Source organism: Luteibacter jiangsuensis, from assembly GCF_030812295.1.
Classification (GTDB): domain Bacteria; phylum Pseudomonadota; class Gammaproteobacteria; order Xanthomonadales; family Rhodanobacteraceae; genus Luteibacter; species Luteibacter jiangsuensis_A.
The window spans coordinates 228482-286152 of the sequence record NZ_JAUSSK010000005.1; the positions used below are offsets into that span (position 1 = coordinate 228482).

46 protein-coding genes (2 of these 46 running past the window's edge) are annotated in these 57671 nt (G+C 66.3%); 13 read left to right on the top strand and 33 right to left on the bottom strand.

Features of this window, described 5'->3' with window-relative positions:
- The 15 genes from J2T07_RS17240 to pilG form a co-directional block, all read right to left on the bottom strand.
- Positions 1-383 carry the beginning of an ABC transporter permease gene (locus J2T07_RS17240; RefSeq protein ID WP_430539374.1) on the bottom strand. 838 nt of this gene lie to the left of the window's left edge, so only the first 383 of its 1221 coding nucleotides appear in the window; the start codon lies at positions 381-383; its stop codon lies beyond the left edge, outside the window.
- Positions 380-1684, bottom strand: coding sequence for an ABC transporter permease (locus J2T07_RS17245; RefSeq protein ID WP_306851590.1), 1305 nt, complete (start codon positions 1682-1684; stop codon positions 380-382). Before J2T07_RS17245 ends, J2T07_RS17240 begins: the two co-directional genes overlap by 4 nt.
- A 15-nt stretch (positions 1685-1699) precedes the next feature.
- The gene (locus J2T07_RS17250) at positions 1700-2914 is read right to left on the bottom strand and encodes an ABC transporter permease (RefSeq protein WP_306851592.1); all 1215 of its coding nucleotides are present in this window, start codon (positions 2912-2914) and stop codon (positions 1700-1702) included.
- 10 nt (positions 2915-2924) lie between these two features.
- Positions 2925-4232, bottom strand: coding sequence for an ABC transporter permease (locus tag J2T07_RS17255; RefSeq protein WP_306851594.1), 1308 nt, complete (start codon positions 4230-4232; stop codon positions 2925-2927).
- Positions 4233-4262: 30 nt separating this feature from the next.
- Positions 4263-4973: an ABC transporter ATP-binding protein gene (locus J2T07_RS17260; protein ID WP_306851596.1), complete on the bottom strand. Its 711-nt coding sequence runs from the start codon at positions 4971-4973 to the stop codon at positions 4263-4265.
- 14 nt (positions 4974-4987) lie between these two features.
- Positions 4988-6259, bottom strand: coding sequence for an efflux RND transporter periplasmic adaptor subunit (locus J2T07_RS17265; protein WP_306851598.1), 1272 nt, complete (start codon positions 6257-6259; stop codon positions 4988-4990).
- Between the two features lie 168 nt (positions 6260-6427).
- Positions 6428-6988, bottom strand: a complete 561-nt coding sequence (locus tag J2T07_RS17270) for a hypothetical protein (RefSeq protein ID WP_306851600.1) — start codon at positions 6986-6988, stop codon at positions 6428-6430.
- Between the two features lie 91 nt (positions 6989-7079).
- Positions 7080-7277, bottom strand: coding sequence for a hemin uptake protein HemP (gene hemP / locus J2T07_RS17275; RefSeq protein ID WP_306851602.1), 198 nt, complete (start codon positions 7275-7277; stop codon positions 7080-7082).
- A 57-nt stretch (positions 7278-7334) separates the two neighbouring features.
- Positions 7335-7805, bottom strand: coding sequence for a chemotaxis protein CheW (locus J2T07_RS17280; RefSeq protein ID WP_306851604.1), 471 nt, complete (start codon positions 7803-7805; stop codon positions 7335-7337).
- Entirely contained in the window at positions 7802-9520 is a 1719-nt protein-coding gene (locus J2T07_RS17285) for a chemotaxis protein CheB (RefSeq protein WP_306851606.1), read from the bottom strand. Before J2T07_RS17285 ends, J2T07_RS17280 begins: the two co-directional genes overlap by 4 nt.
- Positions 9513-15671, bottom strand: coding sequence for an Hpt domain-containing protein (locus J2T07_RS17290; RefSeq protein WP_306851608.1), 6159 nt, complete (start codon positions 15669-15671; stop codon positions 9513-9515). Before J2T07_RS17290 ends, J2T07_RS17285 begins: the two co-directional genes overlap by 8 nt.
- 4 nt (positions 15672-15675) lie before the next feature.
- Complete coding sequence (locus tag J2T07_RS17295) at positions 15676-17715, bottom strand: methyl-accepting chemotaxis protein (protein WP_306851610.1); 2040 nt, start codon at positions 17713-17715, stop codon at positions 15676-15678.
- 175 nt (positions 17716-17890) lie between these two features.
- Positions 17891-18436: a chemotaxis protein CheW gene (locus tag J2T07_RS17300; RefSeq protein WP_306851612.1), complete on the bottom strand. Its 546-nt coding sequence runs from the start codon at positions 18434-18436 to the stop codon at positions 17891-17893.
- A gap of 7 nt (positions 18437-18443) precedes the next feature.
- Positions 18444-18818, bottom strand: coding sequence for a response regulator (locus J2T07_RS17305; protein WP_306851614.1), 375 nt, complete (start codon positions 18816-18818; stop codon positions 18444-18446).
- 36 nt (positions 18819-18854) lie between these two features.
- A complete protein-coding gene (gene pilG / locus J2T07_RS17310) occupies positions 18855-19211 on the bottom strand; it encodes a twitching motility response regulator PilG (protein ID WP_371022263.1) in 357 nt (118 codons plus the stop codon).
- A gap of 312 nt (positions 19212-19523) precedes the next feature.
- Between pilG and gshB the strand changes: the two genes are divergently transcribed.
- Together gshB and J2T07_RS17320 are read left to right on the top strand one after the other, a co-directional pair.
- Complete coding sequence (gene gshB, locus J2T07_RS17315) at positions 19524-20465, top strand: glutathione synthase (RefSeq protein ID WP_306851617.1); 942 nt, start codon at positions 19524-19526, stop codon at positions 20463-20465.
- The gene (locus J2T07_RS17320) at positions 20462-21322 is read left to right on the top strand and encodes an energy transducer TonB (protein ID WP_306851619.1); all 861 of its coding nucleotides are present in this window, start codon (positions 20462-20464) and stop codon (positions 21320-21322) included. The genes gshB and J2T07_RS17320 overlap by 4 nt, the downstream gene beginning before the upstream one ends.
- Here the strand turns inward: J2T07_RS17320 and J2T07_RS17325 are convergent.
- On the bottom strand, positions 21316-21636 hold the full coding sequence (locus J2T07_RS17325; RefSeq protein ID WP_306851621.1) for a hypothetical protein: 321 nt from the start codon (positions 21634-21636) through the stop codon (positions 21316-21318). The two genes, J2T07_RS17320 and J2T07_RS17325, sit on opposite strands and share 7 nt — an antisense overlap.
- Positions 21637-21740: 104 nt before the next feature.
- On the opposite strand from J2T07_RS17325, the gene J2T07_RS17330 reads away from it, so the two are divergent.
- The 5 genes from J2T07_RS17330 to J2T07_RS17350 all read left to right on the top strand — a co-directional run bounded on the left by J2T07_RS17330 (position 21741) and on the right by J2T07_RS17350 (position 26273).
- Complete coding sequence (locus tag J2T07_RS17330) at positions 21741-22307, top strand: YqgE/AlgH family protein (protein ID WP_306851623.1); 567 nt, start codon at positions 21741-21743, stop codon at positions 22305-22307.
- 12 nt (positions 22308-22319) lie between these two features.
- On the top strand, positions 22320-22751 hold the full coding sequence (gene ruvX / locus J2T07_RS17335) for a Holliday junction resolvase RuvX (protein ID WP_306851625.1): 432 nt from the start codon (positions 22320-22322) through the stop codon (positions 22749-22751).
- Entirely contained in the window at positions 22748-23674 is a 927-nt protein-coding gene (locus J2T07_RS17340; RefSeq protein ID WP_306851627.1) for an aspartate carbamoyltransferase catalytic subunit, read from the top strand. The genes ruvX and J2T07_RS17340 overlap by 4 nt, the downstream gene beginning before the upstream one ends.
- Positions 23675-23775: 101 nt before the next feature.
- Positions 23776-25524, top strand: coding sequence for a hypothetical protein (locus J2T07_RS17345; RefSeq protein WP_306851629.1), 1749 nt, complete (start codon positions 23776-23778; stop codon positions 25522-25524).
- 380 nt (positions 25525-25904) lie between these two features.
- Entirely contained in the window at positions 25905-26273 is a 369-nt protein-coding gene (locus tag J2T07_RS17350; protein WP_306851632.1) for a BON domain-containing protein, read from the top strand.
- Between the two features lie 73 nt (positions 26274-26346).
- Here the strand turns inward: J2T07_RS17350 and J2T07_RS17355 are convergent, their stop codons facing one another.
- Both J2T07_RS17355 and J2T07_RS17360 read right to left on the bottom strand, forming a co-directional pair.
- The gene (locus tag J2T07_RS17355) at positions 26347-27510 is read right to left on the bottom strand and encodes a PilT/PilU family type 4a pilus ATPase (protein WP_306851634.1); all 1164 of its coding nucleotides are present in this window, start codon (positions 27508-27510) and stop codon (positions 26347-26349) included.
- 142 nt (positions 27511-27652) lie between these two features.
- Positions 27653-28690 (bottom strand): type IV pilus twitching motility protein PilT, encoded by a 1038-nt coding sequence (locus J2T07_RS17360; protein WP_306851636.1) that lies wholly within the window; start codon positions 28688-28690, stop codon positions 27653-27655.
- A gap of 116 nt (positions 28691-28806) precedes the next feature.
- Between J2T07_RS17360 and proC the strand changes: the two genes are divergently transcribed.
- Positions 28807-29631 (top strand): pyrroline-5-carboxylate reductase, encoded by an 825-nt coding sequence (proC, locus tag J2T07_RS17365; RefSeq protein WP_306851638.1) that lies wholly within the window; start codon positions 28807-28809, stop codon positions 29629-29631.
- Positions 29628-30203, top strand: coding sequence for a YggT family protein (locus J2T07_RS17370; RefSeq protein ID WP_306851640.1), 576 nt, complete (start codon positions 29628-29630; stop codon positions 30201-30203). The genes proC and J2T07_RS17370 overlap by 4 nt, the downstream gene beginning before the upstream one ends.
- A 99-nt stretch (positions 30204-30302) precedes the next feature.
- On the opposite strand, the gene J2T07_RS17375 is transcribed toward J2T07_RS17370, so the two are convergent.
- Together J2T07_RS17375 and hrpA are read right to left on the bottom strand one after the other, a co-directional pair.
- The gene (locus tag J2T07_RS17375; RefSeq protein ID WP_306851642.1) at positions 30303-32408 is read right to left on the bottom strand and encodes a RelA/SpoT family protein; all 2106 of its coding nucleotides are present in this window, start codon (positions 32406-32408) and stop codon (positions 30303-30305) included.
- A 19-nt stretch (positions 32409-32427) separates the two neighbouring features.
- On the bottom strand, positions 32428-36465 hold the full coding sequence (hrpA, locus tag J2T07_RS17380; RefSeq protein WP_306851644.1) for an ATP-dependent RNA helicase HrpA: 4038 nt from the start codon (positions 36463-36465) through the stop codon (positions 32428-32430).
- Positions 36466-36583: 118 nt separating this feature from the next.
- Here hrpA and J2T07_RS17385 point away from each other — a divergent pair, with 118 nt between their 5' ends.
- From J2T07_RS17385 to J2T07_RS17400, 4 genes are all read left to right on the top strand, one after another.
- Positions 36584-37051 carry a Dps family protein gene (locus J2T07_RS17385; protein WP_306851646.1) on the top strand — a complete coding sequence of 156 codons (468 nt, stop codon included), beginning with the start codon at positions 36584-36586 and terminating at the stop codon, positions 37049-37051.
- A 269-nt stretch (positions 37052-37320) separates the two neighbouring features.
- Entirely contained in the window at positions 37321-39921 is a 2601-nt protein-coding gene (locus J2T07_RS17390) for a glycosyltransferase (protein WP_430539375.1), read from the top strand.
- Between the two features lie 145 nt (positions 39922-40066).
- Positions 40067-41833: an autotransporter assembly complex protein TamA gene (locus tag J2T07_RS17395; RefSeq protein ID WP_306851648.1), complete on the top strand. Its 1767-nt coding sequence runs from the start codon at positions 40067-40069 to the stop codon at positions 41831-41833.
- Between the two features lie 11 nt (positions 41834-41844).
- Positions 41845-45594: a translocation/assembly module TamB domain-containing protein gene (locus J2T07_RS17400; protein WP_306851650.1), complete on the top strand. Its 3750-nt coding sequence runs from the start codon at positions 41845-41847 to the stop codon at positions 45592-45594.
- 26 nt (positions 45595-45620) lie between these two features.
- Here the strand turns inward: J2T07_RS17400 and J2T07_RS17405 are convergent, their stop codons facing one another.
- The 13 genes from J2T07_RS17405 to flhA form a co-directional block, all read right to left on the bottom strand.
- The gene (locus J2T07_RS17405) at positions 45621-46040 is read right to left on the bottom strand and encodes a DUF2802 domain-containing protein (protein ID WP_306851652.1); all 420 of its coding nucleotides are present in this window, start codon (positions 46038-46040) and stop codon (positions 45621-45623) included.
- Positions 46041-46182: 142 nt separating this feature from the next.
- Positions 46183-46632: a chemotaxis protein CheW gene (locus J2T07_RS17410; protein WP_306851654.1), complete on the bottom strand. Its 450-nt coding sequence runs from the start codon at positions 46630-46632 to the stop codon at positions 46183-46185.
- Positions 46629-47204, bottom strand: coding sequence for a chemotaxis protein CheW (locus tag J2T07_RS17415; protein ID WP_306851656.1), 576 nt, complete (start codon positions 47202-47204; stop codon positions 46629-46631). Before J2T07_RS17415 ends, J2T07_RS17410 begins: the two co-directional genes overlap by 4 nt.
- Positions 47201-47992 carry a ParA family protein gene (locus tag J2T07_RS17420; protein ID WP_306851658.1) on the bottom strand — a complete coding sequence of 264 codons (792 nt, stop codon included), beginning with the start codon at positions 47990-47992 and terminating at the stop codon, positions 47201-47203. Before J2T07_RS17420 ends, J2T07_RS17415 begins: the two co-directional genes overlap by 4 nt.
- Positions 47989-48903 (bottom strand): flagellar motor protein MotD, encoded by a 915-nt coding sequence (gene motD, locus J2T07_RS17425; RefSeq protein WP_306851660.1) that lies wholly within the window; start codon positions 48901-48903, stop codon positions 47989-47991. The genes J2T07_RS17420 and motD overlap by 4 nt, the downstream gene beginning before the upstream one ends.
- The gene (locus tag J2T07_RS17430; RefSeq protein ID WP_306851662.1) at positions 48900-49640 is read right to left on the bottom strand and encodes a flagellar motor protein; all 741 of its coding nucleotides are present in this window, start codon (positions 49638-49640) and stop codon (positions 48900-48902) included. Before J2T07_RS17430 ends, motD begins: the two co-directional genes overlap by 4 nt.
- A 1-nt stretch (position 49641) precedes the next feature.
- Positions 49642-51753 (bottom strand): chemotaxis protein CheA, encoded by a 2112-nt coding sequence (locus tag J2T07_RS17435; protein ID WP_306851664.1) that lies wholly within the window; start codon positions 51751-51753, stop codon positions 49642-49644.
- Positions 51754-51760: 7 nt separating this feature from the next.
- Positions 51761-52402, bottom strand: a complete 642-nt coding sequence (locus J2T07_RS17440) for a protein phosphatase CheZ (RefSeq protein WP_306851666.1) — start codon at positions 52400-52402, stop codon at positions 51761-51763.
- A 9-nt stretch (positions 52403-52411) separates the two neighbouring features.
- Positions 52412-52813: a chemotaxis response regulator CheY gene (gene cheY / locus J2T07_RS17445; RefSeq protein ID WP_306851668.1), complete on the bottom strand. Its 402-nt coding sequence runs from the start codon at positions 52811-52813 to the stop codon at positions 52412-52414.
- A gap of 31 nt (positions 52814-52844) precedes the next feature.
- Positions 52845-53576 (bottom strand): RNA polymerase sigma factor FliA, encoded by a 732-nt coding sequence (locus tag J2T07_RS17450; protein ID WP_306851669.1) that lies wholly within the window; start codon positions 53574-53576, stop codon positions 52845-52847.
- Complete coding sequence (locus J2T07_RS17455) at positions 53573-54448, bottom strand: MinD/ParA family ATP-binding protein (protein WP_306851670.1); 876 nt, start codon at positions 54446-54448, stop codon at positions 53573-53575. The genes J2T07_RS17450 and J2T07_RS17455 overlap by 4 nt, the downstream gene beginning before the upstream one ends.
- Before the next feature lie 58 nt (positions 54449-54506).
- The gene (gene flhF, locus J2T07_RS17460) at positions 54507-55838 is read right to left on the bottom strand and encodes a flagellar biosynthesis protein FlhF (RefSeq protein ID WP_306851671.1); all 1332 of its coding nucleotides are present in this window, start codon (positions 55836-55838) and stop codon (positions 54507-54509) included.
- A gap of 62 nt (positions 55839-55900) precedes the next feature.
- Positions 55901-57671, bottom strand: partial view of a flagellar biosynthesis protein FlhA gene (flhA, locus tag J2T07_RS17465; protein WP_306851672.1) — the 3' portion only. It continues 335 nt past the right edge of the window; the window shows 1771 of its 2106 coding nt (coding positions 336-2106); its start codon lies off the right edge, out of view; its stop codon occupies positions 55901-55903.

Here is a 57671-nt window from a genome sequence, read left to right on the forward strand (position 1 = left end):
CCATAATAGGCTGCGGCTTCCAGGGATGGCGTCGACTGGTCGCGCGTGAGCCTCACCGGGGTATTCCAGGAGGAAGGGCCGAACGGCAGCGAGTTGGTCACAGTCACCGCCTCCACGCCCGGGATGGCGCGCAGCGCCGCGAGGTCCGCCTCGACTCGCGCGTGCATGTCGGCGCGTGGGCCGATGTCGGAGACCATAAGACGCACGATGCGATCGTCGTCGATCCCACTGGGCGTCTGCATCCAACGCAACCGATCGCTTATCAGGAAGGTCGCATTGCACAGGATCGCGCACGTCAATGCGATCTGCAGCACGATCAACGTCGCCGTGAGCTTGTGCCGGCCGAGCGTCGAAAGAATGGGAGCGATATCGAGACGCATCATTGGCTCTTCAATTGCAGCGCCGGAGGAATCCGGCATGCACGCCACGCCGGCACCACGCCGGCGGCGAGCGCGGCGAGCAGCGAGACCAGGAAGGTCGCTGCCAGCATGGTCGGGTCCAGGTGAGCCAGTTCCGCCGCGGGGCTCGGTTGCATGCGCAAGATCGCGAGCCCCAGCAAGGCCACCGCCAGGCCGCCTAAGCCACCGGCGAGTCCGACGATTCCCGCCTCGGTCAGGAGTTGCGTAAACACGCTGCGCCGCGAAGCACCCAGGGCACGGCGCACGCTCACCTCGCCCGCCCGGCGCATGAACTTCGCCAGCATCAGGCCCACGGTGTTGACCAGGCAAACCGCGAAGAAGCCGAGCGAAAGCCACACTTGCAGGCGGACGTCGCTGGGAACGACACGTTGCTCGTCGAGGAGGCGCATCACGTCGGTGAGTTCGGCACGCGCGGGACGATCGTACCGGCCCGACGCGACTTGCTCACGCGCATAACCCTCCAGGAACGTGCGGTAGGAAGCTACGGCAGCGGCGTCGCCCAGTTCCACCCATAGCTGCAACCACACGCAACTCGCCGCCTCCATGTGCTCCTCGTCACTGGACCCCTCGCCCCAGCATTCGACGCCACCATTGCGGGTCAGCCGCATCGCCCGAGAGGTGGTCAAGGGTACGAATACCTGTTCCGCCGCGCCGTAGTTGGTAGTGTTCAGGTCATAGAAGTGGGGGACCGGCCTCCATGGCTTCAGCACGCCGACGATACGCAGATCCGCACCGTTGGCGTGGATAGTCCTGCCGACACTGTTTTCGCCATGGAAGAGCCGATCGTTCAACTCCGCGCCGATCACCGCGATATGCGCGCGCTGCTCGTCCTCGGTGGCGCTCCAAGCTTGCCCGTAGCGGAACGGCGTGTCGAACATGCCGAAGAAATCGGCACTGGTGTAACGCGCCGAAACAAAGAACGGATCGATCGACGGATCGTCCGGCTGGATCGGCACGGCGCCGCCGGTCATCAAGGCCTGCCGCCGCGCACGCCGAGCGTTCAGCAGGTTCATGCCGTCTGTCCAGGTCACCTGGGCAGGCAGGTTCTCAGAGAGATCGAAGTCCCGCATCCCGCGCGGGTCGAGCCGCGGCGTGAAGATCGATCCACTGCGTCCCGGCAGCGGATCCCCTGACAGCACGTGCAGTACCGTCAGGGTGGTCATGCTCGCCCCGATCCCGAGGGCGATGGCGAGAATCATGAGCGCCGTCAGCGCACCGCTCCGCCGGAGACTGCGCAAGGCGAGCTCCAGGTAGTAAGCGAACATCGAGTTTCCCAAGGTTCACACGCTGCGCGTGGCTTCGACCGGCGACACCTTCGACGCGCGCAGCGCAGGCGCGAACACAGCGGCCTGGCCGAGGCCGAGGAGCACGACGACGCCGACCAATACGTAGGTGAAGGACAGCCGCTTCATTTCGAAGTGCGTGAACATCCACTGGCTGAGACCCACCGCCAGGACCACGCCCAACACGACACCGGCCAGCGCGATCAGGAAATTCTCGGTCATGAAGTAACTGAGGATATCGCTGCGCCGAGCACCCAATGCACGGCGCACGCCGATCTGCTTGCGCCGCTGGCCCACCCAGAAACTCGACAGGCCGACGATGCCGGCGGCGGTGATCGCCAGCAATACGCCGCAGACCACGCTCATCAGGATGGCCATGCCGCGGTCGGCCTCGTAGGCGCGGCTACGGACCATGTCGTACGTGCGCACGCCGTATTTCTCGGGCAGGACACGCATGCGGTTGACCCCGTACAAGGTTTTCGGAATCGCCTTGAAGACGGCATCCTGTTCTCCCGGACGGGTACGTACCAGAAAATGCTGGTACCCGCTGTTGAAAATCACCGGCATGATCGTCACGTTGTCCAGGTGGTCGAAGTCGGTCCACGGCACGGTCAGCTTCTCGACGACACCGATGATCGTGGAGGGCTTGCCTTTCGACAGGTAAATGGTCTTGCCCAGCCCGTCGCCGTTCGGAAACAGCTTGTCGACGATGGCCTTGGTCACGATGACCTGCGGCGGCGAAGGCGTCTGCTGCGGCTGCACGGTGACGACCTCGCCCGCGTTGAAGTTGCGCCCCGCGATCAGGCGCACGCCCAGCGTCTTCAAGGTCTGCTCGTCGCCGAAATAGAGGGCGGTCGGCACGCCGTCCTTCGTGCCGTCCGGCTTGGTCTGGATACCGGTCGACCAACCACCCTGGCGCAGGGGATACGAGTTGGTCGCATAGGCCGACTCGACACCCGGGATCGAACGGAGCGCCTGCACATCGGTTTTAACCAGCGGTACGAAATTCGGCGGCGACCCGACGTAGCGATTCTGCACGGCTATCACATTCGACTCGTCCATGCCCGTGGGTCGATTCACGCGGTCGACCCGCTCGTGCACGATGAACAGCGCATTGCACACGATGGCAAGGGTCAGGGCGATCTGCAGGGCGATAAGGATCGTGCCTGCCTTGTGCCGGCGCAGCGCGGCGAGAATGGGCTTGATCTGCATGATCATGTCCTCAGTTGGATTTCAGCTGCCAGGCCGGCTGGACCTGGGCGGCACGCCACGTGGGATAGAAGGCGGCGACGACGGAGGCCGCGATCGCGACGACGAGCGTCAGCAGGATCAGGACAGGGTCCAGCGTCGCCAGACGCGCGATCGGCTCGGGGAAAACAAGGCCGACCCCAAGCACGCCCAGGCCGGTCAGCAACAGCCCGAGGATGCCGCCCGCGACGCCGATCGTGCCGGCCTCGATGAGGAACTGCGCATAGATGTCCTTGCGCGATGCACCGAGCGCACGGCGTACGCCGATCTCGGGAGCGCGACGCATGAACTTCGCCAGCAAGAGGCCCACCGTGTTGACCAGGCAGATGACCAGGAAGCCGAGCGACACCACGAGGGACACCTGCGATTCCGGCGGCACCACGCGCTGTACATCGAGCCAATCCATGACGTCGCGCACCCTCACGTTCGGCGCCCAGCGGAAGCGGCCCGCGCGCTGCTGCTCGGCGGCATAGCCCGTCACGTACCCACGATAGGCGTCAACATCGGCCTTCGTCGGCAGTTCGCTCCACAATGAGAGCCAGATGCATTCCGACTGCAGATAGTTCGCCCAACCTTCGGCCGGCTCTGCCACGCAGTTGTTGTTGCCGTTCGTGCTCAACTGGAGGTCGACGGCACGGGTGAATGGGATGTAGACCGAAGCGCCTTCGTCGAAGCCGCCCGTGTTGGGCACGTCGAAGAACAGTGGCTGCGGCGCCCAATCCTGGATGACGCCTGTGATTCGGAACAGGCGTCCGTCAAGGTTCACCTGCTTGCCGACGCTCTGGGCGCCATTGAAGAGCTTGTCGTTCGCGGACTTCGTGATGACGGCGACACTGGCATGCTTCTCGTCGTCCTCCGGCGTCCAGCCGCCCCCCTGGATGAAGGGCACGTCGAACATGGGGAAGAAATCCGAACCCGTGGCATAGGCTCCTTCACGACTGGGCAAGCGCGCGGGATCGTCGGGAATGACCGAGACGCTCACCGGATAGATGATCGCCTGGCGCTTGGCCTTGTGTGCGCGGAGCAACGCCGTGGCGTCCTTGTAGGTCAGTGCCGGCGGCGGTTCACCTTTCTCGATATTTTCCGGGCCGAACGCGTCCACCTGCGTGTTGAAGAGCACGCTCGATTTCTGCGGGATCGGATCGCGCGCCGTGGCGCGAAACACCGAATACGTCGTCATGGATGCGGCGACGCCGAAGCCGATCGCCATCACCATCAGGGCGGTGAGCATCGGGTTGCGGCGCAGGCTGCGCAGGCCGAGCTGCAGGTAGTAACTGAACATGGGACTCCCCCCGGAACGGCGGACGCTGGATCAGGAATTGGCGAGGTGGGCGTGGGCGTGGAAGCGCGGTTCCTCCGCAAGGTCCACCACTTGGCCGTCGATCACATGCACGTTGCGCTGCGCGCGGGCGGCGAGTTCCGGGTCGTGCGTGACCATGACGATGGTGGCGCCCTCGCGATGGATCTCCTCCAGCAGTTCCATCACGCCGCGGGCCATCTGCGTATCCAGGTTGCCGGTGGGCTCGTCCGCCAGAAGCAGGCGCGGGGAACCGGCGAGCGCGCGGGCGATGGCCACGCGCTGCTGCTGGCCGCCGGAAAGCTCGGCGGGGTAATGCTTGGCGCGGGACGCCAGGCCCACGCGTTCCAGCGCGTCCATGATCCGCTGCTTGCGTTCGGCCGCCTTCATGCCGCGATAGCGCAGGGGCACTTCCACGTTGTCGAACACGTTCAGGTCGGGGATCAGGTTGAAGGCCTGGAAGATGAAGCCGATCTTTTCGTTGCGGATGCGGGAGCGCGCATTGTCGTCGAGCTGGCTCACCTCGACGCCATCGAGATGGTAGTGACCGCCGGTGAAGGTCTCGAGCAAACCCGCGATGGTGAGGAAGGTGGTCTTGCCCGAGCCGGAGGGGCCCGTCACGGCGACGAACTCGCCTTCCTTCACGTCGATGTTGAAGTCGCGCAGGGCGTAGGTCTCGACGACTTCCGTGCGGTAGACCTTGGCGAGATGGGTCATCTTGAGCATGGGTTTTCCCTCTGTTAGCGGCTGATGGCGACGTGCTTGGCGTCGCCGAAGGTGTCGGCGCCGGAGATGACGATCTTGTCGCCCTCCTTCAGGCCGTCGAGTATCTCGACCTTGTCGATGCTGCTCGCACCGACACGGATGTCACGGCGATCGGCCATGCCGTCGTTGACCACGAAGGCATAGCGCCCCGCGCTTTCATCGACGAAGGAACCGCGCTGCACGGTGAGTACGTTGTCACGCTTGTCGAGCAGGATGCGCACCGAAAGACGCTGGCTCTGGCGCAGCTGCTGCGGGGTCTCGCCATCGAAGCGCAGGCGCGCGGCGACTTCGCCATTGACCACTTCCGGCGACACGGCGCTGACCTTGCCATTCCAGGTCTTGCCGTTGCCGGAAATTTCGCCCGGCATGCCGATGGCGAGGTCGCGGGCGAAGCTCTCGGGCACCTTCATCTCCACTTCCAGCGCGGAGAGGTCGATGACACTGAGTAGCTGGGCGTCCTTGGCGACGGTCGCGCGCTCGGCGATGAACAGCTGGCCCACCTGGCCGTCGACCGGCGACTTCACGTTGAGGTCTTCCACCTGGCGTTCCAGGTCCTTGACCAGCAGCACCTGGCGATCGTGGGCGAGCTTCTTCGCCTGCACGTCGAAGGTGAGGCTGTCGTTGTCCATCGCGAGGTCGGACTTGGCGTGCTTCGCGGTCACGGCCGCCTTGTCCAGCGTGGACTTCGCCTTGTCGACGTCGGCAACCGGCACGGCGCCCTTGTCGAACGCCGTCTGGTAGCGCTTGAGGTCGCGCTCCGCGGCGGTCTGATCGATGGTGGCGTTGTCGAAGGACTTCTGCAGTTCAGAGCGTTTCTTCTTCGCATCGATCTGAGCGCGAAGGAACTCGACCTCCATGGCATCCGCCGCGGATTTCTCCTGGGCGAGCTTGCTGGTCAGTTCGGGGCTGGTGATGACGGCCAGCAGCTGATCCTTCTTCACCACATCGCCCGCGTGCACCTTCAGCACCACGGCGCCCGCCGAAGCGGCGTACATCGTGGGGCTTACCGCCGCGACCACCTTGCCTTCCGCCGCGATGTCACGGACGAAGGGACCGCGTGTCACGGTGCCGAAGGACAGGCGCGAGGCGCTGACCGAGGAGTCCGCCGAGAACATCGTGGCCATCCGGGGGACCGCCAGCACGATGGCGACGATGGCCGCCAGGCCGGCCGCGGCATAGATGAGCTTGCGACGATGGTTCGGACGGACTTCGACGAGACGGTCCTGGGCGGAGGTATCGCGGATCATGGTGGCTTCCCTGGGCTGCTTGCGGGGATATCGAGCAAGCAGCGTGCCAAGCCATAATCCGAATATCGATCAGTGACTTATAACGTTTCGTTATCGAAAGACGGGTGTCCGCGGACAGAGTGTCCGGACACCCGGGGCCCGCGGACAGGCCCCGACGGGACACGCCACTCAGACGGCGATACCCACCGATTCGGATACCGCGATATCACGCGCGACGCCCCTGCCCAGGGAGGAGATGGGCGCATCGCAGGCGCCAAGCACGGTGAAGCCAGCCAGCCGCCGACGGGTGAAACACAGGATGCGAGCACGCGAGGCGCGCAGCCATTCACGGTCCGGCGCACGATGCGCGGGTTCGTCGACAGGCAAGGCGTCCGCGTACAAGCCATCCCAGGCGAGGTAATCGGTGTCGGGAAGCAGGTAGATGCGTGCCAGGAGGTGACCCTGCCCGCTTACGCAGTCCATCCACTCGCGTGGCCCTTCCGCGGTAACGGTGCAGGTAAGGCCCACGTGATGCGTGGCGAGCAAGGGAGCCAGGTCGGCGGACTCCACGAGACAGCCATGAGGTTCAGCGTGGCCGCTACAGGAGGCGTCGCGCGGGGCGAGGAAGAGCACACCGCCGAGCTGGCCCAGCCCCTCGAACAACGTTCGCGGCGCGAGCGCCAGCCAACGCGTGGTGGCGGTGGAACGGGCGCGCGATTGCACGCCGAAGGATGCGAGCCAGCCGAACATGGCGTCTCCCAGTGACGAAGCGGTCGAGGGATGCCTGGCTGGGCGGTCCGGGGAGAACCCGCGTGGCTTGGCGTCGGGGGAGAAGCTGCGCTTACTTGGTCAGGATGAGCTTGTCGTTGCGGGTCAGGCGCAGGTGGTACTCACTGCCCTGGTGCTCGATGACGAGCTCACGCGAACCGTCGAGCAGGTTCGTGCTCTCGATGCGGCGGGTAGCCACCGGCGCGGCACGAAGCGGGACGACCTTTTCGCGGCCGCCGTTGTCGGAAAGGGGGAGCGTTCGAAGCAGCATGATCGGGACTCCGCGATTGAGGGTGCGGAGTTGATGATAATGATTCTCAATTACGAGTCAAGCCTCTGCGAGCATTTCCGAGAGGGTATCTTCCAGTTGCTCCAGGTCCGGAATCACCGCGGTATCGTCGCGCACCAGCACGCGAGCGCGAACGCCGAACGGCAGTTCGTGGCCGTCGTGCGTGGGTAGCAGCAGTTCCGCGTTGAGCGTGGTCAGGCGCGGGAAGCCGTGGGTGAGCACCGCGATATAAGGCATGTCCGGGCGATGACCGACGGCCTTGAGCACGGCCACGCGCGACGCCTGGGGCGGTGCATCGTCGGCAAGGCTCGCGACGTGGTCGAAATTCACCAGCGGGATGCTCCAGCCGCGCCAAGCGATACGGCCAAGCAGCCATGCCGGCGCATCGGCCACCGGCTCCACGCCCGCGAGGGTGATCACTTCGGCCACCGCCGCGTTGGGCAACAGCAAGCGGACGCCACCGCTGGGGATCAGGACGCAGCGGATTTCGCGCGGCAACGGCTCGCTCATGGGAATTCCTCGATCAGTTTCTGCGCCAGCGCGCGCACATCGCCGGCATAGCCCGCCACGCGTTCTTCACGGATGCCGGCGACCATGTGGCCCGCCTCGTCTTCCGGCGGCACGGTCTCGACCCATACGCGACCGCCGGCGTCGTACACCGCCTGCGCACCGGCGACGGCGTCATTGCCGCGCCCGGCGAAGACGATCGCCAGCGCGTCGGCGCCAAAGCCACCGGCGATGGTGCTGAGGATGCCGTCGATCGACGGCCCCACCGCGTTGGCGGCGCCGCCATCTTCGCGCACGGTGACGCTGCCGTCTCGGCGGATCTGCACGTGCGAACCACGCGGCACGACGAGGCATTCGCCATGCGCGGTATACGGACGATCGCCAGCGACATGCGCACGGCCCAGGCGCGAAGCGAACGCCTGCGATTCGCCGTCGTGGTGTGCCACCACGAGCAATACCCCGGCCAGGCGCTCGGGCAGCGCGGCAAGGAAGGCCGCGATCGAACCTTCGCTTTCCTTCGCGCCGGCCAGCGCGATCACCCGGCGTACGGCGCGCGGCGCCGCCTCGAGAAACATTTCGTGGGAGAACTGTCCATCGGTGGACGGCGCCACCGCTTCTTCCATCGACACCAGTTCGAGGGTGAAGCCGGCTTCGATCCCATGCGTGCCGTCGTCGACGACATCCTGTGCAAGGTATTCGGCGGCGCTGATGGTCTCGATGCCGAAGTCGGCCGATGCGACGCGCGTCACCGGCTCGGCCACGATGGTGTCGTGGTCGACGAGGTCCCACTCCGGCACCGGCGGCGGCACGTATTCGGTCGCGCGCCCTTCGATCTGAAAGGGTGCGGCGTTTCCCCCATCCGTCGCCGGTGGCGTCTCGTCCATGGATTCGAGGCTGAAACGGCCGGCGTCGAATTCGTTCCCGGGCGCAAGGGCCGGAGCCGGTGCTTCCTCGATCACTTCGAAGCCGGACAGGTCGAGCGACGCCAGTTCGGTCAGCTCGACAGGCGTGGAAGGCAGGCTTTCCAGGCCATCGGACTCGTCCAGCGAGGCATGGTCGGTATCGGCGAGCAGTGCTTCGAGTTCCGCGGCGAGGTCGGCCGGGTCGGCACCCCGGTCTTCCGCGTCGGCATCGGACAAGGGCGTGGAGAACGTCAGTTCGTCGGTGAATTCATCGGCGATGTCCGCCGCGTCGTAAGACGGGACGGCCGTAGCCACATCGGGCTCGGCCATCGGCGTTTCCGGATAGCCATGACTGCCGGTGATCGCCAGGTCATCCACGAGGGGCTCGTCGAGGACGACCTCCACGGGTGCGGCGACGCCGGCCATGGCGGTCACGCGTGGTTCGATCGCCCGCGCATCTTCAGGACGCGGCGGGTCCAGGGACATTTCCCCGACGAGCTTCGCCGCGAGGTGACGGGCCCAGCGTGCCCGGTCCCAGCCTTCCAGCTTGCGACTGACGTCGGCATCGTTGAAGACGAGGCGCGGATGCCCGCCTTCCACCGTGTCGTAGAGACGATCGAGGTCGGCATCGCTTGGATCATCCAGATCGACGACCACGACGTTCGCCGACGAACCGACCAGCTCGGCGGGGGCGAACGAGCCGAGATCCGATTCGTAGACGATCCGCGCACCCTGCTCGACGAGCGCGTCGCGCAGGTGGGCGGAGAGGTTCCCGTCGTCGAACAGCAACGCGACCCGCGACTCGCGATCAGCCATGGTGGACTCCGAGCACGTCGTTGATCTGCACGATGAGGTCGTTCTCCTGGTACGGCTTGCCGATATAGCGGTCCACACCGATATCGAAGGCACGCTGGCGGTGCTTGTCGCCGGTGCGCGAGGTGATCATGATGATCGGCACACCCGCGAGCCGTTCGTCCGCCTTCATCTGCGTCGCCAGCTCATAGCCATCCATGCGCGGCATCTCGATGTCGAGCAGCATCAGATCGGGCACACGTTCGTTGAGCTTTTCGAGCGCGTCCACGCCGTCCTTCGCCGTCATCACCTCGAACTCGTGGCGCTCGAGCACACGGCCGGTCACCTTGCGCATGGTGATCGAATCGTCGACCACCATCACCAGCGGCTTCACGCGCACTTCGTCCTGCGCGCGCGGTGCGTGCGGTGCCAGTGCCTCGGCTTCGAACGCGCGGCGCGCCACGCCGTGGCGGACCAGCGGCGCGAGGTCGAGAATCATCAGCACCGAGCCGTCGCCCATGATCGTCGCGCCGAGGATGCCCGGCACCGAACTGACCTGCGGGCCAACCGGTTTGACCACGATTTCGCGCGAGCCGAGCACGGCATCGACACGGATCGCGGCGCGCAAGTCGCCCGACCGTGCGAGCAGGAGCGGGATATCGCCCTCGTCCGGCGTCGAGACCACGTGCAGGCCGAGCAACTGCGGCAGGTCGTGGATGCCGTAATCCTCGCCCACGTACTCGAAGCTGGGCTCGGCGTCGGCCATGCGGTGGGCCAGTTCATTCGGTGCCACGCGGGCCACGCCGTGCACCGAGGTCATCGGGATGGCGAAGTTGGTCTCACCGATACGCACGATCAGTGCCTGGGTCACCGCGAGAGTGAACGGCAGGCGCATGACGAAGGTGGTACCCACGCCCTTCTGTGACTCGATGCCCAGGGTGCCGCCGAGCTGCTTGATCTCGTTGGCGACCACATCCATGCCGACGCCGCGGCCGGCCACCTGGGTGACCTTCTCGGCCGTGGAGAACCCGGGCACCTGGGTGAGCTGGAAGATCTGGTCGTCGGATACACGGGCATCCGGGCGCAGCAGGCCGCGCTCGATCGCCTTGGTCCTGATCGCATCGCGATCCATGCCTGCACCGTCGTCGGAAAGCCGCACCACCACTTCGGTGGCTTCGCGGGCCACCTGGATGCGTACCGTGCCTTCCGGGTCCTTGCCCGCGGCCTGGCGTGCCTCCGGCGGTTCGATACCGTGTGCGACGGCATTGCGCAGCATGTGCTCGAACGGCGCCTTGATGCGGTCGAGCATGTTGCGGTCCATTTCGCCGTTGGCACCCTCCACCACCAGCTGCGCGCGCTTGCCCACGTCCGAGGCAGCCTGGCGCAGCGTACGGCGCAGGTTCGGCACCATCGCGTCGAACGGCAACATGCGCGTCTGCATGAGGCCTTCCTGCAATTCCGCGTTCACCTTCTGCTGCTGGAGCAGGAGGTTCTCGGACTGGCGGGTCAACTCGTCGAGGATGGTCTGCAGCGACACAAGGTCGGACACCGACTCGGCCAGTGCCCGCGAGTACTGCTGCAACTGCGAGAAGCGGTCGAGCTCGAGCGGATCGAAGGCCGCCACGCCCGTGTCGCGATGCTCCTGGTGGTAACGCGCGATGATCTGCGCCTCGGTTTCGATCTCGAGCATGCGCAACTGGCTGCGCAGGCGGCTGACCGTCTGCTCGTGCTCGGTGAGCGCCGAACGGAAGCTCGCCGTCTGCTGCTCCAGGCGCGAGCGGTAGATCGAGACCTCGCCCGCGTGGTTGACCAGCGTGTCGAGCATGTCGGCTCGTACGCGGATCTGCTCCTGCGAGGCCCGCTGCAGCTCCTCTTCCTCGAACTCGGGCAGGAGTTCGGGCAGGTCGCGTTCGATCGCCTGCGTCGGCTCCGGCTCGTGCGCCGGCTCGGGGACCGGCGCGTACTCGACGATCGCGGCTTCGCGTTCCTCGCGATAGGTCTCGGCCGTGACCGTGTCGGGTGCGATCGGTGCACCGGCGAGACGGGCGAACGGTTCGATGTCGGCGTCGGCCAGGGCGATCGGCTTGCCCAGGGCGATGCTCTGGATCATGCCGTGCAGGCGGTCGAAGCCCGCCTCGGTCGCCTCGATGGCGGGACGATCGCTCTCACGCTGGCCACCGGCTACCGCGTCGAGCAGCGCTTCCATCGCATGCGACAGGTCACCGACCGCGGCCATGCCGGCCATGCGCGCGCTGCCCTTCAAGGTATGCAGGTCGCGTTGCAGCGCGGTCACGTGCTCGGCCTGTTCCGGCTCGGCACGCCACGACGCCAGCGCGGCGTCGGCATGGTCGAGTATCTCGCGCCCTTCCTCGATGAAGACCTCGAGCAAGTCGGGATCGATATCGGCGTAAGGCGACAACTCCGGCACCAGCGCCGCCACCGGTTCGTCCGCCGGTGTATGCACCGGTTCCGCCAACGCCTCGTGCGACTGATCCTCGATGACCACCGGTTCGAGCACACTCTCGTGTTCGGCGGTCTCGATAGGAAGCTCGGCTTCGACCGCAGGCTCCGTGGGACGCTCGGCTTCGACGGCAGGCTCGGTGGGAGTCGACCTTATCGGCGATTCCTGCGAAGCGAGCAACTCGTCCGCAATGAACCCTTCCTCCTCCGACGCCGTCTCGTCGATCTCTTCTTCGACGACGAGCGGTTCGACCAGCCCATCGTCCGTATGCAACACGTCGCCGTCATGCGTCATCGGCTGCGGCAGCGATGGCTCGTCCGAGCCCTCCCCCACCAGCGCACGCCACGCGGCGTCTTCCTCGGCGTCGAAGGCCAGGATCGGCTTGACCTCGCCTTCCGGCTTGTCGATCTCGAAGTTTTCGAAGTTCTCGAGCGACGCCAGCAGTTCGGCGGTGAAATCGTCGCTGCCGCCGACCGGCTCGACCGGTGCCAGCTCGATCCCCGGAAGCTCGCCTTCTTCTTCCGCGATCTCTTCCGCGATCAATGCCTCGTCGAGCGATGGAACGCCCGTCCCTTCCGCCTGCTCCGGCAGGTAGGCTTCCGCCAGGTCCGTGAACGCGTCGACGGAACCCGCCTCTTCGGCCAGCCCGTCGTCGGCGAGTTCGCCCTCGAGCGGCAGCGGATCGGGCTCGTACAGGATGTGCGCGACCGTCGCTTCCGGTTGCTCGTCGCGCAGGGCGACGATGCGCGCGGCCAGCGATGCGACATCCGGCACGCGCGGATCGGGCGCGTCGAACTGTTCCATCACGTGATCGACCAGGTCGGCCGTGTCGGTCAGCGCGTCGACGCCTGCCTTGCTCAACGGCAGGCCCGTGGCGCGCACACGCTTGACCAGGCCCTCCAGAGGCGCGAGCACATGGATCAGCACGGGGATATCGACCATGCCGATCGCGCCGTGCAACGTATGCACGGCGCGCAGCAGGGCATCGTCCACATGAAGCTCGCCATCGCCGGCGCGGGCCAGGTTGGCGCGAATCACGTTGAGATACTGCGCCACTTCGGTACGCAGGATGTCCAGCAAGACCGAATCCACGGGCGGCAGCGGCGGCGCGACATAGGCGGGCTCGCCGAACGCGGCCTCCACCGATGCCGCGCTGTCCTCGACCGGTGCCGGTGTCTGGCCATAGGCGGCGAAACCCGCCGTGGGCACCGCGGCGATCGTGTCGCGCGGCACGCGGCGCTTGACCTTGCTGCGCACGCGGTGGATGGAACTGCGTGCGACGTCCTCGACGAAGGCGACGTCGCCCATGGCCAGGCGGTCCGCGGTTTCCATGATCGCGGCGATCGGCGCGCCAGGCGTGGCATCGCCCTCGAGCGCTGCCTTGAGTTGCGGCAATGCCTCGACGGCGTGGCGCACGAGCGCCTGCACGCCTTCATGCGGCCCGATCGAACCGTCGAGCACGCGGTTGAGCATGTTCTCGACCTTCCAGGCGAACTCGCCCAGCAGGCGTGCGCCGACGAGGCGGCCCGAGCCCTTCAGCGTATGGAACGAACGGCGGATGGGCACCAGCGCGTCGCTGCGCTCGGGGTCGGTCAACCAGTGGCCAAGGCCGGCGCGGAGATTGGCGATTTCCTCATCGGTTTCTTCGAGGAAGATCTCGCGAATCTCGTCGTCGATGCCGTCCACGGTGATCTGGAAGCCGGCAAACTCGGCCATGCCGTGGCCGCCAACGTCCTGCTCGACCTCTTCCTCGATCTCGATCCAGTCTTCTTCGCCAACGGCCGAGGCAGGCGCCGGCACGGCGTCGATATCGCTGGAAGCGGCGGCGACCTCTTCGTCGGTGGGCGGCTCGTCCACGAGATCGAAGCTGTCGGCGAAGCTGGATACCGTCTCGCCTGCATCGACGCTGGTCGATGGCACGGCGATATGCTCGATGGCCGCTGTCTCGATGTCTTCGAGCGCATCCTCTCCGAGCGCCTCGTTGCCATCGTCGTCCACCGGCACCGGCCAATAACCGAGTTCGGCCAGGCTTTGCTGGGTCACGTCGAGGATGTGTTCCAGTCCGCCACGATGCTCGCGCGCGGCTTCGAGGTAGTACTCGAGCGCGGCCAACGCATCGGCCAGGCGATCCATCTGGGTACCGTTGGGCACGCGACGGTCGCCAAGCAATTCACGATGGATGAACAAGCCGATGCCATCGGCCAGCTCGGCCGGACGCACCGCACCGAGCATGCGCATCGCACCACCGATCTCGGCCATCAATTCGGGTGCGCCAGCGAGTTGATCGTGGTCCCACGACGATTCGACGAAACCAACGATCGCGTCCTTCACCTTGGACGTATTCGCGGTGGCCTCGCGCATGAGCGTGGCCAGGATGTGCCGCGCTTCGCTGCGCGGCAGCGGCGCCGGGCCGAGGTCGCTCGACGACGAAGGATGTTCGCCCTCCGCGCCGAGGCGTTCGATATGGTCGTCCAGCGACGCTTCGACATAGAGAAGCGCGCCGGCGACGTCGAGCAACGATTCCTCGTCCGGCGCGCGCGCTCCCGTGGCGATCTCGCCGAGGATGCGGCGCTGCTCGCCCACGACACGGCGCGGCACGCCCAAGGCGAGCATGCCCAGCGTGTCACCCACGCGGTCGAGTACGTCGGTCTGCAAGCCCAACTGGCCTGGATCGCCATCGGGACGGCGCAGGAACAGGTCGAGCGCTTCCTTCACCCGCAGCAGGTCGTCCTTGATCGCCGCCGACACGGTGTCGAGCAGGGCGCGATTGTGGCCGGACATCGAGCCACGGGCATGCTCGAGCTCGGCCGCCTGCGGCAACAAGCCGTCGAGACGGTAGGTCTGGCGCAGTTCCTCGATGCGTTCGCTGCCCGGCTTGGCCTGGGCGACGTAATACAGGAGCTTGCGCGCGAGTTCGTCGGAATCGCCGCTCTGCAGCGCTTCCTCACCACCATCGACAAGCTCGCGGATGGACCGGTCGACGCGGCCGATGAGCTGGCGCACGTCCTTTTCATGGGCACGCAGTACGCCGCGCTCCAGACCCTCGAGCACGCCGGCGGCGATCCACCACAGGCGCCGTCCCGCGATCGTGTAGCAACGCGCGGCGAGGCTGTCGAGCGTCGCGCGCATGCCGAGCAGCTGGCGTTCGTTGCCCTGCCCGCGGAACCAGGCCAGCAATTGCTGCTGGAACCTTACGCGCAGGTCGCCCAATTCGGCGCGATGGGCCTCGGCCACGCCCGGATGGGCGGCGCCGGGCGCCGTTGCGGGAAGCATGGTGTCGAGGTTGGGCGTGAACAGGGCGGACTCGTGCAGGGACTGCTCGCCCCGGCTTTCGCGCAGGTCGTTGAGCAGCGGCAGCAACACGATCGGCACGTCACGGTGACCGCTCTGCAAGCGCTCCAGGTAATCGGGCATCTGCATCATGCCGCGCATCAGGGCGGCATAGGCGTCATCGCGGTGGACGACCCGGTTATCTATCAGCGCGGCGACCAGCTGCTCCATTTCGCCGACGACCATCGCGGCGCCGTAGAGCTCGACCATACGCAACGTGCCGTGGACCTGGTGCAGGTCCGCCGCGCAAGTGTGCATGACATAGGCGTCGCGCGAGTCCTCGACGTAGGACTCGAGGGCCTGGCGTGCCTTGGACAAGGCGTCGTCGAGCTCGGCCTTGACCCAGTGCAGCGTGGTGAAATCGGTATGGTCTTGAAGTCTCACTGCATTAGCCCGGCAGCTTGAAGTTCGCGACGGACAGGCGCAAGTCGTTCGCGAGCTGGGCCAGGTTTCCGATGGACTCGGCGGTCTGGCTGGCACCCAGCGATGTCTGCGAGGTGATCTCCTGGATGACGTTCATCGTCGCCGAGGTGTCGGTGGCCGCCGCGGACTGCTGGCGGGCCGCCGCGGAGATGTTCTGGATGAGCGCCGAAAGGTCGTTCGACACACGCTCGATGTCGCCCAGCGCGGTGCCCGCGTCCTCGGCCAATCGTGCGCCCGCGACCACCTCGGCGGTGGTCTGTTCCATCGAACTCACCGCTTCGTTGGTATCGGACTGAATGGTCTGGACCAGGGTCTCGATTCGCTTGGTCGCGCTCGCCGAGCGTTCGGCGAGGCGCTGCACTTCGTCCGCGACCACCGCGAAGCCGCGTCCCGCCTCGCCGGCCGATGCCGCCTGGATGGCCGCGTTCAAGGCGAGGATGTTGGTCTGCTCGGCGATGTCGTTGATGAGTTCCACGATCGAGCCGATTTCCTGCGACGACTCGCCCAGGCGCTTGATGCGCTTGGACGTCTCCTGAATCTGGTCGCGAATGGAGTCCATGCCCTGGATCGTCTCGCGCACCACTTCCGCGCCGCGCGAAGCGATCTGCACCGAGCGCTGGGCCACGTCGGCCGATTCGGCGGAATCCTTCGACACCGTATCCATCGAGGTGGCGATCTGATTGATCGCGGATGTGGCCGAGGTGATCTGCTGCGCCTGTTGCTCCGCCGCGTCGGCGAGGTGCATGGCGGTGGCCTGCGTTTCCTGTGCCGCCGCGGAGACACGCACCGCGGTCTCGTTGATCGTGGTGACGAGGTTGCGCATCTCGTCGACGGCGGAGTTCATGGCGTCCGCGATGGCGCCCGTGATGTCCTCGGTGACGGTGGCCTTGATGGTCAGGTCGCCTTCGGCGAGCGTGCCCATCTCGTCCAGCAAGCGCATGATCGCGTTCTGGTTACGCTGGTTCAGGTCGGACGTGGTCTCGAAGCGGCGGCGCTGGTCGCGCACCAGGTTGTAGACCAGCAGCAGTGCGAAGAGCACCGCGCCGATCGCCCCGAGCAAGCCCCACCACACGTTCGGGAACAGGCGGGTCAGCGGCAGCTTGGCGATCTGCTCGGCCGACTCGTTGGCGCGCAGCAGTACCGTCTGGGAGTCGAGGGAGGCCTGGTTGCCGGCGCGCTTCACGTCCTGCAGGTTCGGCGAGGCGGTGACCAGCTGGCCGACCGGATCGACCAGCTCGGCCCAGGAGGTCTGCATGCCTTCGAGGATCTTGCGCGCGTTGGCGTCGCTGATGGCACGCACGCCACCGTCCGGATTGCCGTCGATGAGGCCCTTCAACACCGCGCCGTAGAGCTGCGCGTCGCGGGACAGGCCATCCGCCGCCGACTGGGCGCCGTCACCGCCCTGCAGGATCTCCTGCACGCGGCGGATCATGCGATCGGCCATGAGCATCCACCGCGCGATGGTGAAGGTCTGCTCCACCGAGGCGTTCTTTTGCTGGACGATGTTCAACACCTCGTCGGTGCGCGCGTTCAGCAGCGGCATCTGCTTGGAGAACAGGTCGGCGCGCTCACCCGAGGACAACACGAGGTCCTTGTTGGAAAGGATCTTGCCGATGTCCGCGTCGAGCTGGTGCCAGGCGTTGGCCAGGGCGCCGATCGCGCGCCCGGCGGGCGCGGCGTTGGCGCTGGCATCGGCATAGGCCGGCATGCCGGTCTTGTCGTCGCCCTTGACCAGGCGCTGCACGGCCGAATCGATCGTGTTTCGCGTGGCCGACAGCTCACGGAACGAATCGCGGTTGCCATCCGACGCCTCCAGTGCGTACTTCGCGGTCTGCTGCGAGAGCACCTGTACCTGGGTCGTCAGCGCAATGGCCTCGCGGTCCTCGCCGTTCTTGTTGTTCAGCCACCAGAAGTCGACCGACGCCAAACCGATTGCCAGGAGGAGGAACACGATGACGATCGTGTACCCACGTTCCCGGCCTGCGCCGCCTGCTGTCGTGCTCATATCCACCTCACCCAAACCTGGCAAAGCTAGCCACCGGCGCCTCGATGAGGCCGCCGGCAAGACGAAGCGATCGCGCTGACCGCTCCTCCGTTCCCATCGCGAAGCCGGCCATGCCGTCTCCACCTATCCTGTCAGGGGCCAGCCACCCGGCCGTCCCCCTCCCCCATGAGGCGCCTTACAACGCCGCCTGCCTGAAATCCGGCGCACGAACCAACCGGCTCATGCTGAACAAGCCAAAAGCCTGTTCACCCAGCTGCACGTTCTCCGCGACGAAGCGCGCCAGCCGTGGATCGTGCTCTTCCTCGCCCATGCCACGCTGTGCCTCGTCCATCGTACGCTGGCCGAACACCTCATCCACCAGCAAACCCACCGTGCCGCCATGCTGGCGCACGAGCAGCAAGCGCGTACGTTCCGACGACGGCGTGCGTTCATCGAACAGGAACCGGCCGAGATCGATCGCCGGCACCAGATTGCCACGCACATTGGCCACGCCCATCAGCCACGGCTGTGTACCGGGCACGTTGGTCAGCGGCGGCACGGCCAGCAATTCGTTGATTTCCTCGATGCCGCTGACGAAGGCGCGGCGCCCCACGCGAAAACCGATGCCTCGCCACAGGCCCAGGGTGTCCACGCGCTCGGGCGCGTCCGCCGTATGGGATAGGCACGCCCTTTCATAGCGGGCGAGGAGTTCGAAAGGCGTGAGTGAGGCGTTTTCGCTCATGGCGTCCTCAATGCGTCTTGTTCGGCAGGAGGCTGGCGATGGTCGAGAGCAGCTCCTTTTCGTTCACCGGCTTGGTGATGAACGCCTTGGCGCCCTGGCGCAGGCCCCACACCCTGTCGGTTTCCATGGACTTGGTCGTGATCATCACCACGGGCACGTCCGCCGTCGCCGGGTCCCGGCTCAGCGTGCGGGTGGCCTGGAAGCCGTTCATGCCCGGCATGATCACGTCCATGATCACCAGGTCGGGCTTGTTCGCACGGATGCGATCGAGGCCGGCCTCGGCGTTGTCGACGCTGGAAACGGAGAAACCCGCCTTCTCGAGCAGCGTGGTGAACACGCGGACGTCGGTGGGCGAGTCGTCGATGATGAGAATGTTTGCCACACGTCCCCCTGGACGTCGTCTAGCGGTGGTGTTCGGTCAGTTCGCCTTCGCGTAGCGATGGATCGCGCCGAGTAGTTCGTCGCGGGTGAACGGCTTGGTGAGGTACTGCTCCGCGCCCACGATGCGGCCACGGGCCTTGTCGAACAGGCCATCCTTCGAGGACAGCATGATCACCGGCGTGCCGCGGAACTGGGCGTTGTTCTTGATCAGTGCGCAGGTCTGGTAGCCATCCAGGCGCGGCATCATGATGTCGACGAAGATGATGTTCGGCTTCTGGTCGGAAATTTTGGCCAGGGCCTCGAAACCGTCGACTGCGGTGAGTACGTCGCAGCCTTCCTTCTTCAGCAGGGTCTCGGCCGTGCGTCGGATGGTTTTCGAATCGTCGATGACCATGACCCGCAACCCGGTCAGGTCGTTACCACGTCCGTTTTCGTTCACTGCGCCCCCGTGCCACGCAAAAAAACCGCAAATCCCGTCGCAGGATAGCCGGTTTCGTGCCGACTATTCCGTGCGCCAGGTCGATGTCCGGAACCGGCGGCTCCAGCGGTCCGCTCTTCGGCGTTCCTCCCGTCCGCTGTTTAATGGTTGGCCGGGGCGCCGTCAAGATGAATTGTTCTTAAAGGAAAAGTTCCGCCTGCCGAATTCGCCCCAATTCTGCCCGCCTTGACTAGACTTGGCACCTTTCCTGCCTAACGGGACACCTCCATGCCGCTCTCCGTCGCCGTCCTGATGGACCCGATCCGCGCCATCAAGATCGCCAAGGACACCACCTTCGCCATGCTGCTGGAGGCCTCCCGCCGCGGGCACGCCCTGCTGTACATGGAACAGGGAGACCTCGCGCTGCACGACGGCGAGGCATGGGCGCGGCTGCGCCCGCTCACCGTGAAGGAAGATCCGGCCGGCTGGTTCACTCTGGGCGAGCCACGGTGGCGCCCCCTCGGCGAGGTCGACGTGGTCCTGGCCCGCAAGGATCCCCCCGTGGACGCCCAGTTCCTCTACGACACCATGGTGCTTGAGCGGGCCCAGCGGGCCGGCTGCAAGGTGGTGAACGACCCGAGGTCGTTGCGGGACTGCAACGAGAAACTGTTCTCCCTGGACTTCCCCCAGTGCATCGTACCGGCCCTGGTCTCGCGCGACCGCGCCGAACTGAGGCGGTTCGTCGCCGAACATGGCGAAGTCGTGCTCAAGCCGCTGGATGGAATGGGCGGGCGCGGCATTTTCCGGGTGAAGGCGGGGGACAGCAATCTCAATTCGATGCTCGAAACACTGCTGGACGGAAACCGCAACTTTACCGTCGTGCAGAAATACATCCCGGAAATCACGGCCGGCGACAAGCGTATTCTGGTCATCGATGGCGAGCCGGTACCCTATGCCCTCGCCCGCATCCCGCAGGGCGACGAGTTCCGTGGCAACCTCGCGGCCGGTGGCCGGGGGGTGGGCATTCCACTGTCGGACCGCGATCGCTGGATCGTCGCGCAGGTGGCCCCCGAGCTGGTCCGCCGCGGGCTTCGCTTCGTCGGCCTGGACGTGATCGGCGACTACCTGACCGAGATCAACGTCACATCTCCGACAGGCGTTCGCGAACTGGACGCCCAGTTCGGCATTAACATCGCCGGGCTGATGTTCGACGCGATCGAGGCCCGATGACGACCCGCACCACCGGCGCCGACCTGTTCGGCGCGACCCTGCTGTTCTCGCTGCTGCTGCACGGTGTCGTCATCCTCGGCATCACCTTCGAGGCGGAGAAGCCCAAACCGAGCGTGCCCACGCTCGATGTCACCCTCGTGGATGTCGCCAACCAGGAAGCGCCGGACAAGGCGGACTTCCTCGCCCAGGCCAGCAATTCGGGCGGTGGCGACCAGGACAAGGCCGCACGCCCGTCGGAACGCGCGTCCGGCCCCCTGCCCACGCGCAACCCGGGCGATGCGGCCGAACCCACCGAGGCCCGTGCGCCCACGCCACGCGAGGCCACGCCAGACCCACTCCTCACCACCTCGGGCGAGACGGCTTTCGCGGTCGATACCAAGCACGAGCAGACCGAGCAAAAGGAACGGCCCCTGCCTGTCTCCGACGACGAGGTGCAGCGCAAGCTGGAAATGGCGAAGCTGGCGGCCGAGGTCCGCGACCAGTCGCAGGCATATGCGAAGCGCCCGAAGAAGAAATTCATCTCCTCGAACACGCGCGAGTATGTCTATGCCGCCTACATGAAGGGCTGGGTCGGTCGCGTGGAACGCGTGGGCAACCTCAACTATCCCGACGAGGCGCGGCGCCAGGGGCTGCATGGCGAACTGGTGCTCACCGTGGGCCTGAACCGAGATGGATCGATCAAGAGCATGGATGTGATCAAGAGTTCCGGGCAGAAGCTGCTCGACGACGCCGCCCAACGTATTGTCCGTCTCTCCGCGCCCTTCCCCGCCCTGCCCTCGGACAAGAACCGGGTGGACGAGTTGTACATCACGCGAACCTGGCAGTTCCTGCCAGGGAATGTGCTGCGCAACTACTGACCCATCGCCGGCAACAGCTGGTCCGCCTCGCTCACATACGCTCTCCCCGCCTTCCGGTCCCATACGCACAACTCCCGCCCCGGCCGGTTGTTCATATGCTTCTGTGGGTAACGCCCGGCCAGCACCAGCGCCGTGACCGGCACCCGGTCGTCGTACCGGATCGGACCGCCCACCGGCTTCGCGCCCTTCAAGCCACTGGCCGCGATGCAGGCCCTGGTCAGCCGTTGGTCGTAGTCCTTCCAGGCGCCAGGCGTGGAGGCTGGCGAAGCCCCCGCGAAGCCGAGGGAAATCAGCACAAAACCCTTGATAAACATTACTTTCCGCACGATGCCATCTCCTTGTGATCGTGCGCACACGATAAGCGCGAAGCACTGAACGTTCGCACACGGCTCATGCTCGTAGCGGCTACAATGCAGCCATGACGATCGCCAACACCTTCGCGGGGCAATTCCTCATCGCCATGCCCACGCTGGCCGAGCCGCCCTTCGCGCGCGGCGTCGCCTTCCTCTGCCAGCATGGCGAAGACGGCGCGGTCGGCCTGTTGATCAACCAGATATCCGAGTACCGGCTGGGCGACGTCCTCGCCCAGATGAAACTCCAGTGCGACGATCCGGAGATCGCCGACTATCCCGTCCTCATCGGCGGCCCTGTCCAACAGGAACGCGGTTTCGTTCTTCATCGCGAACCCGGCAACTGGGACTCCAGCTATCGCGTGAACGACGACTGGTCGGTCACCACCTCGCGCGACATCCTGGTGGCCATGGCCGCGGGCGAAGGCCCGCGCCGCGCCGTCGTCACGCTCGGCTACGCCGGCTGGGACGCCGGCCAGCTCGAGCAGGAAGTGATGGACAACGCGTGGCTCACCACGCGCGCGGACGAACACATCATCTTCGACACCCCCATCGACGAACGTTGGGTCGCCGCCGCACGCAAGCTTGGCGTGCAAGATCCCTCCCAGTTGGCCGGCTACGCCGGTCACGCCTGAGCCAAGGGCACGATGAGCTGCCTGTTCGGCTTCGATGTCGGAACGAAGATCGTGGGTGTCGCCGTCGGCAATCGCCTGACCGGCACCGCCCGTGCGTTGGCGGCCCTGCCCGTGCGCGACGGCGAACCCGATTGGCACGCGCTGGACACCTTGCGTCGCGAGTGGTTGCCGGCGGAACTGGTCGTGGGGCTGCCGCTCGACAACGACGGCAAGGAGCAGCCGATGACCCGCACGGCGCGGCGCTTCGCCGAACGGATCGGCCAGCGGTACGCCCTCCCGGTGGTGTTCGCCGACGAACGCATGAGTTCGCAGGAGGCCGCCCGGCGCTTCGCCGCCGGCCGCGCCGCGGGCACCCGCAAACGCTCGGATGCGAAGTCGATCGATGCCGAGGCGGCGGCGGTCATCCTCGAGTCCTACCTTTTAACCTCCTTGGGGACGTCATGACACAACGCCTGCGCCACCTGACCACCCTCGAGAACATGCCGCGCGAAAACATCGAGCGCATCCTCGACCGCGCCAACAGCATGCGCGAAGCCACCGCGCATGGAACGCGAAAACTCGACCTGCTCGCGGGCCGGACCGTGCTCAATCTCTTCTTCGAGCCATCCACGCGCACGCGCACGTCGTTCGAACTCGCGGCGCGCCGCCTCGGCGCCGACGTGATCAATTTCGACATCGGATTCTCGTCGACCGCCAAGGGCGAAGAGTTGTTCGACACGTTGCATACGCTCGAGGCCATGCATCTGGACACGATCATCGTCAGGCACAAGGAGTCAGGTACGCCCGAATCCCTGGTCCGCCACGCGATGAGCGGCGTCGCCGTGGTCAACGCCGGTGACGGCAACCGTGCCCATCCCACCCAGGGACTGCTCGACGCGCTGACCATCCGCAACCATCACCCGGACTTCCGCAAGCTGCGCATCGCCATCTGCGGCGACGTCCGCCATTCGCGCGTGGCGCGATCCGACGTGCATGCGTTCACGGCCCTGGGCGCGAAGGAGATACGCCTCGTCGGACCGTCCTCACTGCTGCCCACCGAGGGCGAACTGGACAACGTCACCTACCACGAGGACTTCGACGAGGCCATCGAAGGGGCGAACGTCATCATCATGCTTCGCCTCCAGAAAGAGCGCATGGCCGCGACCGACCTGCCCGACGAGGCCGCCTATTTCGAGCGCTTCGGCCTCGACACCCGACGCCTCGCCCTCGCCGCCAAGGGCTGTCTGGTCATGCACCCGGGCCCGATCAACCGCGGGATAGAGATCGCACCGGAAGTCGCCGACGGGGCGCAGTCGCGCATCCTCGAGCAGGTCGGCAACGGGGTGTTCGTGCGGATGGCGGTGCTGGCCGAGGTCATGGGCCGGTAAACCCGTAGGAATTTGCACCCGCCCCGCCGCGGGAGCACGTGGCGGCGCCGCGGTTCCGGCATAATGGCCGGACCAAGGGAAACCAAACAATGGGATATAAAATGCGACCGACGAAGCGACTCATCGCGCTCGGCGTCGCCAGCGTGCTGCTGGCGGCCTGCGGCCACAAGGACAAGGACGCCCCGCTGGCCTTCGTGCCGGCCGATACACCCTACGTGCTGTCGAACCTCGACAAGCTCGACGACGATGCCTACGAGGCCATGATCTCGCAGGCCAATAGCGAGCTGCCGACCCAGGTCGCGCAGATGAAATCCGTCGCGCAGGATCTCGAAACCAAGGGCAACGCCGAAGCTGCCCGCCTGCTCAAGGCCTTCGCCGCCGAGTTCGACGGCAAGACCGCCGAGGCGGCGCTGAAGAATATGGGTCTGGACGTAAAGACGGGCTCGGCCATCTATGGCCTCGGCCTCAGCCCCGTGGCGCGCGTGGCGCTGGCCGATCCGGCAGCCTGGGAAGCTTTCGTGGGCCGCCTCGAAACCGCCTACGGCAAGAAGCTGGAAACCGCCGACGCGGGTGGTCAGGCCTACCGCCATGTGACCCTGTCCGATTCCGGCGTGCAACTGGTGATCGCGACCGTGGGCAAGCAGGCCGTCGTCTCCCTGCTACCCGCCGATGCCGCACAGCCGCTGGTCCGCCAGGCGCTGGGCGTCGATCGCCCGCAAAAGAGCCTGCAGGATGATGGCCGCCTCGCCGACCTCGCCAAGGACAAGGGTTATAAGGACTATGCCGTCGGCCAGGTCGACCTCGTCCGCCTGTTGCCGCTGGTGGCCGCGGGCAAGGATCCCCTGTTCGCCTCGTTCCTGAAACACCAGTCCGCCAAGACCGGCGAGCCCGTACCCGAACTGCCACCCAGCTGTCAGGCCGAAGCCGCACGCATCGCGGCGCGCGTGCCATCGCTCAGCTTCGGCTATACGCGGCTGGACCTGCACCATCAGGAGCAGCGCGTGGACGTGGCACTGGCCGACGACATCGCCAAGGCCTTCTCGGGCCTGAAGGTGGAATTGCCGGGTCTGGGCAAGGACGCCAGCGCGCCGTTCGACATCAGCCTCGCGCTTCCGGTCGAGCAGATCCGAACGTTCTTCACCGCACAGTCCGAGGCCGTGGCGGCCAAGCCGTTCGAATGCCCCGCCTTCGTCAACATGAACGACAGTTTCGCCAAGCTGGGCTCGACCATGCAGCAGGCGGCGATTCCCCCGTTCGGCGACATCCGTGGCGTGCGCATCGTGCTGGATTCGTTCAAGCCGGCCGCGGCGGGTCAGCAGATGCCGACCTTCACTGGTCGCGTCCTGCTCGCCACGCGCAACCCCGCCGGCCTGCTGGCGATGGGCCAGGCGATGCTCGGTGGCGACTTCAAGCTCGCTGGCGACGGCAAGCCGGCACCGCTGCCGCCGAACATCGGCACCATGCTCGGCATGCCGGGCTGGGCGGCGATGAACGGACAGGCGATCGTGGTGGGCCTGGGCGAAGGTGAAGACGCCAAGCTCGACGACATGCTGATGGGCCCGATCGGCGACGCCGGCCGGCTCAATCGCCTGCACCTCAACGGCGACATGTATCGCGCATGGGTCGACGTGATGGCTGAGAAAGCGACCGCCTACGCCAAGGCGATGGACGATGCCTCCGGCGCCGATGGCGCTCCGGACGACCAGGCGACGCAGACCGCGGCCGCCCAGCGCTCCAAAGTCCAGTTCGACGCGATGAAAGCACAGGCGGCGCGCATCGTGCAGGTCGGCGGCGAAGCGCACATGGGTGAGAAGGGCCTGGTGATCTCAGGCGCCGTCGAATACAAGTAAGCGATCGTCACCGTGCAAGAAACGAGCGCCCCCTGGTGGGGCGCTTTTTTTTGATTCTTCGCGCGTGTTCGGGTTTCGTTCGGCTCGGCTTCGCCCTCGCGTTCGTTGTGTGTGCGGCGAGGGGAGCTGCCGGGCGACAAGGCCCGTCAGGGGGCCGGCCTGGACGGCCGGCCGTTTCCGCTGAGCCACGGAGGGCGAATCGGAAACCCCGTTGTGGGAGCCGACAAGCCGATAGTGGGGAACTTTCTTAACCTGAACGCCCCGATTTCCCCGGCACGAATCGTTCACGGATGCGCTGTTTCCATAGGCCACGCGAAACGGCAGCCACAGTGCGTGGCGCCATCGCCAGCCCCATTCAGTGCGAGATGAAGGAGTCACCCATGAACCACGCCCCCCTCCGTAAGGCCCTGTTCGCCGCCGCCCTTGTTGCCGGTCTCGGCACGGTCCCGTTCGCACAGGTGTATGCCCAGGACTCCGCCGCGGCCTCCTCGAAGGGCGACAACCAGACCGTCGCCGGCAAGGTCGACGACACGTGGATCACCACGAAGGTCAAGTCCGAGTTCGCCGCCAGCAAGGGCGTGAAGGCCACCGATATCTCGGTGAGCACCAGCGACGGCGTCGTCACCCTGACCGGCACGGTCGCCACGGCGAAGGAAAAGAGCCACGCCGAGAAGATCGCCAAGGGCATCAAGGGCGTGAAGAGCGTCGACGCCAGCAGCCTGACCGTTTCCTCGTCCGCGGCCAAGTAACCGCACACGAGGCCACGTGGAAACGAAGAGGGAGCCGCAAGGCTCCCTCATTTTTTTGCCGATACCTCTGTGTTCAGCGGTGCAGCATGCCACCAAAGGTATTGCGATCGTTGCCCTTGTCGATCTCGACCCCTTCCAGGCCCTGCGACAGGGTATGTGCATCGCCGCCCTGGGCGAGCTTGATGCGCAGGCGCACTTCGTTGGAACTGTCGGCGTGGCGCAATGCGTCCTCGTACGAGATCTCGCCGGCGTGGTAGAGCTCGACCAGGCTCTGGTCGAAGGTTCGCATGCCCAACTGATTGGAGTCGCGCATGAGTTCCTTGAGCTTGTGCACCTCGCCCTGGCGGATGTAATCCTGCGCCAGCGGCGTGCCCAGCAGCACTTCCACCGCGACGCGGCGGGCCTTGCCGTCGGGCGTGGGGATGAGCTGCTGGGCGACGATGCCCTTCAGGTTCAGCGAGAGGTCCATGAAGAGCTGCTGGCGGCGGTCCTCGGGGAAGAAGTGCAAGATGCGGTCGAGCGCCTGGTTGGCGTTGTTCGCGTGCAGCGTACACAGGCACAGGTGGCCCGTTTCCGAGAAGTTGATCGCGTGTTCCATCGTCTCGCGCGTACGCACTTCGCCGATCATGATCACGTCCGGCGCCTGGCGCAGCGTGTTCTTCAGGGCATTTTCCCAGCTATCGGTATCGATGCCGAGTTCGCGCTGCGTGATGATGCAACCCTCGTGCTTGTGCACGTATTCGATCGGGTCTTCGATGGTGATGATGTGGCCGGTCGAGTTCTGGTTGCGGTAGCCGATCATCGACGCGAGCGAGGTCGACTTACCCGTACCCGTGCCGCCGACGAAGATGATGATGCCGCGCTTGGTCATTGCCAATTGCTTGATGACCGGCGGCAGGTTGAGTTCCTCGGGCGTCGGGATCTTCGATTCGATCCGGCGCAAGACCATGCCCACGCAGTTGCGCTGGTAGAAGCAGGAGACGCGAAAACGGCCGATGCCCGACGCGCTGATCGCGAACTGGCACTCATGCGTCTTCTCGAACTCCTCGCGCTGGGCCGGGGTCATCACGTTGAGCACCATGTCGCGCGACTGCTGTGCCGAGAGGGGGCTCTGGGTGATCGGGACGATGCGCCCCTGCACCTTCATGGAAGGCGCGACGCCAGCGGTGATGAACAGGTCGGAGGCCTGCTTGTGCACCATCAGCTTGAGGAAGGAGGTGAAATCGAAGTCGCTCATGGCCTGGTATTCCCATTGCCGGACCGGGCCGGCGCCCCTGTCAGCCGATCATATACCCGTACCGGGGCGGCTACAGGGACTTCCTTCACGATCCCGGCTCTCGCTGGAGCCGCCCTCCACGGGGCCGGCGCCGGGCATCCGGCTAGCGGAAGCCTTCCTTGTTCTTCGCGTAGGTCGAGGCTTCCTGGCGAGTGACGAGTCCGCGCTTGACCAGGTCCGCCAGGTTCTGGTCCAGGGTCTGCATGCCGTACTGCTGGCCGGTCTGGATGGACGAGTACATCTGGGCCACCTTGTCCTCGCGGATGAGGTTACGGATGGCCGGAATGCCCACCATGATCTCGTGGGCGGCGATGCGCCCGCCGCCGACCTTCTTCAGCAGGGACTGCGAGATGACCGCGCGCAGCGATTCGGACAGCATCGAACGGACCATGGGTTTCTCGCCCGCGGGGAACACGTCGATGATGCGGTCGATGGTCTTGGCCGCCGAGGACGTATGCAGCGTGCCAAAGACCAAATGGCCGGTTTCCGCGGCGGTAAGCGCCAGGCGGATGGTTTCCAGGTCGCGCAACTCGCCCACCAGGATGTAGTCCGGATCCTCGCGCAGTGCCGAACGCAATGCCTCGTTGAAGCCATGCGTGTCGCGGTGCACCTCGCGCTGGTTGATAAGACACTTTTGCGAGGTGTGCACGAATTCGATCGGGTCCTCGACGGTGAGGATATGGCCGTATTCGTTCTTGTTGACGTGGTCGACCATCGCCGCCAGCGTCGTCGACTTGCCGGAGCCCGTGGGACCGGTGACCAGGATCAGGCCCTGCGGTTGCTCGATCAACTCCCGGAAGATCTTCGGTGCGCCGAGGTCTTCCAGGGTGAGCACCTCGGAAGGAATGGTACGGAACACGCCGCCGGCGCCACGGTTGTGGTTGAAGGCGTTGACGCGGAAGCGTGCCAGTCCCGGGATCTCGAAGGAGAAGTCGACTTCAAGGAATTCCTCATAATCGCGGCGCTGCTTGTCCGACATGATGTCGTAGATCAGCGAGTGGACCTGCTTGTGCTCCAGCGCCGGAATGTTGATTCGCCGGACGTCGCCGTCGACACGGATCATCGGCGGAAGACCCGCGGAAAGGTGCAGGTCGGAGGCCTTGTTCTTCACGGAGAAGGCAAGGAGTTCGGCGATATCCATTGAGGTCCCCTATCTTGGTCGGCATAGGTAACCATGCCCGGGGGTCGGCGGCAAGGCGCGGCACCGTATATGCTTCGGTGTATGTGATCCTCGTCGCCAACGGAGCGAATACCCCCATGAATCGGATCGCCTTCATCGGCGGCGGCAACATGGCCACCGCGTTGATCGCCGGAATGATCCGCCACGGCGCCCAGCCCGGTGGAATCGCCGTGGCCGAGCCCCGTGCCGAGGCCCTGCACGAGCTGTCCCGCGAGTATGGCGTGGCCACCTACACCGACAACCGCGATGCCGCCGAAGGGGCCTCGATCCTGGTGCTGGCGGTAAAACCGCAGATGATGGCCGAGGTGTGCCGCAACCTGCGCGCCGTGGTGCAGAAGTATCGCCCGGTGGTGATCTCCATCGCGGCCGGTATCCGCATCCAGCAGATCGAACGCTGGCTCGACGCCGCCCTGCCCGTCGTCCGCTGCATGCCCAACACCCCGGCCATGATCGGCGCCGGAGCCTCGGCGTTGTTCGCCAATGCCCGGGTAAGCGCCCCGCAACGGGCCGAGGCACAGCACGTGCTCGACGCCGCGGGCCTGACCGTCTGGGTGCCCGACGAGGGCCAGCTGGACATCGTCACCGCTCTCTCGGGCTCCGGACCGGCGTATTTCTTCCTGCTGGTGGAGGCGCTGGAAAACGCCGCGTATTCGCAGGGACTCTCCCGCGAAACGGCACGGGCGCTGGCGGCACAGACCGCTCTGGGCGCGGGACGCATGCTGATCGAAAGCGGCGAAAGCGCCGCCACCCTCCGCCAGCGCGTCACCTCGCCCAACGGCACCACCCAGGCGGCGCTGGAAAGTTTCCAGGCCGACCATTTCCCCGCCATCGTGGCGCGCGCGGTCGACGCGGCGCGGCGCCGTGGCATCGAACTTTCAGAAGACATGGAATCGAAGACGTGAACTACCTGACCAACGCAGGCGCCCTGATCCTCCAGTTCGCCTTCGGCGCCCTCGTCACCCTGTTCGTCCTGCGACTGCTGGCCGAGGCGCACCGGGCGGATTTCCACAATCCCATCTGCCAGTTCCTCTATCGCTTCACCAATCCAGTGGTGCGCCCGCTGCGCAAGGTGCTGCCGCCCGTGCGCCGGATCAACACCGCGGCGCTGGCCATCGTGCTGGTGCTGGAATGCCTGAAGGTGGTGCTGATTGTCGCGCTGGCGGGAATCGCCCCGGCGCCGCTGGGCATCCTCGTGGCCGGCGTGGCCGAGACCCTCGATTTCTTCCTGCTGACCTGGATCGTCCTGGTGTTCGTGTGGTCGCTGATGAGCATGCTCTCGACCGACCGCTACCACCCGGTGGCACGGCTGGTGTCGAGCCTGGCGGAGCCGCTGGTGCGACCGTTCCGCGGCAAGCTGACCATCGGCGGGCTGGATTTTTCGCCCACGGCGGTGCTGCTGGGGCTCTTCCTGGCGCGCATCCTCATCGCCCAGCCGCTCTCGGATTGGGGTACGCGGTTGCTGCTGGGAGGCTGAGCCCCCCCTATCGCCGACAAGGTCGGCTCCCACCGAGCGGGGCCTGCGCTACCGGGCCGGTGGGAGCCGACCCTGTCGGCGATGGGTGTTCGCGAAACCTTACCTGCCCCCCAGCCGCCGGGCGTCCGTCACGTTCGCCAACGCCCCCAACCGGCCGAGCAAGGTCGACAGTTGCTCGTAATCCTTCACGCGTAGCGTGAAGCGCATCTCGACCTCGCCCGTGCGTACGTGCACACGGCTGGAGGAAGCCACGATGTGCGGCCCCACGTTGTTGATCGTCGTGGCGACATCCTTTTGCAAACCCTTGCGATCGTAGCCACGCAGTTCCACGTCGACTTCGTAGTTCTGCACGTCGACCCTGCCCCAGCTCACGTCGATCACACGCTCCGGGTTGCGACGCGCCAACCGGGCCAGCGAGGCGCAATCGGAGCGATGCACCGACACGCCACGGCCCCGCGTGATGAAACCACGTACGGGATCGCCCGGCAGCGGCTGGCAGCAACGCGCCAGCGTGGTCAGCAAATTGCCCACGCCCTCGATCGACAAGGCACCACGATCGTGCTGCGCGCCACGGGAAGCGACCGGGTTGCCGGACTGCGTGATCTCCGTCTCGACGGGCTCCTGCAGCGAGCGCGCGACCTGGCCGAGGGTGACCTCGCCCAGGGCCACCGTCACGTAGAGTTCTTCCACGTTCTTCAGGCGGAAATGCGCCGCCAGCTTCGACAGGTCGACATCGTCCAGGGCAAGGCGGCGCAACTCCTTTTCCAGGTTCGCCTTGCCAGCCAGGATGTTCGCCTCGTGCGCTTCGCGGCGAAACCACGCCCGCACCTTCTCCTTCGCACGCGAGGTGTTGAGGTAACCGTGGTGCACGGAGAGCCAGTCGCGACTCGGTTCGGATACCTTCGTCGTGAGGATTTCCACCCGGTCGCCACTACGCGGCTGGGAGGTCAAGGGCACGATGCGACCGTTGACCTTCGCGCCGCGGCAACGATGGCCGACCTCGGTATGGATGTGGTACGCGAAATCGAGCACCGTCGCGCCACGAGGCATGTCGATGACCTCGCCCTTGGGCGAAAGCACATACACGCGATCTTCCATCAACTCGGTTTCGAATCCGGCGGCCAGTTCGGCCTCGTCCTCGCCCCGCGGCTCGAGCAGCTTGCGCATCCAGGCGATCTTCGCCTCGAACTCGGAATCGGCGCTGCCGCCCTCCTTGTAGCGCCAGTGGGCAGCCACGCCAAGTTCGTTGGCCCGGTGCATCTCGTGCGTACGGATCTGCACCTCGAGCGTCTTGCCCTCGGGACCGAGCACGGCGGTATGCAGGGAGCGATAACCGTTGCCCTTCGGACGCGCGACGTAGTCGTCGAACTCGCCGGGCAGGTGCGGCCACAGGCTGTGCACGAGCCCGAGCGCGGCATAGCAATCGGCTACGCTGTCGACCAGGATGCGCACCGCGCGGATGTCGTAGAGGTCCGAGAACTCGAGCCCCTTCTTCTTCATCTTCTTCCAGATCGAGAAGATGTGTTTCGGGCGCCCAGCCAGGTCGGCCTTGATACCGGCACCCTCCAACACCGCGCGCAACTGCGCCAGGCTCTCCGCGATGAAGTGCTCACGGTCGGCGCGGCGCTCGTCGAGCAGGCGCGCGATGCGCCGGTAGGTATCCGGTTCGAGATAGCGGAAGGCGAGGTCTTCCAACTCCCATTTCAGCTGCCAGATGCCCAGGCGGTTGGCCAGCGGGGCATGGATGTCCGAGGTGAGCTGGGCCAGCTCGCGCCGTTCGTGGTCGGGCAAGGCCATGGCGGTGCGCATCGCCGCCAGTTGGCGTGCCAGCAGGACGAAGACGACGCGCAGGTCGCGGATGATCGCGAGGAGCAGCCGGCGCAATCCCTCGGCGCCACTCGCCGGCCCGCGTTGTGCGTGCAGCGCCCAGACCTTCTCCGCTTCGCCCTGGCCATCGACGAGGCGGCGCAGCGCCGGCGCCCAATGCTTCGCCGCTTCGCCGACGGCGTCCGGGCTGGCCTTGAGCAGCGAGAACCACAACGCCGATGCGCAGGTCTCGTCGTCGCACCCCAACTGGCGGAGCAACTCGATCACCGTTTCGCCCTCGGCTCGGATCGACGCGGGCAGCGCGGCGCAGGCTTCGCGCGCACGCTCGGTCAGCGGCATCGCGTTGGCTTTCGCCTCGGGGGAGCGTATGTCGCTCATCGCCTGTCCTCAGGGTTCCTCATCGTGTGGCGGCCTGTGCGGTTTCCAGCGCGCGGGCCAGTCGCTTGGCCGACACCGGCTCCGCCGTCTTCAATTCCTGGGCGAACAGCGAAACCCGCCATTCCTCCAGCAACCAGCGCAGTTCGTCCCAGGTCCTGTCGTTCAACGCGGTCCCGCCCGCGTTGAGCAGCGCGCGCCAGTACGGCAGCACCTGCAGCATACGCGACTGGTCGCGCGCCGGGTCCTGGCGAAGGCGCTCGCCGCGCAACCGCATGGCCTTGAGGTAACGCGGGTAATGACCCAGCCGTGCCAGCGGCAACTCACGGAGGAAGCCCGGCTGCAACAAGGCGGCCAGTTGTTCGCGCAGGTCGTCGTAGCTGGCCTTCGCGAAACCCATTAGCGGCGGGTCCATCCATGGCTTGAGTTCGGCCTGTGCCTCGATGATCGGCTCGGCCAGCTTCTGTCGCGCCATGGCCGCGCCGAACAACTCGCGCCCAAGCTCCACACGCAAGGCCTCGAACTCCCCCTGTGTTCGCGCATCCAGCCGACGGTCCGCGACGAGATCCTCGAATCCCCCCTCGACCAGGTCCTCGCGCAAGCCATCGATACTGCCCAGGGGGGCGTACTTCAACGATAACGCGTTGGCGATCGGCAGTTGCCGCCGCGCACGCTTGAACTCGGGCGCGAGGGCCTGCCGGAGCAGTCGCTCCACGCCGGCCAGGTGCGCCTCGGCGGCCTCGTCCGCGCGTTCGAACACGCGCAAGGCCACGGCCTCGCCCAGGTCGACGAGCGCGGGATAAGCTTTCAGGCCCGCTTCCGAGCGGACCTCCCTCGGGATCGTCTCGAAGTCCCAGGCAACGATATCCTCGCGGGTCAGCTCGACATCGGTCTTGCGCGAGAAGGCTTCGCGCGCCTTGCCTTCCCAGCGGGCACGGATCTCGGCCAGGTCGCGTCCTTCGGCCACCGTGCGGCCATCCTCGTCGTGCACCCGGTACCGCATGAGCAGGTGGGGCGGCAGTTCGGCATCGGCGAACGCGGCGGCATCCACCTCCACGCCCGTGGTGCGCTTGAGGAAGGCCGCCAAGGCCCTGGCCAGTGGCTCGTCGCGAGGGCCCTCCGCCTCGGCGAAGGCACGCGCGAAATCGGGTGCGGGAACGAAGTTGCGGCGCAACGCCTTGGGCAAGGAACGAATGAGCTCCGCCACCTTGTCGGCCAGGAGCCCAGCCACCAGCCATTCGCCCCGTGCCGCCGGCAAGGCGTTGAGGAAGGCCAACGGCACCTGGATCGTGACGCCGTCGGCGGGATCGCCCGGCACGAAGCGGTATTCGAGACGGTAGCGATGCTGGCCGATGTCGAGCGAAGCCGGAAAAGCCTTCGGATCGAGGCCGGCGCCATTGTCCATCACATCGGCGAGGGTCCAGCGCAACGCCGCCTGCTCGCCTGGCGAGGCCTTGCGATACCAGGCGTCCAGCGCCCGCGCATCGGCGATCTCCTCCGGCAATTTACCGTCGAAGAAGGCGGCCAATGCCTCGTCCGCGCGCAACAGACCGGCGCGGCGCTGCTTCGCCTCGATGTCGTGGGCCTGTTCCAGCACGCGCGCGTTGGCACGGACGAAATCGGCACGACTGTCGATATCCGCGCGTACGAGCGCCTCGCGCACGAAGATCTCGTGGGCCAGCCGCGGATCCTGCTTGTGAAAGGTCACCGGCCGGCGCTCGACCAGTACGAGGCCGAACAGGGTGACCTGTTCATACGCGATCACGGTGCCGCGCTTACGCGACCAGTGGGCATTGCGCGCGGTCGCCCTCACCAGATGGGCCGCTTGCGTCTCGACCCACGCAGGGTCGATACGCGCGCACATCATGGCCCAGATGCGGCCACCGATATCGATGATCTGCGCGGCGAACACCCAGGCCGGGGGAGCCTTGGCCAGAGCCGATCCCGGAAAGACCTGGAAACGCCGCTCGCGCGTGCCGCGGAACACGCCCTTCTCGTCCTTGTGCCCGATCTGGGTAGGCATGCCGGCGAGCAGGCTGCGGTGGACGGCTTCGAACAAGGCGTCACCCTGGGGGGGCGACGCGGGGGCACGTTTTCCGTTTTCTGGCTTGCCAGCCTCGTGGGAACGGACCCTGTCCGCGATCCGGGCGGGGCGGCGGCCCCCATCGCGGACAGGATCCGCTCCCACCGAGCCGGATTCTTCCGCCGGGGTGGGCTCGGCTTGCGCGGAGACGGTCGACCAACCGAGGTCGCGGATGACGAGCACCAGCTGGCGATGCAGTTCCCGCCATTCGCGCATGCGCATGAAACTCAGGAAGTGCCGCGAACACCAGTCGCGCAGCTTGGACGAGGTGAGTTCCTCGGCGCTGTCGAGATAACCCTTCCACAGGTTCAGCACGCCGACGAAGTCCGACTTTGGATCGGCGAACTGCGCATGCGCCGCGTCGGCCTGCCCACGCGCCTCCGGCGGTCGTTCGCGCGGGTCCTGAATGCTCAGGAACGCCACGATGGTCGTGATCTCGGCGAGGCTGCCCAGACGCCGCGCCTCGACCAGCATCCGAGCGAGCTGGACGTCGATCGGCAAGCGCGCCACGGTACGTCCCACCCCGGTCAGGCGGCGGCCGTCGTCGATGGCGCCGATCTCCGCGAGACGACGGTAGCCATCGGCCACGACGCGCGGATCGGGTGCGTCGAGGAACGGAAAATCCTCCACCTCGCCCAGGTCGAGCGCGAGCATGCGCAGGATGACGTTGGCGAGCGAGGAACGCAGCAGCTCCGGATCGGTGTATTCGGGCCGCAGGGTGAACTCCGCCTCATCGTACAGGCGGTAGCAGATGCCGGGGCCGACACGTCCGCAGCGGCCTTTGCGCTGGTTGGCCGCGGCTTGCGAGATCGGTTCGACGTGCAGGCGCTCAAGCTGCCCGCGCTGGCTGTAGCGCTTCACGCGCGCCGTGCCCGAATCGACGACATAGCGGATGCGCGGCACCGTGAGCGAGGTTTCCGCCACGTTGGTGGCCAGCACGATGCGCCGCTTCGTTCCCGGCCGGAACACCCGGTCTTGCTCGTTCGCCGACAGCCTCGCGTACAGCGCGAGTACCTCGGTCTCTCGATACGTCTTGCGCGACAGCAACAAGTGCGTGTCGCGGATCTCGCGTTCGCCGGGAAGGAACACGAGCACGTCTCCGCGCGGGTCTTCCCGGGTGATCTCGTCCATCGCATCGGCGATCTGCTGCGAGATGTTGCCCTCGCCGCGTTCACCCGGCGGACGGTAGCGGACCTCGACCGGGTACGTGCGTCCTTCGACCGTCACGATCGGTGCGCCCTCAAAATGCGCCGCGAAGCGTTCCGTGTCGATCGTCGCCGAGGTGACGATGATCTTCAGTTCGGGCCGGCGCGCGGCGAGGCGCTTGAGGTAGCCGAGCAGGAAATCGATGTTGAGGCTGCGCTCGTGCGCCTCGTCGATGATGATGGTGTCGTAGGCGGACAACCAGGGGTCGGACTGCGTCTCGGCGAGCAGGATGCCGTCGGTCATGAACTTGACCAAGGCCTGGTCGGAGACCTTCTCCGTGAACCGGACCTGGAAGCCCACCTTGTCGCCGATCGGCGTGCCCAGTTCCTCGGCCACGCGCACGGCCACCGAACGGGCGGCGAGGCGGCGTGGCTGCGTGCAACCGATCAGCCCCGCCTCGCCGCGGCCGGCGGCGAGGCACAGCTTCGGCAACTGGGTGGTCTTGCCCGAACCGGTCTCGCCCGCGATCACCACCACCTGGTGCTCGCGGATCAACTTGACGATGTCGTCGGCGCGCGCGGCGATCGGTAGCGAGGCATCCACCGTGACCGGCGGCTTGGAGGCCGCCCGGGCGGTCCGGCGGGCTGTCGAATTCGCGATGTCGGCCGCCAGCGCCTCGACCCGGGCCGGATCGGGCTTGCGCGACAGTGCGCGCCAACGGCCGAGCAGGCGGCCGAAGTCGCGGCTGGTCACCTGCGCCAGCGCGGCGCGCAGCTCTCGCAGGCGCGGATCGGGAGAAGAAGGGCGTGCGGGGCGTGTGGAGGTGCTCATGGGAACGCCAATGATAGCGTGGGCCTATCAACGACATCGGAAGCTTTCATTTCACGTGCACCTGGGGGGCCGTTAAAATTCCGCTCCAACGATCGAAGAACCCAAGGAGAGTCGCGACATGGCCATCGATATCGGTATCGCCAAGAAAGACCGCGAAGCGGTCGCCAAGCACCTTTCAAAGCTCCTGGCGGACACTTATTCGCTCTACCTGAAGACCCACAACTTCCACTGGAACGTCACGGGCCCCCAGTTCAACAGCCTGCACGCCATGTTCGAGGTCCAGTACAACGCCCTGTGGCTGGCCGCCGACGAGGTCGCGGAACGCATCCGCATCCTCGATGTCTTCGCCCCGGGCTCCTACAGCCAGTTCTCCAAGCTCACCTCGATCAAGGAAGAGGCTGGCGTGCCGGAGTGGAAGGACATGGTCGCCCAGCTGGTGGATGGTCACGAGATCGCCGCCGCCACCTCCCGCGACACCATCAAGGCCGCCGAGGCCGTGGGTGACGAAGGCACCGCCGACATGGTCACCGGACGCCTGAAGGACCACGAGAAGACGGCCTGGATGCTGCGCTCGCTGCTGAAGTAAGCATCGGCATCCACCGGCGGGTGGGGAGCGCGCTTCCGCGCGAATGGGGTCACCGCAAGGTCCGTTCGCTGCCAAGGCCGCTTCCCGCCCGGGGATTTCCGATCGTTCCGGGCCATCCGGCCCATGCGCCAAGCCCCCGCCACAGCCCCTACTCTGAGTTCAGCCTGACCGGTCGACCCACGATGCGTTGAGCCGCAACGCACCGTTCGTTAAGCTCCCCGGGTTACCTCATTGATACCACTCGGGGGCCAGCCGGTCCGGGGATTGTTTTGAGCGCTGCCACGACGACCGAACGAAGCCACCCGATCCTTGCCGCGCTGATCCTCGCGATCCTTGTGGCAGCCCTGAATTTCGGGCTGTGGCTCGTCGCCAACCTGCCGAACGGTCCCAGTGACTGGCACGGTCCCATTCCCGGTTTCGCGTTCACCGCCTACCAGCGCTACCAGAACCCCATCAAGGGCGACGTCTCCACCGATGCGGAAATCGATTCGGACCTGCGCCTGATCAAGCGCTATTCGCCGCGCATCCGTACCTACTCGATGATGGAAAACCCCCAGGTGATACGCCTGGCGGACAAGGAAGGCCTCGACGTGATGGCCGGCGCGTTGATCGATGCCCGCCTCGAGAACAACGAGCGCGAGATCGAGGCCCTCATCGCGCAGGCGCACCGCTTCCCGAAGACCATCTCCCGGGTCATCGTCGGCAACGAGGTGCTCTTCCGTGGCGACCTCAAGCCCGACCAGGTGATGTCCTACCTCGACCGCGTGCGCGCCGCCGTGCACCAGCCGGTTTCCGTGGCCGAGCCGTTCCATATCTGGCTGCAAAACCCGGAGCTGGCCGACCACGTCGACTTCATCACCGTGCACCTGTTCCCCTACTGGAACGGTATCGAGGCACGCGCCGGCGTCACCGATTCCATTGAAAGCTACAAGGCCCTGCGCGCGCAGTTCCCGGGCAAGCACATCGTCATCGGCGAGATCGGCTGGCCTTCCAATGGCGATCGCTACAAGTACGCCTATCCGAGCGTCTCGAACGAGGCGATCTTCCTGCGTACCTTCTTCAACGCCGCGAAAGCCGACGGCATCGACGACTATTACGTTCTCGAGGCCATCGACCAGCCCTGGAAGGAAAACCTCGGCGAAGGGCGCACCGGCGCGTACTGGGGCATGTTCAACGCCGACCGCCAGCTGAAGTTCCCCTTCACCGGTCCCGTCACCGAGGACGTGGGCTGGCCGTGGAAGGCGCTGGCCGCTTCCGTCCTGGCATTTTTCCCGATGCTCTGGTTCGGCATCCGCTTCAACCGCTTCAAGCTGATGGGCCGCCTGTTCTTCATGGCGCTGATCCAGCTCGCCTGCGGCCTGATCGTCTGGTCGGCGACCCTACCCTTCAATTTCTACCTCAGCCCGTTCGACTGGGCGATGCTGATCCTGCTGTTCCCCGCGCAGATCGCGATCCTGGGCATCCTGCTGATCAACGGCTTCGAATTCACCGAAGTGCTATGGCGGCGCAGCTGGGTGCGTCACGCCGGCATGCTGCCGCACGATCCGGTGGAGAAGCAGCCGTTCGTCTCCATCCACCTGGCTTGCCACAACGAGCCACCGGAGATGGTCCAGATCACGCTCGATTCGCTGGCTGCGCTGAACTACGAGAATTTCGAAGTCCTCGTCCTCGACAACAACACCAAGGATCCTGCCGTATGGCAGCCGGTCGAGGAATACTGCAAGAAGCTGGGGCCCAGGTTCCGCTTCTTCCACCTGGAGCCATGGCCGGGATACAAGGCGGGCGCGCTGAACTTCGGCCTCACCGCCACGGACGAGCGTGCCGAGGTGGTGGCCGTGATCGACGCCGACTATGTCGTGCGCGAGGACTGGCTGGCTTCCCTCACCGGCTACTTCCACGATTCGAAGGTGGCCGTGGTGCAGTGCCCACAGGCGCACCGCGACTTCGAGAAGAACCGTTTCCGCCGGATGACGGCCTGGGAATACGACGGCTTCTTCCGTATCGGCATGCACCATCGCAACGAGCGCAACGCGATCATCCAGCATGGCACCATGACGATGGTCCGCCGCTCCGCGCTGGAAGGCACCGGTGGATGGTCCGAGTGGACCATCTGCGAGGATGCCGAGCTCGGCCTGCGCCTGATGCATGCGGGCTACGAACTGGTCTACGTCGACGAACTGATGGGCAAGGGCCTCACTCCGGCCGACTTCAAGGCATACAAGAGCCAGCGCTATCGCTGGGCCTTCGGCGCCATGCAGATCCTCAAGGGCCGCTGGAGCTGGATGACCCGGAAGGGCCCGCTCTCGGCCGGCCAGCGCTTCCATTTCCTCACCGGCTGGTTCAGCTGGTTCGCCGATGCCCTGCACTTCGTCTTCACGATGATGGGCCTGCTCTGGACCGCGGGCATGATCTACGCGCCCGAATACTTCAATCTGCCGATGCAGCTGTTCCTGATCCCCGTGATCGGTTTCTTCTTCGCGAAAGCCATCTTCGGTATCGTGCTGTATCGTGCGCGCGTGCCATGCGGCTGGTACGACACCCTGATGGCCTCGGTGGCCAGCATGGGCCTGTCGCATGCCATCGCCCGCGGCATCCTGCACGGCCTCACGCGCGAAAAGACGGCCTTCGTCGTTACCGCGAAGAGCCGGCGCATGGGCGGCAGCAGCTTCGCGGCCTTCGCACCGGTACGTGAGGAAGGCCTCATGGCCATTGCCCTTCTACTGGCGGTGATCGGCATGGGCTTGCATTACGGCACCAGCTATGTCGAAAGCGTCCTGTGGATGTTCATCCTCGGCGCACAGTCCATTCCTTACGTATCGGCACTGGCGGGTGCGTGGATCGCGCATCGCGCGGGCGACGAAGCAGGTTGAGCCGGGCCGTCGTTCACGTTTGCATATCGACGTTGCACGCCTCGCGAGGTAAGTTACGCCAAGACCTGACGTCAGGGGGTGCTGGACGCATCCCCGCTAGCGGCCGTGTCACACGGCCTTGGATCACGACCGGAACGGGACGCTCATGCGCCTTACCAGACGCCATGGACTGCTGCTTCTGCCGTGGTTCCTCATGCCCTCGATCGCCCATGCCGGCATCGTGCTCCATGTCGACGGAGTCGACGAGAACCTCAGGGGCGCGATCGTCGCCGGCGTCGAGTTGAGCCAGTACGCCAAGCGCGACGTCACCGCGGCGCAAGTGCGCCGGCTCTACGAAAAAGCACCTGACGAAGTCCAGGCGGCCCTGCGGCCCTACGGCTACTACGAAGCCACGGCCACCGGCGATCTGAAGCAAATCGGCAACGACTGGCAGGTGACCTTGCATGTGGTGACCGGCACGCCCGTGCAGGTCACCGCGGTAAACGTCGAGGTCGACCCGGACGTGGCAAAGATACCGGCCATCCGCCGCGCCCTGCGCGGGGTGGAAAACCTGAAGGGCACGCCGCTCAACGATGGCACCTATGACGGCGCACGCGATACGGTCAGCGGCGCACTCACCGCCACCGGCTTCCTCGACGCACGCCTGGTCACCCGTAGGGTGGAAGTGAACCGCGCCGAACATTCGGCCGCGGTGAACCTCAAGTGGGACGCGGGCCGGCGTTATCGCTACGGCCACATCGCGTTCAAGAACTCGCAATTCCGCGAAGGCTTCCTCGACCGCTACGTGCCCTTCAAGAGCGGTGACTACTTCTCGCAAAACCAGCTGCTCGAACTGCAGCAGGCGTTGAACGGCGCCGACTACTTCGCCGTGGTCAACGTCATACCCGATACCGACAACGCGAAGGACGGCACGATCGACATTGCCGTGGAACTGGCGCCGGCCAAACGGACGATCTACACGGGAGGCCCCTTCTTCGGTACCGACACGGGCGCAGGGCTGCGCGGTGGCATCGAGAAGCGCTGGATCAACGACCGCGGACACAAGTGGAAGAACGAGCTGGTGCTCGCACAACGCCTGAAGACGCTTTCCACGCTGTACCAGATCCCGATGCCCGGCCCCAACCAGCGCAGCTTCAACTTCGGCGCCAACTTCCGCGATGCCGATACTGTCACCTCGCAGTCGCGCACGCTGCAACTGGTCGCGAACGAAACCCGCCTGTGGCATGGCTGGCAGCGCACCATCGGCATCAATGCATTGTCGGGCACGTTCACCGTCGGCAAGCGCGGCGGTGAGGGCGACAACGCCGAGGGCCTCGAGCGCGGCCGCAGCACCCTCCTGTATCCCGAGATCACGCTCAGCCGGAAGAGAGGCGACAACCCCACCTTTGTCCGCAGCGGCTGGTCCCTCACGCTCACCGCACGCAGTACCGCGGGACCGCTCCTGTCCGATGCCAGCTTCTCCCAGGTGATCGGCGACGTGAAATGGATCCAGTCGTTCTGGGGCAGCAACCGCCTGATCCTTCGCGGCAGCGCCGGCAAGCTGTGGACGAACAACTTCAGCGACCTGCCCCCGCAGCTGCGCTTCTTCGCCGGTGGCGACCGCTCCGTGCGCGGCTACGACTACCAGAGCATCGGCCCGCGCAACGCCTACGACCGCGTGATCGGCGGCGAGGGCCTGCTGGTCGGCAGCAGCGAGGTCGAACACTACTTCACGCGCAACTGGGGCATGGCCGCCTTCATCGACGCGGGCAACGCGTTCACAGGAACCGACTACAGCCCGCGCGTCGGCGCAGGCCTTGGCGTACGCTGGTTGTCGCCCGTCGGGATGATACGCGCCGATATCGCCGTCCCCGTCGGCGACAAGAACGAGCACGGCATTCACCTGCATGTCGTCATCGGGCCCGACCTGTGAGGAGCACCGGCATGAAATGGTTGATCCGCATCGGCGGCGCGCTGGGCGTCCTGCTCGTGGTCGTCCTGCTCGGCGTATGGTGGCTGGTCGGCAGTGCATCGGGGCTTCGCTTCGCACTCGCCCGTGCCCAGGCCTTCACCGGTAACGCGCTCACGGTGGAGAAGGCCGAAGGCCGGCTCGCCGGGCCGCTGGATATCTCCGGGCTTCGCTATCGCGACGGCAAGGGCATGGACGTTCGCGTCGCCGCGGCACATCTGGACTTTTCCTTCGGCGCCTTGCTGCGCAAGCGCGCCCATGTCCACGAATTGCGCGCCGACGGTATCGATGTCGTGCTCGGCCCCGCGGAGCCGGAACCGGATACGCCGTCGGAGCCGTTCTCCCTGAAGCCGCCACTGGATATCGTGCTGGACAAGGTGAAGGTCGGCCACGTGCGTGTCACGCAGGAAGGCAAGCCCTTGTTCGAGTCCAACTCACTCGATCTCGCCGGTTCGTGGACCGCCAACGGCATCGCGCTGAAGTCCCTCGCCTTGCGCGCGCCCGATGGCCAGGCCGACCTGGGCGGCACGCTCGCCGTCGGCGACGGTTACAAGGGCGATGGGAAGGCCTCCTTCGCATGGAAGGTCGGCGACGTGGACTATGCGGGGGAGATCGAGGCGCATAGCGATGGCGCAAAAGCCCACGCGATCGTGAAACTGCGGTTGCCTTTCGTGGCCGAGGTCGATGCCAACCTGGTGCAAGGCGGCGATTACGCCTGGACGGCGAAGATCGACGCGCCGCGCTTCGACCCCAAGCCGCTCCTCGGCGACGACAGCCTGGCATCGCTCGGTCTGGCGCTACAAGGAACGGGCGACCGGTACGGCGCCCGGTTTGTCGGCGACGTCGACCTCGGCGATTACCGGGTGCGGCTCGCGCCGATCAAGGCGGCGTTCGACCACGAGTACAAGCGCCTGACACTCGACGAGCTGACGATCGCATCGCCCCAGGTCAAGGGATCGCTCTCCGTCAGGGGGACGGTCGAGATCGCCGCGCAACCGCTGTCGGCGGACCTTGCCCTCGATTGGAAGGACGTGCTCGTCCCCGCCACCGTCGCCGGCCAGGATCTCGCGAGCACCGGCCGCCTCACCTTCAAGGGCAGCTCCGAGTCTTATCACGCGGAAGGCGATGTCGACATCGGGCCACCCGACCGTATCGGCAAGTTCACCCTCGATGTCGACGGCACGCCGGATCGGGTGACCCTCCGCTCCGTGCAGCTGAAACAGCGCACCGGCAGCCTCACCGCGAGTGGCGCGCTCACGCTGCGCCCCACCCTGGCGTGGAAGCTCGACATCAAGGGCGATCGCTTCGATCCGGGGCAGATCCTCGCTGAATGGCCAGGCGCCCTGGATCTCGATCTCTCGACCGAAGGGCGTCTCGATAACGACAAGCCGCTGGGCTCGCTCGAACTGCGCAAGCTCGACGGCACGCTCCGCAAGCGCCCACTGCGAGGCAGTGGCACGCTGACGCTGAAGCCCGGCGAGGTGGTCAACGGCAACCTCGATCTCGCATCCGGCGGCAGCACCATCCGCCTGGACGCCAAGGGCGACACCGCCAACGACGCCACGCTGAAGCTCGCCATCGCCTCGCTGGGTGACTGGTTGCCCGATGCGGGTGGTCGGGTCGCCGGTGACATCTCGGCCAAGGGCAACCTGCCGAAGCTGGCGGTGAAGGCGAAGTTGCACGGCAGCACCATCGTCTACGCCGACCAGAAGATCGAGGCGATTTCCGTCGACGCGGATATCCCGGATATCAGTACACCGGGCGGCAAGCTCGACGTCGTCGGCACGGGCTTGGTCAGCGGAGGGCTGGTCTTCAGCCGCGTCGATGTCGCCGCCCAGGGCAGCCAGGATCGCCACCAGCTCAGCGTCGACGCGAAGGGCCGGCCGCTCGCCGCCAGCCTGCTGCTCTCCGGATCGCTGAAGGACGGCGGATGGAACGGCACGCTGTCCACGTTGAACATCGACTACCAGGGGTTGCCGCCCTGGCACCTGCAAAACCCCAGCGCGATAGCTTGGAAGGACGGCGCGGCGAGCGTGAGCGACCTCTGCCTCACGGCCGGTGATCCCCTTCTCTGTGTCGCAGCCAAACAGGACAAGGGCGGCAACCTCGATGCGAGCTATCGCCTGCGTCGCGTGCCCCTCGCGTTGTTGATGACGGTGGCCGAGGCTTCGAACAGCCCCATGCGCGCCGAGGGCATCATCGAAGGCGACGGCAACATCCGGCGCACGGCGGGTGGAGCACTATCGGGCCAGGCGAACGTCACGTCCGCCCATGGTTCGGTGGCCTATGCCGATCGAAGCGACCGTCCACTGCTCGTCTACGACAACCTTTCCGCCAACGCCCAGCTCGCGCCCGACAACCAGCGTGTGACCTTGCATGCCTCGTTGAACGGTGGTGGATCGCTCGACGGCAACGTATCGCTCAGCGGGGCGCAGCAGGCACTCGGCGGCACGGTCGCCTTGCATCTGAAGGACCTCTCTGTCATCGAGCTGTTCACCGCCGAGCTCGCCGACGTGAAAGGCGCCCTCGACGCCAACTTCAATCTTGGCGGCACCGTCGCCGCGCCCGCCATCACCGGCCAGGCCATCGTCGGCGGATTCGCCGCGGAAGTGCCCAGCGCGGGACTCAAGCTCAAGGACGGACGGATCAGCATCGACACCACCGATGCGAAGAACTACCTCGTCGAAGGCACGATCCGCTCCGGAGACGGCACATTGTCGATCAAGGGCAACGCGACCCTCGGCACCGGCGCACAGATGCGCCTCGGCATCGAGGGATCGAAGTTCACCGCCGTGGATATTCCGGCCGCGAAGGCCGTCATCTCACCCGCCCTGACGATCGTGCAGGACGCCAAGGGCATGACTGTCAGCGGCAAGCTCAACGTCGACATGGCCGACGTCGATGTCGAACGGCTGCCTGGCGCTGGCGCGACCAAGGCCTCGCCCGACATCGTCGTGATCGATGACAAGCAGCGCGAAGCGGCGGAGGAATCGGCACCGATTACAGCCGACATCCGCGTCGACCTCGGCAACAAGGTACACCTCGTCGGCTTCGGCATCGATGGCCGTATCACCGGCCAGCTCGATGTTCGCGAACGCCCCGGGCGTGCCACGACGGGCCAGGGCCAGATCGGCGTGGACGGTACCTACAAGGCCTACGGGCAGGATCTGCGTATCGAACAGGGCCAGCTGCTGTTCGCCAGCACGCCGATCGACAACCCCGGCCTGAACATCCGTGCCGCACGTACGTTGAATCCCAACGCCACCGTCGACGAAGGCCAGAAAGTGGGTCTCTACGTTTCCGGTACGGCGCGCCGCCCCATTCTCACCGTCTTCTCGAATCCGGTGATGGAACAGTCCGACGCCCTCTCCTACCTCGTCACTGGCAAGCCGCTGTCGCAGGTGAAGGGTGGCGAAGGCAACATGGTCGGCGCCGCGGCCCAGGCCCTCGGCTCGGCGGCAGGCGACCTGCTGGCGAAGAGCGTGGGCTCGAAGATCGGTATCGACGACATCGGCGTCAGCAACAACGACGCCCTCGGTGGCACCTCCGCCTTCACCGTCGGCAAGTACCTGTCGCCGCGCCTGTACCTCAGCTATGGCGTCGGGCTGTTCGATCCCGGCCAGGTCATCACGCTGCGCTATCTGTTCAGCCGCAAATGGAACTTCGAAGCGCAGAACGCCACGGATTTCAGCCGGGCGAGCTTCAATTACCGGTTGGAGAGGTAGGCAGCGGCATGGCAGCGGCTAATGCGTCATCCGCGAGCGGCGTGCAGTCGGTGGAGCAGCTCCGCTTCGGCAAGCGAAATACCGCAGGTCTCCGCGATGTCCTTGGCCGATGCCCCTTGGCGGGCGAGTCGCTGCGCCAACGCAAGCGCGCGATCCGTGTTGCCGCCCGGCTCGTTCGGCATCGTCACCGTCGGGCCACGGCGGACCTGGTCCTCGATGTCACCCAGCCGGTTTTCGAGGCGACGGAGCATGCTGGCAAGCGCTTCGCTCGGGATGGCCGGCTCGGACGATGCAGCCGGTGAAGGCTGCGTTACCTCGGTGACGGGGACGGAAACCTGCTGCTTCGGTGCCTTCGGCGCCGCACCGAAACGGCGAAACAGGAACAGGAGGCCAGCCAGGTTGAGGATGGCCAAGGCGATCAGCACGTATCCGATGGCGGCGTTCATGCGGGCGGGACTCCGTGGATTCGCGCTACACGGTAGCGGCGATGGATGGTCGCGGCAAGCGCGCCCGTGGCGCGGGATCGCGGCTGAAGCGGTTCCCACATGTCTTCGGGTTCCTCCCGGTTGCCCGTCCGACGCCAGGAGTTCAGGCGCGGCAGAGCTTCTGCACGTCGACCAGGGCGATGAATCCGTCCTCGCGGGTGATCACGCCGCTGACGGGATCGTCGCGGCGTTCGGCACGGCCAGGGGGCGGAGGGTCGACCTCGTCGGGGTTGAAGGTGAGCATGTCGCCGATGACGTCGATGCGCATGCCCACCACCGTGCCGCCGTCGTCGAAGACGATGACACGCTGCGCATCTTCCTCGTCGGCGCTGGCGACGCCGTCGAGGCCGAAGCGGCGGCGGCCATCCAGTACGGGAACGATCTGCCCGCGCAGGTTGACGATTCCCAGGACATCGTCCGGAGCGCCGGGCACCGGCGTGATGTCGCCGGGGCGGATCACTTCGCGCACGCTGGTGAGCGATAGCGCGTAGCGCTGACCCTTCAATGAAAAGCCGAGCCAGGCGCCTCGCCCGTCGCGGGGGGTATCGGTCATGTGCCCAGTTCCTTTTCCAGCCATTCGATCAGTGCCGTGGTGCCTACCACGCCACATTTGGGTTCAAGCGACATGCCGGCCAGCCACGGACGTGTCGCGGCGCCCGTGCGCCATTGGATCGCCTCCGCCTGAAGCTCGACCGGCTCCTCGTCGACCACGCAAGCGAGTGCCCAGGTACGGTCACGCAGGATGACCAGGGTAGTGGTCGTCGCGCCGGCCATGTCGGGCGAGAGGATCGCGGCAAGATCGGCCACGCGCGCCTCGCCGCTGGGGTGGCGCCAGCGGCCGAGGCAGATTGGGTTGCTCGTATTCGGGGGAGTCAGCGGGGGCATCGGCAGCACGTGGGTGACATCGGCCATGGGCACGGCCAGCCTCACGCCAGCGGCCACGCACAGCAGGTAGCGAAGATCGCGCGCACGCGCCGCCTCGGAGGCAGGCATGGTGCGCCAGGGCTCGAAAGCCACGACCTGGACTGCGCCCGCCGGCGCCTCCGCGCTGGTGGGCGCGGGTGTCAGCAGGTCCGCGAGATAGTCCGCGACGATCTGCTCCGCTTCCTGCATGGCCCGGATCATGCCGCGGCACCCGTCATCGACGACACCGGCAGCGCCAGCAACTCGTCGAGCAACCGGCGGTAGGCCAGCCCGCCACGCCGTGCCGCCGGCCACGACGCCAGCGGGACGCCGGCTGCGCTGGCCTCGCGAATCTGCGTGTCGGTCGGAATCACGGCCTCGCTCACGGCGTCGCCGTACTGCTCGCGCAACTGTGCAAGGCAAGCGCGTGAGGCATGCGTGCGCGCGTCGTACAGTGTCGGCACGATCGTGCGCAACATGGGCTTCCCACGCGAGCGCTCGATCATCGACAGGCTGCGCAGCATGCGCTCCAGGCCGGCGAGCGCCAGTGCCTCGGTCTGTGTCGGCACGAGCAGGCGATCGCTGGCCGCCAACGCGTTGACCATCAACACGCCGAGTGTCGGCGGGCAATCGAGCAGTACGTGGTCGAAATCAGGGGCGAGCTCGGCCAGTGCGTGGGTGAGGACCAGGCCCATGCCGGGACGCGTGCCGATCTGCCGGTCGAGGGTGATCATCGCGGCCGACGCGGGCAATACGCTGAGACGATCCCACTGTGTCGCATGCACCAGCGTGCGTACAGGGAGTGGATTGCCACCGATGCCGAAGAGATCGTACACGCTGCCGTGTGCCGCGCTCTCGACGCCGATGTATCCCGACAGCGATGCATGCGGGTCCATGTCGATCAGCAGCGTGCGCTTGCCGGATTCAGCCATCAGGCTGCCCAACGCGACGGTGGTGGTCGTCTTGCCGACACCGCCTTTCTGGTTGGATATGGCCCAGACGCGCATCATCGGGCTCCCGCGGCGGAGAGGTCGACACGGTCTGCGTCGCTATAGAAGCGTGCCGGCGCGGCCTTGTCGCTCATCACCACGATAAGTACGCGGCGATTGCGATTGCGCCCCTCATCCGTCGCGTTGTCGGCCGTGGGACGGAATTCGCCCCAGCCGATGATGCCGACACGATGCGGGTCGACGCCGGTCGTGGTGAGCAGGCGCGCCACGGTGGCCGCGCGGGCGGCCGACAGCTCCCAGTTGGAGGGAAACGTGGCCGTCGCGATCGGGGTGTTGTCCGTATAGCCTTCCACGCGCATGGCGTTCGGGAAAGGCGAGAGGATGCCGGCGAGCTTGCGCAGCACATCCTCCGCGGGAGCCTGCAACTTCGCCACGCCGACAGGGAACAGGATGTCCGTGCGTACTTCGATCTCGAGCCAGTCCGGGGTCTTGCGTACGCTGACCATGTTCTTGTCGATCAGCGGCTTCATGGCACGCTGCACTTCATCGGCGATCTGACTGAGGCTTGCGGCCTCGGTCTTGCCGATGGCCGTGTTGGCCGCCGTGGCCGTGTTGACGCTCGCCGCCGCTTCCTGGCGTTCCGGCGCCGCTCCCTCGTGGCCGGGAAGTGGCAGGTTGCGTGGCGGGATGGGCACGTCGATCTTGGCGATCGGCGCGGCCGCGGGTGCGCGCGACTGGTTCGGCAATGGCACCTGCGCGGCGGGCGTGGCTTCGCGAATCGGCTCGATGACCTTGCCGGTACCATTGAATGCTTCGTTGATCGACTGCGCCATCACCCGGAACTTGGTCTCGTTCACAGCGGAGACGGCGTACATCACCACGAACAGCGCGAGCAGCAAGGTGATCAGGTCGCCGTACGGTATCGCCCAGCGTTCGTGATTGATGTGCTCCTCGTGATGCCGCCGCTTCACGACAGGAACCCCTGCAGCTTGCTTTCGATGTGCCGCGGGTTGTCGCCCTGGGCGATCGAGACGAGGCCTTCCACCAGGATCTCGCGCATCTGCGAGCGGCGGCGGGCCAGGCCCTTCAGGCGCGATGCCATCGGCAGCGCCAGCAGGTTGGCCAGGCCGATGCCGTAGATCGTCGCGACGAAGGCCGCGGCGATGCCATGGCCCAGCTTGCTCGGCTCGGCGAGGTTCTGCATCACGGACATCAGGCCCATCACGGCGCCGATGATGCCCATGGTCGGCGAATAGGCGCCGGCGTTCTCGAATACCTTGGCTGCCTCGATATCGGTGTGCTCACGGGCCAGCACTTCCACTTCGAGCACCGAGCGCATCGCGTCCGGCTCGGTGCCGTCCACCAACAGTTGCAGCCCCTTGCGGATGAACGGATCGGATTCGCGTTCGATCGCCGGTTCCAACCCGAGTAAGCCGGTGCGGCGGGAGATTTCACTCCAGCCGACGATGCGGCTGACGAGGTTTTCCGATTCGATGTCCGGCGGACGGTAGACCCAGGGCAACATGCTCAAGGCGCGCTTCAACACGGCGCCGGGTGTCTGCACCAGCAAGGCGGCGAAGGTACCGAGGAAAACGATGACGAACGCGGCCGGGTTCCACAGGGCATCGAGGCTCGAGCCCTTCAGGATGGTTCCAACGATGATGACCACGAAGGCCAGGATCGTTCCGACGACGCTCACGATATCCATGTCAGACCGCCATCCTCAGTGTAGGCAACACCTGCCCGCTGTCGTCGGCAAGTCCGGCGAGGTCGAGCACGAGCGAGATCCGCCCGTCGCCGGTGATCGTGGCGCCCGCCACGCCCGGAACATCCTTCAGGAAAGGCCCGAGCGGCTTGGCCATGACGTCTTCACGGCCCAGCACTTCGTCGACGAGGCAACCAAGTGTCTGATGGCCGATTTGCACCACGACCACATGACCGCCCTTCCCCGCCGTGCCGGCCCAGCGGCCGAGATCGACCAGTGGCAGCGCGCGCTGGCGATGCGCCGCGACGACACGGCCGTCGAGTTCCTGGACCTGGCCGGGAATGAGTTCGAAAACCTCGGCCACGTTGGAGAGCGGTAGCGACAGCAGACGATTGCCCACGCGCACCATCAACACGCGCAGGATGGCCAGCGTCAATGGCACCGACAGGCGTACGGTGCTGCCATGACCCACCTGCGAATCGATCGACAGCGTGCCGCCGAGTTCGACGATCTTGGTTTTCACCACGTCCATGCCGACGCCACGGCCGGAAATGTCCGAGACCTGGCTGGCGGTAGAGAAACCCGGGCGGAACACGATCTCGTAGCATTCGCGCTCGTCGAGGCGCGCGGCCTGATCCTCGTCCATCAGGCCCTTCTCCACGGCCTTGCGACGCAGGACCTCGGGATCCATGCCCTTGCCATCGTCGGTGACGGTGATGACGATGCGGTCGCCGTACTGGCCGGCCGCCAGGCGCACGGTGCCCGCGCGGGACTTGCCTTCGCCAGCGCGGACATCGGGCATCTCGATGCCATGGTCCACCGCGTTGCGCAGCAGGTGCACCAGCGGATCGGCCAGGGCTTCCACCACCGTACGGTCGATATCGGTTTCCTCGCCCTCGGTGACCAGCTCGATCTCCTTGCCTAGTTGCCGGGCCAGGTCGCGGACGATGCGCGGAAACCGCGAGAACAGCTTGCCTACCGGCTGCATGCGCATGCGCAGCACGGCGTTCTGCAGATCCTCCGCCACGCGCTCGAGTTCGCCGATGGCACGTTCCATCGGGTCGTTCGTGCCACGCGGGGCGAGGCTGGTGAGACGGTTGCGCACGAGCACCAGCTCGCCCGCGGCATCGACCAGGCCATCGAGGCGGTGGGTATCGACGCGGACCGTGGTGTCGGCGGTGGAAGCGGCGCGTTTTTCGGTGGCTGCCGGAGCTGGCTTCGCCGCGGTTTGCGCAGCGGGAGCAAGCTCGGGCGAGGCGGTGGACGGTGCGACTGGTGCGGCGATGGGCGCGACCGGCGCGGACGACGTCGAGCCCGCCGCCACAGCGGGACCACTCGCGGCACCAGGGGCGGCCGTGCCATGGAGGCTGTCGAGCAGCGCTTCGAATTCGTCGTCGCTGATCGCGTTTCCAGCGGCGGGCGGGGCGACTGCCTGGGCCACGACCGGTGCAGGACCCATGGTGGCAGGTGCGGCCAGATCGGAAACCGGCGGGGCGTCGGCCGTCGTGTCGGCACCGGGAGCACCCGTGCCATAGAGTGAATCGAGCAGTGCTTCGAACTCGTCGTCGGAAATCGTGCCCGACGATGCGGGGGCGGGCTCGCGGTCGCTGCGCGCGGCGTCGAGCATCGCTTCGAATTCGTCTTCGATCGGGTCGTACGGCCGCGCCTGCGCGGGCGCAGCGGTCGGCGCGACGGCCGGCATGGTCAAGGCCACCGGCGGCGCGGAGACCGCGCGGCCGGGAATCAGCAGGCGGTCGAGCAACGAACGGGGCGCCGCCTCGATCGGCAAGCCGCCGTCGGCGGCGCGCATCATGTCGTTGAGGAGATCGAGCGACTCCAGCAGCGCGTCCATGAAGCCTGCGTTGAGCACGATCGAGCCGTTACGGGCCTCATTGAGGAGGTCTTCACCCCGATGGCAAAGCTCGACCATCGGATTGAGGCCAAGGAAGCCCGCGCCGCCCTTCACGGTGTGGAACGCGCGGAAGACCGCGTTCAACAGCTCCATGTCGTTCGGCGACGCCTCGAGGTCCACGAGCTGTTCGCCCAGGCTCTCGAGCAACTCCCGCGCCTCGATCAGGAAGACGTTGAGCAGCTCGTTGTCCAACTCCACGCTCATACGGCGCTCAGAACCCGAACTCGCTGAGGAGGCGATCCACTTCGTCCTGGCTGACCTTGTCGGCGGTCGGCGCGGCGCCGCCCGCCAGCGAACCGGTCAGGCGAACCAGTTCCACCAGCGAGGACTCGACCTTGGCCATGAAGGCCTCGACCTGGGCCACGCGCTGGCCGGAAAGATCCTGCCAGGACTGCGCCTCCACCATCTCGCCGAAGCCGATATCGCAACTCTGCGCGAAATCGCCCACGCGCACGGCCAGCGCGGTGGCATGGGTGGCGAAGGCCGGATCGGCGTGTTCGAGCACCAGCACCTCGTCCGCCTGGCGGGCAAGGGCCTGCGCCTGCGGACGCAGCTTCTCGCTGAAATCGAGCGTGCGGTGCGCGGCCTGCGAACTCATTTCGAGCACGTCGCGCAGGTGCTTGCGCGCATCGCTCATGTTGCCCGGCACGCCGTCGTGAGAAATGTCGGCGGCGAGGCGGCGGGCGGACTCGTGCAGGTCGCGCGCGAGGTGGCCGAGCGCCATGAACAGGTGTTGCTCGCGGGTACGCAGCAGTTGGTCGAGCGCCTGCTCGAAGGAGACGCTGTCGTCGGCGTCGAGCAGTGCGCGCAGTTCGGGGGCCACGTCGTGGCCGCTGGAAAGCATGGTGTTCATGGTCGTTCCTTAGCCCGCGGCCGCGGCGAGTCGTTCGAAGATCTTGTCGAGTTTTTCCTTCAGCGTGACCGCCGTGAATGGCTTGACGACATAGCCGTTCACGCCACTCTGCGCCGCCGCGATGATCTGGTCACGGTTGTTCTCCGCCGTGACCATCAATACCGGCATGGCCTTCAGCGCCGCGTCGGCACGGATCGCCCGGAGCAGGTCGATGCCGGTCATGTTCGGCATGTTCCAGTCCGTCACGACGAGGTCGAACGGCTGCGCGCGCAGCAGCGCCAGCGCCGCGTTGCCGTCCTCGGCCTCCTGGATGAGGGTGTTGGTGAATCCCAACTCCACCAGGAGGTTCCTCACGATGCGTCGCATGGTGGAGAAATCGTCCACCACGAGGATCTTCATGTTCTTGTCCAAAACTCGTCTCCGCCTTGCTACCGCGCGTTCGTCAATGCTTGTCTTTCCAACCCGACATGCGTGCGCGGAGTCGAATGAGGGCCTGGCCGTGGATCTGGCACACCCGCGATTCGCTCACCCCCAGCACCGCACCGATTTCCTTCAGGTTGAGCTCTTCATCGTAGTACAGCGACATGACCAGCTTCTCCCGCTCGGGCAATCCGTCGATGGACTGCGCCAGCGCGTCACGCAGGCCTTGCTGCTCGAACAGTCCGTCCGGCCCCGTGGCATCCGGGTCGACCACGTCGATCGCGGCGCCCTCGTCGCCCTCTGGCGCCGTTAGGCTCAGCAACCGCGCACTCGCCGCGTCGGCCAGGATCTGGTTGTACTCCATGGCGTCGATACCCAGCCGCTTCATCACTTCCGCGTCTTCGGCGTCGCCACCCGTCTCGTTCTCGATCTGCCTCGTCACCTCCGCGACCTCGCGCAGCTTCCGGTGGACGGAGCGCGGGGTCCAGTCCGTCTTGCGCAGTTCGTCCAGCATGGCGCCACGAATGCGGATGCCCGCATAGGTTTCGAAGCTGGCCGCGCGAGTCGGCGAATAATTCCTTGCCGCCTCGAGCAGTCCGATCATTCCGGCCTGCATGAGGTCGTTCGCATCCACGCTTGGCGGGAGCCGGCCCATCAGGTGATAGGCGATTCGGCGCACCAGCGGCGCGTGGTTCTTGACTAGTTGATCCGCCGGGATACGCGTGATCTCGAGATATTCGGTCGCGACGCTCACAGTGGCAGTCCTCCCCCCAGATGGGACCGTTCGGCGAAAAAGCCGATGCGTCCCTGTGCCCGGGGTTCGGGCTCACCCCATGTATCGACCGACCTGGCCAGATTCTTGAATCCGACCGCCGACCGGCTGCTCGGCCAGGCATCGACCACCGCCGACTGGCGGCGGATGGCCTGGCGCAGGTACTCGTCGTGCGGAACCATGCCCATGAAGTCCAGGGACACGTCGAGGAAGCGGTTCGTCACCCGTGACAGCTTCTCGAACAGCTGGCGGCCCTCCTGGGCATGCCGGACCATGTTGGCGACGATACGAAAACGGTTTACCGCGAACTCGCGGCTCATGACCTTGATCAACGCGTAGGCGTCGGTCAGCGAGGCCGGCTCGTCGCAGACCACGACCACGACCTCGTCCGAGGCGGCGGCGAACATCGACACGCTGTCCGAGATCCCGGCGGCCGTATCGACGATCAGGTATTCCGGCGGCAACGGATATTCGTCGAAGGCGCGGATCACGGCCGCGTGCTCGATGTTCGGCAGCTGCGCCATCCGGCGCGTGCCGGAGGTGGCGGGGATCACCTTGAGGCCGTGGGCGGCCTGGAGGATCAGGTCCTCGATGCCGCACTCGCCCTCCAGCATGTGGCCGAGGTGCCGGGTCGGCTGGAGGCCGAGAAGGACGTCGATGTTCGCCATGGCGAGGTCGGCGTCGAGGAGGACGACGTCACGGCCGCCCATCGCGAGCGCCATGCCGAGATTGACCGCCACCGTGGTCTTGCCCACGCCACCCTTCCCGCCCGCGACGGCGATGCTCCGGGTGGGGCGGCGATCGGCGAGCCAGTTGAGTCCGGCGGCCTGAGTGGAATCGACGTGTGTGCTCATGAAGGAAGTCACTGCCGTAAGTGTTTGCGGTTGCGGTTGCCGGGAAGGTTTCGTGCGGTCAGGCCAGGGCCGGCGCCGCGATGCCGAAGCGCTCGGCAAGCAGGGCGTCGTCCGGTTCGTCGTTACGCTGCTTGAGCAACTGGGCGGCGAGGCAGACCAGCTTGCGCGCATCGGCCGAGGCGATGTCCTCGGGCACGCGCTGCCCATCCGTGGTGTAGTCCAGCGGCATCCGGTGCCGGATAAGGGCCGAGAGCGCGCCGCCGATCAGCGGTGCCTCGTCGAGCTTGGTGAGGATCGCGCTCTGCGGCGCCAGCGGGGCGTAGGCGCGGATCGCGTTGTCGATGGCCTGGGCTTGCGCGTTGGCGGCCAGCACCAGGCACACACGCACGTCCGAGGTGGCGCGCAGCGTCTCGAACTGTTGCTGCAGCTTCGGGTCGTTGCCGGCGAGGCCGGCCGTGTCGACCAGCACGGTGTGCTTGCCACGCAACTGGAGCAGTACGTTGCGCAGGCTGGTCGCGTCATGGGCATTGAACACGCGCACGCCGAGCAGGCGGCCGTAATGTTCCAGCTGCGCCCCGGCGCCGATGCGGTACTGGTCGGCGCTGATCAACGCGACGTTCGACGCCCCGTGGCGCAGCACGGCGCGGGCGGCGAGCTTGGCGATGGTGGTGGTCTTGCCCACGCCCGTGGTGCCGACCAGGGCGGTGGTGCCGCCGCCGACCGTGTCGAAATTCCGTCCGCTGGTGCGGATGTTGCGCGAGAGCATGCCCAGCGGCAGGTAGCGCGCCTGCTCGGCGTTCATGTCAACGGGCAGTTCCGCGCACAATGCGCGTGCCACGTCGCCGTCGATGCCCAGCCGGGTCATCTCGCGCAGAACGCGGGCACGCAGTGGCTGCTCGCGGTCCATCTGGTTCCATGCGAGGGTCGAAAGCTGTACTTCGAGCATCTCACGCAGATTGTTGATCTCGGCGCGCACACCGTTCACGGCGGCGTCGTTGGCCGGCGACGCCGTGGCGGCGCGGACCACGTCGGCAACGCTGGCGGCGAGCGCGGCGCTCGACTGGCGCTGCGGCGCGTTCGTGTTCAACGGCGTGCCCGGCTTCGCCGCGCGTTCCACCGCGGCGGCGGTGGCGGCGCGTGCCTGGTCGATGCGGGCCGCGCGCTCGGCTTCATCGCGCGTGGCGCGGATCGGCGCTTCCTCGCGGGCCGGGGCGTCGAAACCGAAACCGGCCTCGCGCACCAACGCTTCGTCGTAATCGAGCGCGGCGATGATCTCGATACCGTCGTCCAGCCGGCGCGTGGACAGGATCACGGCGTCCGGCCCCTGTTCGTCGCGGACCTGGCGCATGGCCTGGCGCATATCGGGAGCAACGAATCGTTTGATTTTCATGCGTTCGATCCTGTCTTCGTTCGTTCGGCCCGCTCGGCGATTCCCCGCGCGGTATCTCGTTCCTATCGCCCGAGGGCCGTCACCAGCTTGACGCGTCGGTTGTCCGGAACCTCGTTGTACGCAAGTACATGCAGGTTTTGGGCCACATGCCGGGTGAAGCGCGAAAGCCACGGACGAAGTGCCGGCGACACCAGCAGGACGGCCGGTTCACCCGCCGCTTCCTGGCGGCGCGCCGCATCGGCGACGCTCTGCTGGAGGCGATCCGCGAGACCCGGCTCGACCGCCGCGCCGGCGGGACCGCCACCTTGCAGGGACTGCAGCAGGATCTGCTCGAGCTCCGGCGCCAAAGTAATGACAGGCACTTCCGTACCGAGGCCGGCAATCTCCTGCACGATCTGCCTGCCGAGGGTGACGCGCACCGCGGCGGCGAGGACGCCGGGATCCTGGCTCTGGCCCGCGTGCTCAGCCAGCGATTCGACGATGCCCCGGAAGTTGCGGATGGGCACGCGCTCGGCGAGCAGGTTCTGCAGGACCTTGACCACCACACCCAGCGAGAGACGCTTGGGCACCAGGTCCTCGACGAGCTTGGGTGTCTGCTGGGCGAGACGATCGAGCAACTGCTGCACGTCCTGGTGGCCGATGAGCTCGTGGGCGTGGTTCTGCAGGATGTGCGACAGATGGGTGGCGATCACCGTGGCCGGATCGACCACGGTGTAGCCAAGCGTCTGTGCGTGTTCACGCATACCCGGCTCGATCCAGACCGCATCCAGGCCGAACGCGGGATCGCGCGTGGCGATACCGTTGATCGTGCCGTGCACGCGGCCCGGATCGATCGCCAGCATGCGCTCGGTGTGGATCTCCGCCTCGCCCATCGGCACGCCCATCAGGGAGATGCGATAGCCGTGCGGGGCCAGGTCCAGGTTGTCGCGAATATGTACCGAGGGAACCAGGAAACCGAGTTCCTGCGAGAGCTTGCGGCGCACGGACTTGATCCGCGCCATCAATTCGCCGCCCTGCGCCTTGTCCACCAGAGGAATGAGCCGGTACCCCACTTCCAGGCCGATCGTGTCGACCTGGGCCACGTCTTCCCAGGACAATTCCAGCCGTTCCGCGGGCGGCGCCGATTCCAGCGCCAGTTCCGTACCGGGCGCGCCCGTGCCGGCGGCGGTGGCGGCGCGCTCCTGTTTGACCTGGCTCAATTTCCATGCGGCGAAGCCGGCAAGCGCAGCCAGGATGAGGAACGGGATGTTCGGCATGCCGGGGATCAGGCCCATCGTGCCGAGCACGGCCGCCGCGACGCCGAGCGCCTTCGGTTGACCGAACAGCTGCCCCATCACGTGCTTGCCCATTTCCTGGGACTTCGACACACGGGTGACGATCACCGCCGTGGCGATCGAGAGCATCAGGCCCGGCACCTGGGCGACCAGGCCGTCGCCGATGGTCAGCAGCGTGTAGGTGCGCGCGGCTTCGGCAGCGGAAAGCCCGTGCTGCAACATGCCGATGAAGAAGCCACCGATGATGTTGATCGCGAGGATCAGCATGCCGGCGGTGGCGTCGCCACGGACGAACTTCGAGGCACCGTCCATGGAACCGTAGAAGTCCGCTTCCTCGCGCACTTCCTGGCGCCGCTCGCGGGCTTGCTCCTGCGTCAGCAAGCCGGCGTTGAGGTCGGCGTCGATCGCCATCTGCTTACCGGGCATGGCATCGAGGGTGAAGCGGGCGGTCACCTCGGACACACGCGTCGCACCCTTGGTCACCACCACGAAGTTGATGATGGTGAGGATGGCGAACACGACGAAGCCGACCGCGAAATTGCCCCCGATGACGAACTCG

Bases quoted from the DNA above. Each gene is read 5' to 3' on its own strand.
- J2T07_RS17320 (WP_306851619.1), top strand. From the start codon at position 20,462: ATGACGACCCGCACCACCGGCGCCGACCTGTTCGGCGCGACCCTGCTG.
- J2T07_RS17285 (WP_306851606.1), bottom strand. From the start codon at position 9,520: ATGGCTGATCGCGAGTCGCGGGTCGCGTTGCTGTTCGACGACGGGAAC.
- J2T07_RS17435 (WP_306851664.1), bottom strand. From the start codon at position 51,753: ATGAGCGTGGAGTTGGACAACGAGCTGCTCAACGTCTTCCTGATCGAG.
- hemP (WP_306851602.1), bottom strand. From the start codon at position 7,277: ATGCTGCTTCGAACGCTCCCCCTTTCCGACAACGGCGGCCGCGAAAAG.
- J2T07_RS17350 (WP_306851632.1), top strand. From the start codon at position 25,905: ATGAACCACGCCCCCCTCCGTAAGGCCCTGTTCGCCGCCGCCCTTGTT.
- J2T07_RS17360 (WP_306851636.1), bottom strand. From the start codon at position 28,690: ATGGATATCGCCGAACTCCTTGCCTTCTCCGTGAAGAACAAGGCCTCC.
- J2T07_RS17455 (WP_306851670.1), bottom strand. From the start codon at position 54,448: ATGAGCACACACGTCGATTCCACTCAGGCCGCCGGACTCAACTGGCTC.
- ruvX (WP_306851625.1), top strand. From the start codon at position 22,320: ATGAGCTGCCTGTTCGGCTTCGATGTCGGAACGAAGATCGTGGGTGTC.
- J2T07_RS17420 (WP_306851658.1), bottom strand. From the start codon at position 47,992: ATGATGCGCGTCTGGGCCATATCCAACCAGAAAGGCGGTGTCGGCAAG.
- J2T07_RS17255 (WP_306851594.1), bottom strand. From the start codon at position 4,232: ATGTTCAGTTACTACCTGCAGCTCGGCCTGCGCAGCCTGCGCCGCAAC.
- J2T07_RS17260 (WP_306851596.1), bottom strand. From the start codon at position 4,973: ATGCTCAAGATGACCCATCTCGCCAAGGTCTACCGCACGGAAGTCGTC.
- proC (WP_306851638.1), top strand. From the start codon at position 28,807: ATGAATCGGATCGCCTTCATCGGCGGCGGCAACATGGCCACCGCGTTG.
- hrpA (WP_306851644.1), bottom strand. From the start codon at position 36,465: ATGAGCACCTCCACACGCCCCGCACGCCCTTCTTCTCCCGATCCGCGC.
- flhF (WP_306851671.1), bottom strand. From the start codon at position 55,838: ATGAAAATCAAACGATTCGTTGCTCCCGATATGCGCCAGGCCATGCGC.
- J2T07_RS17400 (WP_306851650.1), top strand. From the start codon at position 41,845: ATGAAATGGTTGATCCGCATCGGCGGCGCGCTGGGCGTCCTGCTCGTG.
- J2T07_RS17300 (WP_306851612.1), bottom strand. From the start codon at position 18,436: ATGAGCGAAAACGCCTCACTCACGCCTTTCGAACTCCTCGCCCGCTAT.
- J2T07_RS17265 (WP_306851598.1), bottom strand. From the start codon at position 6,259: ATGATCCGCGATACCTCCGCCCAGGACCGTCTCGTCGAAGTCCGTCCG.
- J2T07_RS17375 (WP_306851642.1), bottom strand. From the start codon at position 32,408: ATGAGCGACATACGCTCCCCCGAGGCGAAAGCCAACGCGATGCCGCTG.
- J2T07_RS17440 (WP_306851666.1), bottom strand. From the start codon at position 52,402: ATGAACACCATGCTTTCCAGCGGCCACGACGTGGCCCCCGAACTGCGC.
- J2T07_RS17245 (WP_306851590.1), bottom strand. From the start codon at position 1,684: ATGTTCGCTTACTACCTGGAGCTCGCCTTGCGCAGTCTCCGGCGGAGC.
- J2T07_RS17405 (WP_306851652.1), bottom strand. From the start codon at position 46,040: ATGAACGCCGCCATCGGATACGTGCTGATCGCCTTGGCCATCCTCAAC.
- pilG (WP_371022263.1), bottom strand. From the start codon at position 19,211: ATGGTCATCGACGATTCGAAAACCATCCGACGCACGGCCGAGACCCTG.
- gshB (WP_306851617.1), top strand. From the start codon at position 19,524: ATGCCGCTCTCCGTCGCCGTCCTGATGGACCCGATCCGCGCCATCAAG.
- J2T07_RS17410 (WP_306851654.1), bottom strand. From the start codon at position 46,632: ATGACCGATACCCCCCGCGACGGGCGAGGCGCCTGGCTCGGCTTTTCA.
- J2T07_RS17295 (WP_306851610.1), bottom strand. From the start codon at position 17,715: ATGAGCACGACAGCAGGCGGCGCAGGCCGGGAACGTGGGTACACGATC.
- J2T07_RS17395 (WP_306851648.1), top strand. From the start codon at position 40,067: ATGCGCCTTACCAGACGCCATGGACTGCTGCTTCTGCCGTGGTTCCTC.
- J2T07_RS17280 (WP_306851604.1), bottom strand. From the start codon at position 7,805: ATGAGCGAGCCGTTGCCGCGCGAAATCCGCTGCGTCCTGATCCCCAGC.
- J2T07_RS17345 (WP_306851629.1), top strand. From the start codon at position 23,776: ATGCGACCGACGAAGCGACTCATCGCGCTCGGCGTCGCCAGCGTGCTG.
- J2T07_RS17340 (WP_306851627.1), top strand. From the start codon at position 22,748: ATGACACAACGCCTGCGCCACCTGACCACCCTCGAGAACATGCCGCGC.
- J2T07_RS17330 (WP_306851623.1), top strand. From the start codon at position 21,741: ATGACGATCGCCAACACCTTCGCGGGGCAATTCCTCATCGCCATGCCC.
- J2T07_RS17385 (WP_306851646.1), top strand. From the start codon at position 36,584: ATGGCCATCGATATCGGTATCGCCAAGAAAGACCGCGAAGCGGTCGCC.
- J2T07_RS17325 (WP_306851621.1), bottom strand. From the start codon at position 21,636: ATGTTTATCAAGGGTTTTGTGCTGATTTCCCTCGGCTTCGCGGGGGCT.
- J2T07_RS17355 (WP_306851634.1), bottom strand. From the start codon at position 27,510: ATGAGCGACTTCGATTTCACCTCCTTCCTCAAGCTGATGGTGCACAAG.
- J2T07_RS17430 (WP_306851662.1), bottom strand. From the start codon at position 49,640: ATGGATATCGTGAGCGTCGTCGGAACGATCCTGGCCTTCGTGGTCATC.
- J2T07_RS17250 (WP_306851592.1), bottom strand. From the start codon at position 2,914: ATGCAGATCAAGCCCATTCTCGCCGCGCTGCGCCGGCACAAGGCAGGC.
- J2T07_RS17270 (WP_306851600.1), bottom strand. From the start codon at position 6,988: ATGTTCGGCTGGCTCGCATCCTTCGGCGTGCAATCGCGCGCCCGTTCC.
- J2T07_RS17415 (WP_306851656.1), bottom strand. From the start codon at position 47,204: ATGATCCGGGCCATGCAGGAAGCGGAGCAGATCGTCGCGGACTATCTC.